This is a genomic window from Streptomyces sp. NPDC004752 (genome assembly GCF_053601275.1).
Genome location: NZ_JBSGBN010000029.1, coordinates 29,741 through 80,764 on the forward strand (window position 1 = coordinate 29,741; position 51,024 = coordinate 80,764).

Annotated in this window: 45 protein-coding genes, 2 tRNA genes, 1 pseudogene and 1 riboswitch; of the genes and pseudogenes, 19 read left to right on the plus strand and 29 right to left on the minus strand. The window is 70.8% G+C overall.

Annotated features, from left to right (window positions below; genetic code table 11):
• Positions 1-469: 469 nt before the first annotated feature.
• Entirely contained in the window at positions 470-925 is a 456-nt protein-coding gene (locus ACWEKM_RS14805; RefSeq protein WP_451621551.1) for a hypothetical protein, read from the minus strand.
• 134 nt (positions 926-1,059) lie between these two features.
• Here ACWEKM_RS14805 and ACWEKM_RS14810 point away from each other — a divergent pair, with 134 nt between their 5' ends.
• Together ACWEKM_RS14810 and ACWEKM_RS14815 are read left to right on the plus strand one after the other, a co-directional pair.
• On the plus strand, positions 1,060-2,028 hold the full coding sequence (locus tag ACWEKM_RS14810; RefSeq protein WP_451621552.1) for a diacylglycerol/lipid kinase family protein: 969 nt from the start codon (positions 1,060-1,062) through the stop codon (positions 2,026-2,028).
• Between the two features lie 319 nt (positions 2,029-2,347).
• Positions 2,348-2,605, plus strand: a complete 258-nt coding sequence (locus tag ACWEKM_RS14815; RefSeq protein WP_003992873.1) for a WhiB family transcriptional regulator — start codon at positions 2,348-2,350, stop codon at positions 2,603-2,605.
• Positions 2,606-2,781: 176 nt separating this feature from the next.
• Here the strand turns inward: ACWEKM_RS14815 and ACWEKM_RS14820 are convergent, their stop codons facing one another.
• Positions 2,782-4,248 (minus strand): sensor histidine kinase, encoded by a 1,467-nt coding sequence (locus tag ACWEKM_RS14820; protein WP_451621596.1) that lies wholly within the window; start codon positions 4,246-4,248, stop codon positions 2,782-2,784.
• Between the two features lie 737 nt (positions 4,249-4,985).
• Here ACWEKM_RS14820 and nagB point away from each other — a divergent pair.
• On the plus strand, positions 4,986-5,771 hold the full coding sequence (gene nagB / locus ACWEKM_RS14825) for a glucosamine-6-phosphate deaminase (protein WP_451621553.1): 786 nt from the start codon (positions 4,986-4,988) through the stop codon (positions 5,769-5,771).
• A gap of 138 nt (positions 5,772-5,909) precedes the next feature.
• Here the strand turns inward: nagB and ACWEKM_RS14830 are convergent.
• The 4 genes and pseudogenes from ACWEKM_RS14830 to ACWEKM_RS14845 all read right to left on the minus strand — a co-directional run.
• Positions 5,910-6,202, minus strand: a pseudogene (locus ACWEKM_RS14830) (glycoside hydrolase family 3 protein); the annotation flags it as partial.
• A gap of 395 nt (positions 6,203-6,597) precedes the next feature.
• Positions 6,598-7,473, minus strand: a complete 876-nt coding sequence (locus ACWEKM_RS14835) for a carbohydrate ABC transporter permease (RefSeq protein ID WP_451621597.1) — start codon at positions 7,471-7,473, stop codon at positions 6,598-6,600.
• A gap of 14 nt (positions 7,474-7,487) precedes the next feature.
• The gene (locus ACWEKM_RS14840) at positions 7,488-8,474 is read right to left on the minus strand and encodes a carbohydrate ABC transporter permease (RefSeq protein WP_451621554.1); all 987 of its coding nucleotides are present in this window, start codon (positions 8,472-8,474) and stop codon (positions 7,488-7,490) included.
• A gap of 211 nt (positions 8,475-8,685) precedes the next feature.
• Positions 8,686-9,972: an extracellular solute-binding protein gene (locus tag ACWEKM_RS14845; protein WP_451621555.1), complete on the minus strand. Its 1,287-nt coding sequence runs from the start codon at positions 9,970-9,972 to the stop codon at positions 8,686-8,688.
• Positions 9,973-10,412: 440 nt separating this feature from the next.
• Between ACWEKM_RS14845 and ACWEKM_RS14850 the strand changes: the two genes are divergently transcribed.
• The 5 genes from ACWEKM_RS14850 to ACWEKM_RS14870 all read left to right on the plus strand — a co-directional run bounded on the left by ACWEKM_RS14850 (position 10,413) and on the right by ACWEKM_RS14870 (position 17,726).
• The gene (locus ACWEKM_RS14850) at positions 10,413-11,177 is read left to right on the plus strand and encodes a GntR family transcriptional regulator (protein ID WP_451621556.1); all 765 of its coding nucleotides are present in this window, start codon (positions 10,413-10,415) and stop codon (positions 11,175-11,177) included.
• Positions 11,178-11,265: 88 nt separating this feature from the next.
• Positions 11,266-13,404 (plus strand): carbon starvation CstA family protein, encoded by a 2,139-nt coding sequence (locus tag ACWEKM_RS14855; protein ID WP_451621557.1) that lies wholly within the window; start codon positions 11,266-11,268, stop codon positions 13,402-13,404.
• Positions 13,376-13,585, plus strand: a complete 210-nt coding sequence (locus ACWEKM_RS14860; RefSeq protein WP_451621558.1) for a YbdD/YjiX family protein — start codon at positions 13,376-13,378, stop codon at positions 13,583-13,585. Before ACWEKM_RS14855 ends, ACWEKM_RS14860 begins: the two co-directional genes overlap by 29 nt.
• Positions 13,586-14,000: 415 nt before the next feature.
• A riboswitch (cobalamin riboswitch) is annotated at positions 14,001-14,172 on the plus strand.
• A 123-nt stretch (positions 14,173-14,295) separates the two neighbouring features.
• Positions 14,296-16,713, plus strand: coding sequence for a ribonucleoside-diphosphate reductase subunit alpha (locus ACWEKM_RS14865; protein ID WP_451621559.1), 2,418 nt, complete (start codon positions 14,296-14,298; stop codon positions 16,711-16,713).
• Positions 16,704-17,726 carry a ribonucleotide-diphosphate reductase subunit beta gene (locus tag ACWEKM_RS14870; protein WP_451621560.1) on the plus strand — a complete coding sequence of 341 codons (1,023 nt, stop codon included), beginning with the start codon at positions 16,704-16,706 and terminating at the stop codon, positions 17,724-17,726. Before ACWEKM_RS14865 ends, ACWEKM_RS14870 begins: the two co-directional genes overlap by 10 nt.
• Here the strand turns inward: ACWEKM_RS14870 and ACWEKM_RS14875 are convergent.
• Complete coding sequence (locus ACWEKM_RS14875; protein WP_451621561.1) at positions 17,639-17,881, minus strand: hypothetical protein; 243 nt, start codon at positions 17,879-17,881, stop codon at positions 17,639-17,641. The two genes, ACWEKM_RS14870 and ACWEKM_RS14875, sit on opposite strands and share 88 nt — an antisense overlap.
• Positions 17,882-17,974: 93 nt before the next feature.
• Between ACWEKM_RS14875 and ACWEKM_RS14880 the strand changes: the two genes are divergently transcribed.
• The gene (locus tag ACWEKM_RS14880) at positions 17,975-18,940 is read left to right on the plus strand and encodes a helix-turn-helix domain-containing protein (protein ID WP_451621562.1); all 966 of its coding nucleotides are present in this window, start codon (positions 17,975-17,977) and stop codon (positions 18,938-18,940) included.
• Positions 18,941-19,037: 97 nt separating this feature from the next.
• On the opposite strand, the gene ACWEKM_RS14885 is transcribed toward ACWEKM_RS14880, so the two are convergent.
• The 10 genes from ACWEKM_RS14885 to ACWEKM_RS14930 all read right to left on the minus strand — a co-directional run bounded on the left by ACWEKM_RS14885 (position 19,038) and on the right by ACWEKM_RS14930 (position 29,503).
• Positions 19,038-20,480, minus strand: coding sequence for a bifunctional albaflavenone monooxygenase/terpene synthase (locus ACWEKM_RS14885; RefSeq protein WP_451621563.1), 1,443 nt, complete (start codon positions 20,478-20,480; stop codon positions 19,038-19,040).
• A complete protein-coding gene (gene cyc1 / locus ACWEKM_RS14890) occupies positions 20,477-21,562 on the minus strand; it encodes an epi-isozizaene synthase (RefSeq protein ID WP_451621564.1) in 1,086 nt (361 codons plus the stop codon). The genes ACWEKM_RS14885 and cyc1 overlap by 4 nt, the downstream gene beginning before the upstream one ends.
• A gap of 333 nt (positions 21,563-21,895) precedes the next feature.
• Positions 21,896-22,546: a peptide deformylase gene (def, locus tag ACWEKM_RS14895; RefSeq protein WP_451621565.1), complete on the minus strand. Its 651-nt coding sequence runs from the start codon at positions 22,544-22,546 to the stop codon at positions 21,896-21,898.
• 203 nt (positions 22,547-22,749) lie between these two features.
• Complete coding sequence (locus ACWEKM_RS14900; RefSeq protein WP_451621566.1) at positions 22,750-23,760, minus strand: tetratricopeptide repeat protein; 1,011 nt, start codon at positions 23,758-23,760, stop codon at positions 22,750-22,752.
• Positions 23,761-23,860: 100 nt separating this feature from the next.
• Positions 23,861-25,231 (minus strand): HD-GYP domain-containing protein, encoded by a 1,371-nt coding sequence (locus ACWEKM_RS14905; RefSeq protein WP_451621567.1) that lies wholly within the window; start codon positions 25,229-25,231, stop codon positions 23,861-23,863.
• Positions 25,228-26,610: an HD-GYP domain-containing protein gene (locus tag ACWEKM_RS14910; protein ID WP_451621568.1), complete on the minus strand. Its 1,383-nt coding sequence runs from the start codon at positions 26,608-26,610 to the stop codon at positions 25,228-25,230. Before ACWEKM_RS14910 ends, ACWEKM_RS14905 begins: the two co-directional genes overlap by 4 nt.
• Positions 26,611-26,778: 168 nt before the next feature.
• Positions 26,779-27,081: a mycothiol system anti-sigma-R factor gene (gene rsrA / locus ACWEKM_RS14915; RefSeq protein ID WP_451621569.1), complete on the minus strand. Its 303-nt coding sequence runs from the start codon at positions 27,079-27,081 to the stop codon at positions 26,779-26,781.
• Positions 27,078-27,761, minus strand: coding sequence for an RNA polymerase sigma factor SigR (sigR, locus tag ACWEKM_RS14920; protein WP_451621570.1), 684 nt, complete (start codon positions 27,759-27,761; stop codon positions 27,078-27,080). Before sigR ends, rsrA begins: the two co-directional genes overlap by 4 nt.
• A gap of 256 nt (positions 27,762-28,017) precedes the next feature.
• Positions 28,018-28,647, minus strand: a complete 630-nt coding sequence (locus ACWEKM_RS14925; protein WP_451621571.1) for an alpha/beta hydrolase family protein — start codon at positions 28,645-28,647, stop codon at positions 28,018-28,020.
• 1 nt (position 28,648) lies between these two features.
• Positions 28,649-29,503: an SOS response-associated peptidase gene (locus ACWEKM_RS14930; protein WP_451621572.1), complete on the minus strand. Its 855-nt coding sequence runs from the start codon at positions 29,501-29,503 to the stop codon at positions 28,649-28,651.
• Between the two features lie 156 nt (positions 29,504-29,659).
• On the opposite strand from ACWEKM_RS14930, the gene ACWEKM_RS14935 reads away from it, so the two are divergent.
• The 4 genes from ACWEKM_RS14935 (at position 29,660) to ACWEKM_RS14950 (ending at position 33,382) form a co-directional block, all read left to right on the plus strand.
• Complete coding sequence (locus tag ACWEKM_RS14935; RefSeq protein ID WP_451621573.1) at positions 29,660-30,382, plus strand: M50 family metallopeptidase; 723 nt, start codon at positions 29,660-29,662, stop codon at positions 30,380-30,382.
• Positions 30,383-30,638: 256 nt separating this feature from the next.
• Entirely contained in the window at positions 30,639-31,955 is a 1,317-nt protein-coding gene (gene aroA / locus ACWEKM_RS14940) for a 3-phosphoshikimate 1-carboxyvinyltransferase (protein WP_451621574.1), read from the plus strand.
• 16 nt (positions 31,956-31,971) lie between these two features.
• Positions 31,972-32,982, plus strand: a complete 1,011-nt coding sequence (rsgA, locus tag ACWEKM_RS14945; protein WP_451621575.1) for a ribosome small subunit-dependent GTPase A — start codon at positions 31,972-31,974, stop codon at positions 32,980-32,982.
• 76 nt (positions 32,983-33,058) lie between these two features.
• Entirely contained in the window at positions 33,059-33,382 is a 324-nt protein-coding gene (locus ACWEKM_RS14950) for a DMT family transporter (RefSeq protein WP_451621576.1), read from the plus strand.
• Positions 33,383-33,446: 64 nt separating this feature from the next.
• Here the strand turns inward: ACWEKM_RS14950 and ACWEKM_RS14955 are convergent, their stop codons facing one another.
• Complete coding sequence (locus ACWEKM_RS14955; RefSeq protein ID WP_451621577.1) at positions 33,447-34,052, minus strand: TetR/AcrR family transcriptional regulator; 606 nt, start codon at positions 34,050-34,052, stop codon at positions 33,447-33,449.
• Between the two features lie 245 nt (positions 34,053-34,297).
• Here ACWEKM_RS14955 and hisN point away from each other — a divergent pair, with 245 nt between their 5' ends.
• The 3 genes from hisN (at position 34,298) to ACWEKM_RS14970 (ending at position 36,424) form a co-directional block, all read left to right on the plus strand.
• Entirely contained in the window at positions 34,298-35,098 is an 801-nt protein-coding gene (hisN, locus tag ACWEKM_RS14960) for a histidinol-phosphatase (RefSeq protein WP_451621578.1), read from the plus strand.
• A gap of 269 nt (positions 35,099-35,367) precedes the next feature.
• Positions 35,368-35,760 (plus strand): CBS domain-containing protein, encoded by a 393-nt coding sequence (locus tag ACWEKM_RS14965; RefSeq protein WP_451621579.1) that lies wholly within the window; start codon positions 35,368-35,370, stop codon positions 35,758-35,760.
• A gap of 247 nt (positions 35,761-36,007) precedes the next feature.
• Entirely contained in the window at positions 36,008-36,424 is a 417-nt protein-coding gene (locus tag ACWEKM_RS14970) for a Fur family transcriptional regulator (protein WP_451621580.1), read from the plus strand.
• A 162-nt stretch (positions 36,425-36,586) separates the two neighbouring features.
• Here the strand turns inward: ACWEKM_RS14970 and ACWEKM_RS14975 are convergent.
• The 4 genes from ACWEKM_RS14975 to ACWEKM_RS14990 form a co-directional block, all read right to left on the minus strand.
• Positions 36,587-36,660: transfer RNA gene (locus tag ACWEKM_RS14975), tRNA-Met, on the minus strand.
• Between the two features lie 303 nt (positions 36,661-36,963).
• The gene (locus ACWEKM_RS14980) at positions 36,964-38,823 is read right to left on the minus strand and encodes a tetratricopeptide repeat protein (protein WP_451621581.1); all 1,860 of its coding nucleotides are present in this window, start codon (positions 38,821-38,823) and stop codon (positions 36,964-36,966) included.
• 216 nt (positions 38,824-39,039) lie between these two features.
• A tRNA-Met gene (locus tag ACWEKM_RS14985) sits at positions 39,040-39,113 on the minus strand.
• Positions 39,114-39,153: 40 nt separating this feature from the next.
• Complete coding sequence (locus ACWEKM_RS14990) at positions 39,154-42,111, minus strand: UPF0182 family membrane protein (RefSeq protein ID WP_451621598.1); 2,958 nt, start codon at positions 42,109-42,111, stop codon at positions 39,154-39,156.
• 175 nt (positions 42,112-42,286) lie between these two features.
• On the opposite strand from ACWEKM_RS14990, the gene ACWEKM_RS14995 reads away from it, so the two are divergent.
• On the plus strand, positions 42,287-42,829 hold the full coding sequence (locus tag ACWEKM_RS14995) for a PPA1309 family protein (protein ID WP_451621582.1): 543 nt from the start codon (positions 42,287-42,289) through the stop codon (positions 42,827-42,829).
• A 188-nt stretch (positions 42,830-43,017) separates the two neighbouring features.
• On the opposite strand, the gene ACWEKM_RS15000 is transcribed toward ACWEKM_RS14995, so the two are convergent.
• From ACWEKM_RS15000 to ACWEKM_RS15015, 4 genes are all read right to left on the minus strand, one after another.
• Complete coding sequence (locus ACWEKM_RS15000) at positions 43,018-44,115, minus strand: YlbL family protein (RefSeq protein ID WP_451621583.1); 1,098 nt, start codon at positions 44,113-44,115, stop codon at positions 43,018-43,020.
• Between the two features lie 59 nt (positions 44,116-44,174).
• Positions 44,175-44,339 (minus strand): hypothetical protein, encoded by a 165-nt coding sequence (locus tag ACWEKM_RS15005; RefSeq protein ID WP_451621584.1) that lies wholly within the window; start codon positions 44,337-44,339, stop codon positions 44,175-44,177.
• Positions 44,340-44,470: 131 nt separating this feature from the next.
• Positions 44,471-44,929, minus strand: a complete 459-nt coding sequence (locus tag ACWEKM_RS15010) for a molybdenum cofactor biosynthesis protein MoaE (RefSeq protein WP_451621585.1) — start codon at positions 44,927-44,929, stop codon at positions 44,471-44,473.
• 126 nt (positions 44,930-45,055) lie between these two features.
• Positions 45,056-46,168 (minus strand): SDR family oxidoreductase, encoded by a 1,113-nt coding sequence (locus ACWEKM_RS15015; RefSeq protein WP_451621586.1) that lies wholly within the window; start codon positions 46,166-46,168, stop codon positions 45,056-45,058.
• A gap of 196 nt (positions 46,169-46,364) precedes the next feature.
• On the opposite strand from ACWEKM_RS15015, the gene ACWEKM_RS15020 reads away from it, so the two are divergent.
• Together ACWEKM_RS15020 and ACWEKM_RS15025 are read left to right on the plus strand one after the other, a co-directional pair.
• The gene (locus ACWEKM_RS15020; RefSeq protein ID WP_451621587.1) at positions 46,365-47,834 is read left to right on the plus strand and encodes a zinc-dependent metalloprotease; all 1,470 of its coding nucleotides are present in this window, start codon (positions 46,365-46,367) and stop codon (positions 47,832-47,834) included.
• Positions 47,831-48,352: an NUDIX hydrolase gene (locus tag ACWEKM_RS15025; RefSeq protein WP_451621588.1), complete on the plus strand. Its 522-nt coding sequence runs from the start codon at positions 47,831-47,833 to the stop codon at positions 48,350-48,352. Before ACWEKM_RS15020 ends, ACWEKM_RS15025 begins: the two co-directional genes overlap by 4 nt.
• Positions 48,353-48,501: 149 nt before the next feature.
• Here ACWEKM_RS15025 and ACWEKM_RS15030 read toward each other — a convergent pair whose 3' ends face one another.
• The 3 genes from ACWEKM_RS15030 to ACWEKM_RS15040 form a co-directional block, all read right to left on the minus strand.
• Positions 48,502-49,257 carry an AIM24 family protein gene (locus tag ACWEKM_RS15030; protein ID WP_451621589.1) on the minus strand — a complete coding sequence of 252 codons (756 nt, stop codon included), beginning with the start codon at positions 49,255-49,257 and terminating at the stop codon, positions 48,502-48,504.
• 18 nt (positions 49,258-49,275) lie between these two features.
• Positions 49,276-49,956, minus strand: a complete 681-nt coding sequence (locus ACWEKM_RS15035; protein ID WP_451621590.1) for an AIM24 family protein — start codon at positions 49,954-49,956, stop codon at positions 49,276-49,278.
• 11 nt (positions 49,957-49,967) lie between these two features.
• Positions 49,968-51,024, minus strand: a 1,057-nt coding sequence (locus tag ACWEKM_RS15040; RefSeq protein WP_451621591.1) for an AIM24 family protein, incomplete at its 5' end; no start/stop codon positions are given.

Below are 51,024 nucleotides of genomic sequence, written 5' to 3' on the forward strand. Positions count from 1 at the left end.
CCCACGGCGGAGACCGGGCCGACGGTCGAAGCCGGGCCCACGGCGAAGACCGGACCGACGGCGGAAGCCATGCGAGCAGCGGGGGCCGAGCGGACGGCGGAGACCGGACGGACGAACGAAGCCAGACCCTACGGTGGAAGCCGCTCGCGGCCCGCGACCCGGAGGCGGCCCGGTCGCCGCGGCGGCGGCACACGCGAGCGGCGGAGCCGGACCGGGGACGGAAGCCGGCCCCAAAGCAACACCCAGACCTACGGCATAAGCCAGACCGCGAGCGGAGACCGAACCCACGGCCGAAGCCAGTACCACGGCCGAAGCAGGACGCCGGGCGGAAACCGGACCGACGGCCGAAGCCGGACCGAGGGCAGAGACCGTGGCCACGGCCGAAACCGGGCCGAGGGTTGGAGTCGGGGCCGTGGTGGGGGTGCTGTTGCCTTTGGTGGGGTGGGGTGCGCTGCCGCTGGCGTCGGCTCTACCGTTTCGGCTCCTCCGGGTGGCCCGGGCCGCGGATGCCGAGGGCCTGGGTGGTTTCCGAGTTGATCAGCAGGACCAGGGCCGCCACCGCCACCACCGCGAGGACGATGCCCGCCGGGATGGCCACGCTGTCGGCCTGGAGCAGGCTGTAGGCCACCGGCAGGGCCATGATCTGGGTGATCACGGCGGGCCCCCGGCTCCAGCCGCGCCGCCGCAGCAGACCGCGCGCGGCAAGCAGCGGCAGCAGCGCCAGGACGATCAGGGTGACGCCCAGGGTGATGGCCTGCTGCCGGTCGTCCGGCGCGCCGGTGAGGCCGAGGACGAACGTCCACACTCCCCCGGTCACCAACGCGGCCCCCTCCAGCCCGGCCAGCGCCGCCGCCAGGGTCAGCCGACGCGGGCGCGGGCCGTCGGCCTCCGCGGGGTTCGGGGTGGGGTTCTGCTCGCTGCTCACCCCAGCAGGGTAGCCGCCGCTGTCACGCCCCCCTGTCCCAGGCGCACACCCTCACCTCTTACCGGATCCCTACCTCTTACCCGATCCCTACCTCGGGCTGGGCCCGGTACCACCCAGTAGGTACGCTGCACCCCATGCGTGCACTTCTCGTGGTCAATCCGGCGGCAACCACCACAAGCGCACGTACGCGCGATGTACTGATCCACGCCCTGGCGAGCGAGATGAAGCTGGAGGCGGTCACCACCGAGTACCGGGGGCACGCGCGTGACCTGGGCCGACAGGCCGCGGACAGCGACGACATAGACCTGGTCGTGGCGCTCGGCGGCGACGGCACCGTCAACGAGGTCGTCAACGGCCTGCTGGACGGCGGCCCCGACCCCGACCGCCTGCCCGGCCTCGCGGTGGTGCCCGGCGGCTCCACCAACGTGTTCGCCCGCGCGCTGGGCCTGCCCAACGATCCGGTCGAGGCCACCGGCGTCCTGCTGGACGCCGTGAGCGAGAAGCGCGAGCGTGTCGTCGGCCTCGGCCTCACCGCGGGCACCCCCGGCACCGCCGACGAGTCGGTCCCGACACGCTGGTTCACCTTCAACGCGGGACTGGGCTTCGACGCCGGCGTGGTCGGCCGTGTCGAGCAGCAGCGCGAACTCGGCAGGACGTCGACCCACGGCCTGTACGTCCGTCAGGTTCTCAGGCAGTTCTTCGGTGAGCCGAACCGCAGACGGGGCACGATCACGCTCGAACGCGAGGGCGCCGCCCCGATCAGCGATCTCGTCGTGGCGATAGTGTCGAACACGTCTCCCTGGACGTATCTCGGCAATCGCCCCATGTATACGTCGCCTAAAGCCTCGTTCGACAAGGGCGTCGACGTATTCGGCCTCAGCCGTCTGTCCACGGCCGCGGTTGCCCGGTATGGCACCCAGTTGCTCACTTCGTCCCCCGAGCGCGGGCCCCATGGCAAGCATGTCGTGTCCCTGCACGACATGGACCGCTTCACCTTGCATTCGAAGGTGCCACTGCCCCTCCAGATGGACGGTGACCACCTCGGACTGCGTACGAGCGTGACGTTCACAGGCGTACGCCGTGCACTGCGTGTGATTGTGTGAGCGGAACAGGCCAAAGTCCTTTCACTCGAACGTTTAGGCCAGGCTCCACCCCATGGAAGTACGGCTGTGACCTAGTCGACACCGAGGAATCAAAAAAAACTTTTCGGAAGGGGTTGTATCCGCCGCCGAGGTTTGCGAGTCTCTACGTGGCGATCGGGACGGCCCGCAACACCGGCCTCCACTGATCACCGGAACCCCTCTTCACACCACAGGACCACGCCGGGGAACCTGGCAGTCGGCCCTTCACTTGTTGAGGGATTCGTGAAAGCGTTCACATTCACAAGCAACTTGCATGTAATACCAAGGAGAGGTAGCAGCCATGGACTGGCGTCACAACGCCGTTTGCCGCGAGGAAGACCCCGAGCTGTTCTTCCCCATCGGCAACACCGGTCCCGCGCTGCTGCAGATCGAGGAAGCCAAGGCCGTCTGCCGTCGCTGCCCGGTTATCGAGCAGTGTCTGCAGTGGGCGCTTGAGTCCGGTCAGGACTCCGGCGTCTGGGGTGGTCTCAGCGAGGACGAGCGCCGCGCGATGAAGCGCCGCGCCGCTCGCAACCGGGCCCGTCAGGCATCCGCCTGACACTCCCACCCCGTTCGACAGCCTGAGCTTGGCGGCGCGTACAGCGAGTGCGCATCTCCCGCCCCCGAGCCGCAGCGCGCAGTACCACCGATGCGCTAGAACACACAGCTAGAACACATAGCAACGAGCACTGGCCTCGGACCCGACCTGGGTCCGGGGTCTTTTGCTGCGCGGGGCTACTTCTGCGCCTGCACCGGGAGGTCCAGGATCACCCGCGTCCCCCGCTCGGGCGCCGGCACCATGTCGAACGTACCGCCCAACTCGCCCTCGACCAGCGTCCGTACGATCTGCAGACCGAGGTTGCCCGAGCGGTGCGGGTCGAAGCCCTCGGGCAGGCCCACGCCGTCGTCCTGGACGGTGACGAGGAGACGGGCCTCCTTGGTGGTGCCGCCGCGCACCGCCGTGACCTCGACGGTGCCGGTCTCGCCCTCGCGGAAGCCGTGTTCCAGGGCGTTCTGCAGGACCTCGGTGAGCACCATCGACAACGGGGTCGCCACCTCGGCGTCGAGTATGCCGAAGCGTCCGCTGCGCCGACCGGTCACCTTGCCCGGCGAGATCTCCGCGACCATCGCCAGCACCCGGTCGGCGATCTCGTCGAACTCCACGCGCTCGTCCAGGTTGTGGGAGAGCGTCTCATGCACGATCGCGATCGAACCGACCCGTCGCACCGCCTCCTCCAGCGCCTCCCGGCCGGGCTCCGACTCGATACGCCGGGCCTGCAGACGCAACAGGGCGGCGACCGTCTGGAGGTTGTTCTTCACCCGGTGGTGGATCTCCCGGATCGTCGCGTCCTTGGTCATCAACTCGCGTTCGCGGCGCCGCAGTTCCGTGACGTCCCGGAGCAGCACCAGCGAACCGATGCGGGTGCCCTTGGGTTTGAGCGGGATCGCCCGGAACTGAATCACCCCGTCGGCCGACTCGATCTCGAACTCGCGGGGCGCCCAGCCGCTGGCGACCTTGGCCAGCGCCTCGTCCACCGGCCCCCGGGTCGGGGCGAGTTCGGCGGTGGTCCGGCCCAGGTGGTGGCCGAGCAGGTCGGCGGCGAGCCCGAGCCGGTGGTAGGCGGAGAGGGCGTTCGGGGAGGCGTACTGGACGATGCCGTCCGCGTCCAGCCGGATCAGGCCGTCGCCGACGCGCGGCGAGGCGTCCATGTCGACCTGCTGGTCCGGGAACGGGAAGGAGCCGGCCGCGATCATCTGCGCCAGGTCGGAGGCGCTCTGCAGATACGTCAGCTCAAGACGGCTCGGGGTGCGCACGGTCAGCAGGTTGGTGTTGCGGGCGATGACTCCGAGGACGCGGGCCGCCCGGCGCACGGGGATCGACTCGACCCGGACCGGGACCTCCTCGCGCCACTCGGGGTCGCCCTCGCGTACGATCCGGCCCTCGTCCAGCGCCGCGTCCAGCATGGGGCGCCGGCCGCGCGGGACGAGGTGGCCGACCATGTCGTCCTGGTAGGAGGTCGGGCCGGTGTTGGGGCGCATCTGGGCGACCGAGACATACCGGGTGCCGTCACTGGTGGGGACCCACAGGACCAGGTCGGCAAAGGAGAGATCGGAGAGCAGCTGCCACTCCGAGACCAGCAGATGGAGCCACTCGAGATCGGAGTCGTCGAGGGCGGTGTGCTGGCGGACGAGTTCGTTCATGGAGGGCACATGTGCGAGCGTACCCGGCGGTTTGTCCGGCGCTGAAAACACCCGTCGCCGGGGTCCGGGAACACCCGCGGGCCGCGGCGCCTAGAGGGACCCTCAACCCTCCCGGCACCGCAGCCCGGAGCAGCAACGGCCTCGGGGTGTGCGGTCCCGGTCGGCCGAAGGATGAGGAGCCGGGGCAGTCAGGGCAGAGAGCTCCGGATCCTCGGTCCGCCTTCCTGTGCGGGGAAGACGGATGACTGCGGCTACGTCGTACGGTCCCGCCGTACGCCGCGCCTCCACGCATTGTGGACTAGACATGTGGGTGTGTCTATGTGTTGGAGCTTGTTCGTCGTCGCTTCGCAGCCTGAGCGCTCCGCTGGGGAGGGCCGCGATGTGCCGTCGGTCGTCCGCGGCGCCGTTGTGGCTGGTCGCGCAGTTCCCCGCGCCCCTTCGGGGGCGCGGGGGGCCGGATGGCCATGGACATATCCGCGACCGCTTCCGGTTCCTTTCGGCTGCGCCGTCGCGTGCCTGGCGGGACATGCGCAGGTCCTCCTCCACGTCGGGGTACGGGTCCTCCTCCGCCTCGGGGGTGGTGCGGCCCGCTCGTCCGAGGCGGCGCCGGAGCCGACGGCCGGCGGGTCTCTTCTCCTCCCCCGAGGGGCTCGGCGCCCGTGCCGGGTCGATGCTAGATTGGTCTAAACCACATAGACTTTCCAGCCCTCTTCAGACTTCAGAACGGCAGGCCCAGCGTGGAAGTTGTCATCGTCCAGGACGCCAGGGCGGGCGGCGAGCTGATCGCCGAGGCCATGGCCCGGCTGCTCCGGCGCAAGCCCGACGCCGTGCTCGGCGTGGCCACCGGCTCGACCCCGCTGCCCGTCTACCAGGCACTGACGGACAAGCTGCGCTCCGGCGCCGTGGACACCTCGCGGGCACGCATAGCGCAACTCGACGAGTACGCGGGGCTGCCCGCGGACCATCCGGAGTCCTACCGTTCGGTGCTGCGCCGGGAGGTGCTGGAGCCGCTCGGGATCGCGATGGACGCGTTCATGGGGCCGGACGGAACGGCCGAGGACATCCTGGGCGCCTGCGCGGCGTACGACCGGGCGCTCGGAGAGGCCGGCGGCGTGGATCTGCAACTGCTCGGGATCGGGACCGACGGGCATATCGGCTTCAACGAGCCGTGTTCCTCACTCGCCTCGCGCACCCGGATCAAGACGCTGACCGAGCAGACCCGGATCGACAACGCGCGCTTCTTCGACGGCGATATCGAGCAGGTGCCGCACCACGTCATCACGCAGGGCATCGGCACCATCCTGGAGGCCCGGCACCTGGTGCTGCTCGCGACCGGCGAGGGCAAGGCGGACGCGGTCGCGGCGACCGTGGAGGGGCCGGTGGCCGCCGTCTGCCCCGCCTCGGCGCTGCAACTGCACCCGCACGCCACGGTCGTCGTGGACGAGGCCGCGGCCGCCAAACTGAAGCTCGCCGACTACTTCCGGCACACGTATGCCAACAAGCCGGATTGGCAGGGCATCTGACCGCTCCCGGCCGGGACCAAATAGGCTCCGATCACCCCAGAACGCCCCATATAGCCCCTGATCGCTCCGGATTGCTCCGGGCCGCCCAAATGCCGTGGGGCGCCGGGCTACGCCGTGAAGCCCCGGTGCCTGCGGGCGTCACGGTCGGCGTACCCCGGCGACGGCTTCCGTCGCCGCCCGTCCGCACACCCGGGCCGCGCCATGGGCGGCGATGTGCGGGGCGCCGCGCGGCGGGGCCCGGAGGATGATGCCCGGCTCGGCCACGATCGTGTCGGGACGGGCCGCCGACAGGAGGTCGAGGACCGTCGTCATCCAGGGGTGGCGGTGCTCGTCGCGGACGACGGCCGCCATGGTCGACGGCCGCCCGCCGCGGTCCGCACGATCGGTCCCGTGTCCGTGCCGGGGAAGCTGGAGCCCGTACCCGCCTCCGGGCGTGTGACATCCCCGTCCTCCTCGTCGATGGCGACCAGGACGTCGTCGTGTTCGGCGGGCAACTAGTGCCCCAACAGGCAACGTTCGCCCCGTCACGACGCCCGGCACGCTCCCCCGAGCTCTTCGAGCAGGGGGCACCCCCACTCGCCGCACCGGGCACAAGCCCAAGTACGTCCAGTACGAGGGCCTGCACCCGGCACGCCGAGAGCACGCTCCCCCAAGCTCTCGGCTCCGTTCGAGCAGGGGGGACCCCCACGACGCCGCTCCTCAACGGGCAAACGTTGTCTGCCGGGGCGCCAGGCGGTGAGGGCGGCCCGTTGTCCGAGCGAGGCGACATCGCGCCCGAACAGGCCGACGCCAGGCCCGCTGCCGCCAGGCCGACGCGGGGCGCGCGTCAGCCCTTCACGGCGCCCGCGGTCAGACCAGCGGCCATCTTGCGCTGGACGATCAGGAACAGCACGACGATCGGCACGGCCATCATGGTGGCACCGGCCATCATCGGCGCGTACTCGGTGCCGTGCTTGGTGGTGAAGTTGCCGAGCCACACGGTCGCGGTCTGGTGTTCCTGGCTGAGCAGCATCAGGGCGTACAGGTACTCGTTCCATGCCTGGATGAAGCCGTAGACCGAGGTGGCGACCATGCCGGGGGCGAGGAGGGGGAAGACGACGCGGATGAAGGCGCCGGTGCGGGAGCAGCCGTCGACCATCGCGGCCTCCTCCAGTTCCTTCGGGATGTTGACGATGAAGCCGCGCAGCGTCCACACCGTGAAGGGGAGGATGAAGGTCAGGTAGGTGAGGATCAGGCCGCTGAGCTTGTCGTACTGGTGCAGGTCGTTCAGCAGCAGGAAGACCGGGATGATCATGGCGACCAGCGGGACCATCTGCACCGCGAGGATGCCCACGATCACGATCTTTCGGCCGCGGAAGGCGAACCGGGAGATGGCGAGCGCGGCCAGCATGCCGATGACGACGCCGATCGCCACGACGGACAGCGACACGATCAGGCTGCGCCCCACCGGGCCCCAGAAGTCGGCGATGTCCAGCGCTCGGCTGAAGTTGGACAGGGTCAGGCTTGTGGGCAGCAGGCCGGGGTCCGGGTCGATGGCGTCCTTGGCCGGCTTGAAGGCCGTGTTGAGCATCCAGTAGGCGGGGAAGCCGACGATGAGAAAGACCAGGAGGCCGAGGAGGTTCCAGCCGAGCCGGGACCCGCTCCCACGTCGGGATCCGCTCCAGCGCCGGCCGCCGGTGGCGATCGCCCTCGTGCCGCTCATGCTGCTCATGCCGCTCATTCGACATCTCCGATCTTCAGCATCTGGCGCATATAGACGGCGACCACGCCGAGCAGCAGCACCACGGTGATCAGGGCGATCGCCGAGCCCTGCGCGTAGTCGTTGACCACGAAGGCGCGGTCGTAGGAGTAGGTGGTCAGCAGCTGGAACTCGGCCTCCGGGTGCCCGCCCCGCATCACGAAGACCTGCGGGAAGACGCCCATGTCCCAGATGACCGACAGGGTCGTGAGCATCACGATGATCGGCTTGAGGATGGGCAGGGTGACATGGCGGAAGACGCCCCAGCCGCCCGCGCCGTCGAGGCGGGCGGCTTCCTCCAGTTCCCCGGGCACCTGGGTGAGGCCCGCGCTGAGCGTGATGACCACGAAGGGCACGGCGCCCCAGACCACCAGCAGCATGATCACGGCCAGGCCCTCCGGGCCGCTCGCGAACCAGTTGTGGCCGATCATTTCGACGCCCGGCAGCTTGCTCAGCAGCGCGTTGAGGATGCCGTAGTCGGCGTCGAAGAGCCATTTGAAGACGGTGGTGGCGACGATGACGGGCATGCCCCAGCTCGCCACCAGCGCGATGTTGATCAGGGTCTTCACCCAGCTGGAGACCCGCTGCAGCAGCAGGGCGACCAGCATGCCGAGGACCATGGTGAAGATCACCGAGCCGCCCGCGAAGACGATCGTGCGTAGCACGACCTGCCAGAACTCGCCGTCGCCGAGCACCTTGGAGAAGTTGTCGAACCCGACCGACTCGGCCGGCTGGAAGCCCCACAGCTGGGACTGCCCGAACTTCTGGCAGGACAGGGTGACCAGGCGGACCAGCGGATAGCCCATGACCAGGACGAGGATGACCAGACACGGGGCGAGCAGCAGCCAGGGGGTGCCCGCGCCGCCGGACGTCCGCTTTCCGCTCGGCCGTTCCGTGCCGCCCGGTGGTGGCGCCTGCCGCGGCGGCGGCACCTTGGCGGGGGTGGTCGTGTCTGCGGCACTCATCGCGCGCTCCTCAGCGGTCCCTCTGGTCGTACGAAGCCGACATCCCGCACGGAAACCGGAGTTCCGTACGCAGGCCCGGTGCCGGAGGGCCGTGTCTGGGTACGGAGCCTCCTCCCGGAGGGCCGCGCGGGGCCGGAGCCCGCGCGGCCGGACGAGAAGCGGGGCCCCACCCCCGCACTCCCCCCGGGGTCCACGGGGCCCTGCGCTCACGTCACTTGGTGTTGATCACCTTGTCGATCGCGGTGTCCGCCTCCTTCGCGGCGGCCTCGACCGTCTTCTTGCCGGTGCCGATGCTCTGCAGCATGGTCTGCAGGACCTGGGCCTTCTCGACCTGGCCCCAGCCCGGGGCCATCGGGACGAACCAGTTGGACTCGGCCGCGGTGGCCGGGACGGCGGTCGCCGGGTCGTCCTTCAAGGTGGCGAGGTCCGTCTTGTTGTTGGGCAGATTGCCCTTGGCCATCAGGCCCTTCTGGCCCTCGGGGCCGGTGAAGGCGTTGATCCACTCGGCGGCGACGGCCTGGGCCCTGGACTTCACCGGGATGGCGAGGTCGGAGCCGCCGAGGAAGACGGGCATGTTCTTGCCGGACGGGCCGGGCATCACGAAGTTCTCGACGTTGTCCTTCAGTTTGCCGGTCTTGTCGTTCTTCGGGTCGGCCGCGGTCGCGCCCTCCCAGGCGGGGGCGAAGATCATGGCGGACTTGCCCTGGCCGTAGACGATGTAACGGTCGGCCTCGTCCTTGGTCTTGTCGCCGTGCATGTACTGGTCGACGACGTTCTTGAACTCCTTGAGGCCCTTGACGGACTCGGGCGAGGAGAGGGTGCCCTTCCACTGGCCGCCGTCCTCCTCGGCGATGGAGCCGCCGGCGTCGTAGACGAAGGACATGGCCGCGTACCAGTCGCGGGTGGGCTGGTACCAGGCGTTGAACTTGTCGCCCTGCTTCTTCTGGATCCTGTCCAGGGCGGAGGTCAGCTCGGCGTAGGTCTTCGGGGGCGTCTTGACACCGGCCGAAGCGGCCACGTCCTTGCGCCAGTTGGCGACCCGGCCGCCGGCGTAGTACGGCACGCCGTAGGTCTTGCCCTCGTACGTCACCGATGCCTTGAGGCCGTCGAGCCAAGCGGCGGAGTTGCCGTACCCGGCCGGGTCGATGGGGGCGAAGGCGCCCTTGACCAGGTAGCCGAGCATCTCGGTGTTGCCCATCTCGACCACGTCGGGGGCCTTGTCGGTGGCGAGGACGGCGTCCAGCTTGGTGTTCTTGTCCGGCCAGCCGTAGTACTCGTGCTTGATCTTGATGCCGGGGTGTTTCTTCTGCACGGCGGCGTCGGCGGCCTTCACCAGCTCGGGCCAGTTGTTCTGCGCGTCGACGGCGAGCCAGACGGTCAGTTCCCTGGCGTCCGCCCCCTTGCCCGAACCGCCGTCGCCCCCGTTGTCGCTGCCGCACGCCGCGATGGAGACGGCCATGCCCGCGATACCGATCGCGGCTGTCAGCCTGCGCTTCACGCCATCCTCCTCGAATCAGGGATGCCACAAACCCCCCTGCCTCCCCGCGGCGCGCGTCAGCGCTGTGTACCGCCCGTGGGGCCGGGACCTGGACCAATGGTGTAGACCAGTACGGGGAGCTTGGCCCAGACCAATAGGCGTGTCAAGGGCGCTCAAGCAGGCTCCGGACGTCCGTGATGCGACCGAGATATGCAGAGACCCTTCATTGGCCCCCTTCATTGACCCCTCATTGCGCAACCGACAGTTCGGACGGGCCACTTGGGCCGTGTCACGGCCGCCCGGAGGGTGCCATGGACTAGACCAGCAAAGGGCGCGACGGTATACAGAGGAGATCACGGACCGTTCGGGTGGCCTCCCGTCACACGGAGCCGTGCCACGATGTGATCCGTGGCCGATGGGATGTCGGCCGCTTTCGGCACCCGGAGCCGGGAAGGCAGAACATGAGCACCGACGTCAGCAGTGCGGAGAACGAGGGTGGGACGACCGTCCGTACCGCGCGTGTGCCCAAGTACTACCGCCTGAAGAAGCACCTGCTCGACATGACGGAGACGCTCCCGCCGGGCACGTCGGTGCCGCCGGAGCGCACGCTCGCCGCGGAGTTCGACACCTCGCGCACCACCGTCCGCCAAGCCCTTCAGGAGCTGGTGGTCGAGGGCCGGCTGGAACGGATCCAGGGCAAGGGCACGTTCGTCGCCAAGCCGAAGGTGTCCCAGGCGCTGCAACTCACCTCCTACACCGAGGACATGCGGGCCCAGGGTCTGGAACCGACCTCGCAGCTGCTGGACATCGGCTACATCACCGCGGACGACCGGCTCGCCGAACTCCTCGACATCTCGGCCGGCGGCCGGGTGCTGCGCATCGAGCGGCTGCGCATGGCCAACGGCGAGCCGATGGCCATCGAGACCACGCATCTGTCCGCCAAGCGCTTCCCGGCGCTGCGCCGCGGCCTCGTCAAGTACACCTCCCTCTACACCGCCCTCGCCGAGGTGTACGACGTCCGGCTCGCCGAGGCCGAGGAGACCATCGAGACCTCGCTGGCCACCCCGCGCGAGGCGGGCCTGCTCGGCACGGACGTGGGCCTGCCCATGCTGATGCTCTCCCGGCACTCGCTGGACAAGGACGGCAACCCGGTGGAGTGGGTGCGGTCGGTCTACCGCGGGGACCGCTACAAGTTCGTCGCACGGCTCAAGCGCCCGCGGGAATAAGCCACTTGCGGTGCCGCATGCGGTGTGGCGCGAGCCCGGTTCCTGTTCTACGTTCCTCCCGTCACCGCATGAACGGGAGGGCTCCGCGATGCGTACCGCGCATGTCCGCACCATCGCCGTCTGGACGCTCGTCGCGATCGTCGGCGCGACCGGCTGGTCCGTGCTCGCGCTCTCCCGGGGCGAGGAGGTCTCCGCCGCCTGGATGGTGGCGGCCGCCCTCGGCTCGTACGCGATCGCCTACCGCTTCTACGCCTCGTTCATCGCCCGCAGGGTCCTCAAGCTGGACCGGACCCGGGCCACCCCGGCGGAGCGGCTGGACAACGGCATCGACTTCCACCCCACCGACCGACGGGTGCTGCTCGGCCACCACTTCGCGGCGATCGCCGGCGCCGGACCGCTGGTCGGACCGGTGCTGGCGGCGCAGATGGGCTATCTGCCCGGCACCATCTGGATCATCGCCGGGGTGGTCTTCGCGGGCGCCGTCCAGGACATGGTGGTGCTGTTCTTCTCGACGCGCAGGGACGGCAGGTCCCTCGGCCAGATGGCCCGCGAGGAGATCGGCCCGTTCGGCGGCGCGGCGGCCCTCCTCGCCGCCTTCGCCATCATGATCATCCTGCTCGGTGTGCTGGCCCTGGTCATCGTCAACGCCCTCGCCTCCTCCCCCTGGGGCACCTTCTCCATCGGCATGACGATCCCGATCGCCCTGCTCATGGGCTGCTATCTGCGGGTGCTGCGGCCGGGCCGGGTGACGGAGGTGTCGCTGATCGGGGTGGCGCTGCTGCTGCTCGCGCTGGTGGGCGGGCGCTGGGTCGCCGAGTCGTCCTGGGCGGACACCTTCACCCTGGCACCCTCGACGCTGGTCGTCTGGCTGGTGGCATACGGCTTCATCGCCTCGATCCTGCCCGTGTGGACGCTGCTCGCGCCCCGCGACTACCTCTCCACCTTCATGAAGATCGGCACCATCGTGCTGCTCGCGCTGGGGGTCGTGATCACCCTGCCGACGCTGCGGATGGACGCGGTCACCGACTTCGCCGCGCGCGGCGACGGGCCGGTCTTCGCGGGCTCGCTCTTCCCGTTCGTGTTCATCACCATCGCCTGCGGCGCCCTGTCCGGCTTCCACGCGCTGATCTCCTCCGGCACGACGCCCAAGATGATCCAGAAGGAGACGCAGATCCGGCTGATCGGCTACGGCTCCATGCTGATGGAGTCGGCCGTGGCGGTCATGGCGCTGGTGGCGGCGAGCATCATCGACCCCGGGCTGTACTTCGCGATGAACGCGCCCTCCGGGGCGATCGGCACGACGGTGCAGAACGCCTCGCAGGTCGTGAGCGGTTGGGGCTACCACATCTCCCCCGCCGAGCTGGCGCAGGCCGCGAAGAACGTCGAGGAGTCCAGCCTGCTGTCCCGCACGGGCGGCGCGCCCACCCTGGCCGTCGGCGTCTCGGAGATCTTCGCCAAGGTCACCGGGGGCGGTCTGCGCGCCTTCTGGTACCACTTCGCGATCATGTTCGAGGCGCTGTTCATCCTGACGGCGCTGGACGCGGGCACCCGGGTGGGCCGCTTCATGCTCCAGGACACCCTCGGCAACCTCTACCGGCCGTTCCGGAACATCGGCTGGAAGCCGGGGCTGGTCGTCACCAGTGCCCTGGTGTGCGGGCTGTGGGGCTACTTCCTGTGGGTCGGCGTGCATGAGCCGCTCGGCGGCATCAACCAGCTGTTCCCGATCTTCGGCATCTCCAACCAGCTGCTGGCGGCGGTCGCCCTGGCCGTCTGCACCACGCTGCTGGTGAAGTCCGGCCGGCTCAAGTGGGCCTGGGTCACCGGGATCCCGCTCGCCTGGGACACGACGGTGACGCTGACCGCGAGCTGGCAGAAGGTGTTCTCCTCGGACCCCAAGGTCGGCTTCTTCAAACAGCGCCAGGTGTTCCAGGACGCCATCGACGCGGGACAGGTGCTGCCGCCCGCCAAGAACATGGCCGACATGCACACCGTGGTCACCAACTCCACGGTGGACGGCGTCCTCTCCGCGGTGCTCGCCCTGCTGGTCGTGATCGTCGTCCTGGACGCGTTGCGGGTGTGCATGCGGCACATCCGCCGCCCGGCGCTGTCCACCCTGAGCGAGACGCCCTACGTCGAGTCGAAGATCACCGCCCCGGACGGGCTGGTCCCGACGCGGACCGAGAAGGAGGCGGCTCGGCATGCGGCCGGCACTGCGGCGGGTGGCTAGCGGACTGCGCGGACTGCGCTGGTATGTGCGGGAGTTGACGGGCGAGTCGGCCTACGAACGCTATGTCGCGCAGCTGGCGGAGCGGCATCCGGAGGCGGCGCCGCCGTCCCGCCGGGAATTCGAGCGGATGCGCACGGACCGCCAGGAGTCGGACCCCCGCCAGGGCTTCCGCTGCTGCTGAGCACGCCGTTCGCGACCGGGACGACATCTTCGCCGAGGCCGACGACGCAGCCGACCACGCCTTCGCCCCGACCCGTCCGGCCACGGGGGCGCCGCGCGGCGGCCGGCTCCCGCAGACCTTCCGAGCCCCGGTCGGCGGCCCGTTCACCCGCTGGTTCCATCGCTGGTTCCATCGCTGGTTCCGTCGCTGGGCGCTGCTCGCGGGCCGGGTGGCCGGGATGGTGCAGCGGACGGTCGCCGTCGTCCTGAAGACCGCCCTGAAGGCCGCCCTGAAGGCCGCCCTGAAGGCCGTCAAGGCTCCGGCGGGCGTGGACGAGCGCCCCGAACGGGCGTGGGGCACCGCACCGGCAACCACGCATCCGCAACGTGCCGTCGGAGCCGACGAGCGACGGCGATCCGTTGACGTACTACACAACATCTGGGGGTGTCATGACGGCCCGACACTAGATGTATGCTCATGCTCGCTGTCGCCGCAGGGGAATCCGGTGTGAATCCGGAACTGTCCCGCAACGGTGTACTCATGCGCGTATGCCCACATACCCGCATGCAGGCTTCAGTCCGAGGACCTGCCGACGGCGCACCCGACCGTCCGGTCCGGGTGCCCTGACGTCCGGGCCTCGTGGAATGGGCCGGTGGGCGCGACGCCGTGTGCGCTCGTGTGCTGCCCCCTGCCCTCCGCAAGGCCCCGTGCCGAGCGAGGGAGAGCCCCACGTGACCATCGCGCCAGCCGACCCGGCTTCAGCCGACCCGGTTTCAGCCGCCCAGGCGACCGCGGTCCCGGTGGAGACCGACGGTCCCGGTGCCGCGCTGCTGCGGACCCTGACCGAGCTGACCGCCGACCTGCCCGACGCCGACCCCGGCCGGGTCGCCGCCGCCGCGCTGCGCGGCCGGTCCGCGCGGGCCGACGCCGATGTCGCCGCGGAGTTGCGGGAGCTGGCCACCGAGGCGGCCGCCGGCCTGATCTCGGAGGACCCCGCCTACTCGCGGCTGGCCGCCCGGCTGTTGACCCGCTCCATCCGCGCCGAGGCCGCCACACAGGGCGTCACCTCGTTCACCGGGTCGATCGCCGTGGGACACCGGGAAGGACTCATCGCCGACCGCACCGCCGCCTTCGTGGAGCTGCACGCCGAGCGGCTCGACGCACTGATCGACCCCGCGGCCGACGACCGCTTCGGCTACTTCGGACTGCGCACACTGCACAGCCGCTACCTGCTCCGGCACCCCCTGACCCGCAAGGTCGTCGAGACGCCCCAGCACTTCATGCTGCGGGTGGCCGCCGGCCTCGCCGATGGAGGCGCCGCCGGGGGAGATTCCGGGCACGCCGTGGACGAAGTCGCCGCGCTCTACCGGCTGATGAGCCGCCTCGAGTACCTGCCCTCCTCCCCCACGCTCTTCAACTCCGGCACCCGCCACCCGCAGATGTCGTCCTGCTATCTCCTCGACTCCCCCAAGGACGAGCTGGACTCCCTCTACGACCGCTACCACCAGGTGGCCCGCCTCTCCAAGCACGCCGGCGGCATCGGCATCGCCTACTCCCGCATCCGCTCCCGCGGTTCGCTGATCCGCGGTACCAACGGGCACTCCAACGGCATCGTCCCGTTCCTGAAGACCCTCGACGCCTCCGTGGCCGCCGTGAACCAGGGCGGCCGGCGCAAGGGCGCGGCGGCGGTCTATCTGGAGACCTGGCACTCGGACATCGAGGAGTTCCTGGAGCTGCGCGACAACACCGGCGAGGACGCCCGCCGTACGCACAACCTCAATCTCGCCCACTGGATCCCGGACGAGTTCATGCGGCGGGTCGACGCCGACGAGCGGTGGTCGCTGTTCTCCCCGTCGGACGTGCCCGGGCTGGTCGACCTGTGGGGCGAGGAGTTCGACGCCGCCTACCGCGGGGCGGAGGCGGCCGGGCTCGCGAGGAAGACCATCCCGGCCCGTGATCTCTACGGCCGCATGATGCGCACCCTCGCGCAGACCGGCAACGGCTGGATGACCTTCAAGGACGCGGCCAACCGCACCGCCAACCAGACGGCCGAGCCGGGCCATGTCGTCCACTCCTCCAACCTCTGCACGGAGATCCTGGAGGTCACCGACGACGGCGAGACCGCGGTCTGCAACCTGGGCTCGGTCAACCTCGGCGCGTTCGTGAGCGGCGGGGGCATCGACTGGGAGCGGCTGGACGAGACCGTCCGCACCGCCGTGACCTTCCTCGACCGGGTCGTCGACATCAACTTCTACCCGACCGAGCAGGCGGGTCGTTCCAACGCCAGATGGCGGCCGGTCGGCCTGGGCGTGATGGGCCTCCAGGACGTCTTCTTCAAGCTGCGCCTGCCCTTCGACTCGGCGCAGGCGAAACAGCTCTCCACCCGCATCGCCGAGCGCGTCATGCTCGCCGCCTACGAGGCATCCGCCGGCCTCGCCGAGCGGAGCAGCCCGCTGCCCGCCTGGGAGCAGACCCGTACGGCGCGGGGTGTCCTGCACCCCGACCACTACGGCGTCGAGTTCACCTGGCCGGAGCGCTGGGCGGCGCTGCGCGAGCGGATCGCGACGACCGGCCTGCGCAACAGCCTGCTGCTCGCCATCGCGCCCACCGCGACCATCGCGTCCATCGCCGGGGTCTACGAGTGCATCGAGCCCCAGGTCTCGAACCTGTTCAAGCGCGAGACCCTCTCCGGTGAGTTCCTCCAGGTCAACTCGTACCTGGTGCAGGACCTCAAGGAGCTGGGCGGGTGGGACGCCCGCACCCGCGAGTCGCTGCGCGACGCCAACGGCTCCGTACAGGACTTCGCGTGGCTCCCGGCAGAGGTGCGCGCCCTGTACCGCACGGCGTGGGAGATCCCGCAGCGCGGCCTGATCGACATGGCCGCGGCCCGCACGCCCTATCTGGACCAGTCCCAGTCCCTGAACCTGTTCATGGAGACGCCGACCATCGGCAAGCTCTCCTCGATGTACGCCTACGCCTGGAAGCAGGGTCTGAAGACCACGTACTACCTGCGGTCCCGCCCGGCGACCCGGATCGCCCGCGCGGCCCGGGCGCAGCCCCGGGCCACCGTCCCCGTGCAGGCCGTCCCGGACCCCGAAGCGATCGCCTGCTCCCTGGAAAACCCCGAGTCCTGCGAGGCATGCCAGTGATCTCCCACCGTTCCCAGAACCTTCTCGACCCCGGCTTCGAGCTGACCCTGCGCCCCATGCGCTACCCCGACTTCTACGAGCGCTACCGGGACGCCATCAAGAACACCTGGACCGTGGAGGAGGTCGACCTGCACTCCGACGTCGCCGACCTCGCCAAGCTCACCCCCGCCGAGCAGCACCTCATCGGCCGGCTGGTCGCCTTCTTCGCCACGGGCGACTCGATCGTCGCGAACAATCTGGTGCTGACGCTGTACAAGCACATCAACTCCCCCGAGGCGCGGCTGTACTTGAGCCGTCAGCTGTTCGAGGAGGCCGTGCACGTCCAGTTCTATCTGACGCTGCTGGACACCTATCTGCCCGACCCGAAGGACCGTGCGGCGGCCTTCGCCGCGGTCGAGAACATCCCGTCCATCCGGGAGAAGGCCGAGTTCTGCTTCCGGTGGATGGACTCGGTCGAGCGCCTGGACCGCCTGGAGTCGACGGCCGACCGCCGGCGTTTCCTGCTCAATCTGATCTGCTTCGCCGCGTGCATCGAGGGCCTGTTCTTCTACGGCGCCTTCGCGTACGTCTACTGGTTCCGCAGCCGGGGCCTGCTGCACGGCCTGGCCACGGGCACCAACTGGGTGTTCCGCGACGAGACCATGCACATGTCCTTCGCCTTCGACGTGGTCGACACGGTCCGCAAGGAGGAGCCGGACCTCTTCGACGACCGGCTCCGGCAGCAGGTCACCGACATGCTCCGGGAGGCCGTCGAGGCGGAGCTGCAGTTCGCGCGCGACCTGTGCGGTGACGGCCTGCCGGGCATGAACACCGACTCGATGCGGCAGTACCTGGAGTGCGTCGCCGACCAGCGTCTGACCCGGCTCGGCTTCGCCCCGGTGTACGACTCCGAGAACCCCTTCTCCTTCATGGAGCTGCAAGGGGTTCAGGAGCTGACCAACTTCTTCGAGCGGCGCCCGTCGGCGTACCAGGTGGCGGTGGAGGGCACCGTCGACCTGGACGAGGACTTCTGATCCCGCTCCTCGTCCGCCGCCTCCCCGGCCTCCCTGAGCTGTCGGTCGACGCGCCGGTCGCGCACGATACCGAACACCGACGGGAGGACCAGGAGGACGAGGATCCCGAGGACCGCGAGCATGCCGATCATGCCTTCGATCTGGTTCGTGTTCATGGAATCCACTGTCGCGCCTGACACCCCGCACCGGCAGTGGCAGGACTGCCGCACACCCTCGAATTACTGCCAGCGGCGAGGCACACTGGCAGCATGCTGAAGAACGTGGCGGCCGTCCTGCTGGACGGCGTACACCCCTTTGAGCTGGGCGTCGTCTGCGAGGTGTTCGGCCTCGACCGCGGCGACGAGGGACTGCCGAGGTACGACTTCGCCGTGGTCTCGGCGGAGGGCCCGGCGCTGCGCACCCATGTCGGCGGGCTGACCGTCTCGACGCCGTACGGGCTGGACCGGCTGGCCGAGGCCGACCTGATCGCGGTACCGGCCGGCGAGGAGTTCGTCACCCGCGACTACCCGCCCGAGCTGCTGAAGTCCCTGGTCGCGGCGGTGGAGCGCGGGGCGCGGGTGCTCAGCGTCTGCTCCGGGGTGTTTGTGCTCGGCGCCGCCGGGCTGCTCGACGGGCGGCGGTGCAGCGTGCACTGGCGGCAGGCCGGGGAGCTGGCCGCGCGCTGCCCGCGGGCGATCATCCAGCCGGACGTGCTCTACGTCGACGCCGACCCGGTGATCACCTCCGCCGGCACCGCGGCCGGGATCGACGCCTGTCTGCACCTCGTGCGCAAGGAGCAGGGCCCCGAGGTCGCCAACAAGATCGCCCGGCGCATGGTGGTGCCGCCGCACCGGGACGGCGGACAGGCCCAGTACGTCGAGCGCCCGCTGCCCAGGAGCCGGTGCGACACCGTCGGCGAGGTGCTGGCCTGGATGGAGCAGCACCTCGACCGGGAGGTCACCGTCGAGCTGCTCGCCGCCCGCGCCCATATGGCGCCGCGCACCTTCGCCCGCCGCTTCCAGCAGGAGACCGGCACCACCCCCTACCGCTGGATCCTGCGCCAACGGGTGCTGCTGGCACAGGAGTTGCTGGAGGGCACGGACGAGACGACGGACGCGATCGCGGCGCGCACCGGATTCGGTACGGCCGCCGCGCTGCGCCACCAGTTCGTCCGGGCGCTGGGCACGACCCCGCACGCCTACCGGCGCGCGTTCCGGGGCCCCGTGGCCGCCTGAACACGCACCGGTAGCCGAGAGCGACGCGCGCCGTCAGGGTCGGTCGCGCGGCGTCCGGTTCAGTAGCGCGGCGTCAGCAGGTGCCGGACACCGGCCGTCACCACGCCACGGGTGTCAGCAGCAGCCGCTGCGGACGGAGCGTGATGCCCACCCGGTCCCCGTCGTTCGACCCACTGACCTGCTCGAAGCGGTACTTCGACGACAGCGCCGCGGTGATCAGGGTCAGCTGCGCCATCGAGAAGTGGTCGCTCGGGCACTTGCGGTTGCCCACGCCGAACGGGCTCATCGCGTACTTCGGCACCTCCTTGGCCCGCTCCGGCAGCCAGCGGTCGGGGTCGAAGCCGAGATTGTCGGCGAACGAGCGGGCGTCGCGCTGGACGGCGTACGGGCTGTAGACGATGTCCGCCCCGGCGGGAATGCGATAGCCGCCGAGCGTGGTGTCGGTGACCGCGCGCCGCGTCAATATCCATACGGCCGGGCGCAGGCGCAGCGCCTCGACGACGACATTGTTCGTGTGCCGCAGCCCGCGGACATCGTCGAATCCGACCGGTCGGCCGCCGGTGACGGATTCCACCTCGTCGCGCACCTGCTCGGCGTGTTCCGGGTGTTCGGCGAGCACCTGGAGCAGCCACATGATCGTGGAGGCGACCGTTTCGCTGCCAGCGGTGAGTATCGCGACGACCTGGTCGTGGATCTCCTGCTCCCCGATGGGGTCGCCATTCTCGTCCTGTGCCGTCAGCAATGCCGTCAGCAAATCGTCCGGCTTTTGACCGGATGCCCGGCGTTCGGCGATGATCTCGTCGACGAGGAGGTGCAAATCGGCCAGTGCCCGGTTGAATTCGCGGTTGGCCGGAAGAGGCAGTTTGTACAGCGGTCCGAGCGGCACCACCATCCGGCGGTACATACCACGGAAAACGGTGGAGAGCGCGACGCACAACCGCTCGGCCCCCTCGTCCATAAAGTCGCCGCGCAGCAGGCAGCGGGCGGCGATGCGCACCGCGATCCGGAAGGACTCCGAGGTGCAGTCGACGATCTCGCCGGGCCGCCAGCGCTCGGTCAGCGCATGCGCCTCCTCCTCCATGATCGGCCCGTAGGCGGGGATGGCGTCGAGCCTGAAGGCGGGCTGGATGGTGCGCCGCTGACGGCGGTGCTGGGGCCCGTTGGCGGTGGCCACGCCCTCCTTGCCGACCAGTCCCTCCAGGGACTCCCACAGCGGTCCGTCGATCTTGTAGTCGGGGCTGAGCGCCAGCGCTCCGGTGAGCGCCGGGGTGGTCACGGCGTACACCGTCTTCGGGCCGAGCTTCAGCCGTACGACGTCGCCGTGGTCCCGCAGTTGGGACATGAAGGCCAGCGGGTCGCGGACCAGCTTCCAGCCATGGCCCAGGACCGGCACGGCGCCGCCCGCCAGGGGCGGTTCGAACAACTCGGGCGCCTCGGGCGTCTCAGGTGTCTCCAGTGTCCCGGGGGTCTCCGGTGTCTCCGGTGTCCCGGGGGTCTCCGGTGTCCCGGGGGTCTCGGGCTTCACGTGCTTGACGGTCATTTCCCACCTGCCGCTTCCTTGTTGACGTACGGGGGCGTGGACCGGTCCTCCCAGCTGTCGACCCGGTAACGGCCGGATTCGTGGTGGAACCAGTAGACCGAGCTGAACCAGTTGCGCATGGCGCAGACACAGGCTCGTACGGCGACGCCGAGTTCCTTTCCTCGGGTCGTGCCGTCGTCCAGATGATCGGCGAACCGCTCGGCCGTGCGTTCCGCCTCGATGAATTCCGTTATGCATTTCTCGATGCGCCGCCGGACGTCGCCGACCGCTTCTTCCAGGGTCATCCCTTCATGAGTGACAAGACTGATTCCGAGATTGTGGACCTCATCTCCCGCTATTTCCTTGGGGAGTGAGCAGAGGTCGTTGTACCAGGCGGCGAATTCCTGGCTGAGCAAGGCCGGACGACGATATGCCGGGTCTTTCCGCACGGCGTCGGGGAGTTCGAGTCCGGCGCTCGGCTCCAGCAGGTCCGTCCATATCCAGTGGGCGAACGTCAGGCGCCGCAGGGCGAGATACTCCTCGACGCCGGGAACATATCCCTCGGTGCGATTGCGGAACTCGCGGTCGTACGCCTCGATCACCGCGTGGAAGTGGCGGGCGAACCGCGCGTTCCAGGTCGGCGGCAGGAAGGAGTACAGCCGCACCATGCTGTCCGCGAACCCCGCGACCACGGGATCCTGGTGGTTCAGATGGTGTCGGGGTGAGTCCAGGGCCGTGTGCAGCCGGGACCGCAGCCGCCGCCAGTCGGCCGCGCGGCCGTGCACGATGTCACGGTCGTGCCGGTCGTCCCAGACGAAGAACCACGCGCTGTAGTCGGCTATGGCCTGTAGGACGTCGTCGGGGGCGCCCGTGTAGTACCCCGCCATCAGATCCGTGTAGCACAGGCCATCGGCATATTCCGCAATCTTGTCCGCCGGCATGAGCCGCTTTTCGAGCAGCCAGAGGCGGGTCTTCTCCTGGAGTTGTGGCCAATACGGATGCAGTTTCCGGGGAAAGGCTTCCTCGATCACCGGAAGAGCGAGCGACGGTGGGACCGCGATCGCCGTGGGCGTCGATGTGGTGCCGTGTGGTATTGCATGCACGAACAAACCCCTCTCAGCCGTCAGATGCGCACGCGCCGCTTGCTGTGCCGGGCGTGCGCCGTTGTGTATCCCCCCGACTTCCCATTCAGCACCACAACTGACCGATCTGGGAACGGATTTGCTCCATTCACTACCCCGGAGCGCGGAGGTTCTCCCCTGCTGCGATCGACTGTGCAGCGCTACGCACGACGCCCGGCCAGGGAGTTCCCTGGCCGGGCGTCGCAACCGGCTGATCAGGCGCCGCCACCGGTTGGTCGGGCGTCGCGCGGCTGGTCGGGCGTTGCCACCGGCTGGTCCGGCCTCGCCACTGGCCGGTCGGGGCCGCATTCGGCCTCAGTCGTTGGCGACCACCGGGTAGCGTGGCTCGTTCTCGGCCATCTGCCGCAGCGCGTCCTTGCGCTCGCGCTTGGAGAGCCGGTCGATGTACAGGTACCCGTACAGGTGGTCGGTCTCGTGCTGCAAACACCGTGCGAAGTAGCCGGTGCCGCGCACCTTGACCGGGTTGCCCCGCTCGTCCTGCCCGGTCACCTCGGCGTAGTCGGGCCGGGCCAGCGGCGCATACGCGGTCGGTACGGACAGGCAGCCTTCGTTGCTGTCGTCGAGCCGGCGCCGCTCGGCGGGCAGGTCCACGAGCCGGGGGTTGCAGACCACGCCGACATGCCGGGCACCCTCGTCGTCCTGGCAGTCGTAGACGAAGACCTTCAGCTCGACGCCGATCTGGTTGGCGGCCAGGCCCACGCCCTCGGCGGTGCGCTGGCTGGCGAACATGTCCGCGACCAACTGCTGGAGTTCCTCGCCGAACTCGGTGACGTCCGCGCACTCCTTGTGCAGCGCCGGATGGCCCACGACCGTGATCGGCCGCGAGGTGCCGCGCTCCCGCCAGGCGGCCTCGCGCTCCTCGGTGTCCTCGGTGTCGACGACGAAGCCCTCGTCGTCCACGGGGAGCACGCCCGCGTGCTGCTGATCGGTGTCCTGCTGCGCCATGAGCGACGTACGCCTTCCTCACAAAGCGGGGATGAAGTTGCTGATACAGGGTACGGGTGCCGCGCCCCGGAAGAGGCCCGGGGCGATATCCACCATGCGGCTCCGCCGCGCTGATGATCCCCCTGTTCGAGCGAAGCCGAGAACGTGGGGGTGGGCCCTGGCCCGCGACCGGCCACGACAAACCCGCGGCCGGGCAACGGCCTCTAACAGACCTCTTCGAGATCCCGCCAGTCCCGGGAGTCCGGGCTGTCCGCGACCCACCCGTCCAGCAACCCCCGGACCAGCGAGGCCGGGGCGGCAACGCCGCACTCCCGCTCCGGCACCCACAGCTGCCCGTCCGTGCGGTGTCCGAGCGGCCCGGGATGCCCCGGCTCGCTGTGATCGTGCGGATCCAGGTGTTCCCCGTCGCCCTCGTCGGAGGGCATCCGCGACTCGGAGCACATCCGGCACAGCAGCCGCACGGACGAGGACCAGTCCTCCGCGGCGAAGCCGGCGTCGGCGGCCAGCTGTTCCAGCGCGTCCCGGTCGGCCTCGGTGGCGGCCTCCAGCAGGACCACCCAGGTGGGCACGGGCGAGGGGGCCCACAACTCGATCTCGTCGAAGACCGGGTAGGCGTGCCCGGCGGCCGTGGTGCGCTCGCCGTGCGGTACCCCGTCGTGCAGCACGACCTCGCCCCAGCGCCGCCCCGACGAGGGCAGCGGAATGGACAGCACCTCGATCCGCGCCGGGTCGAGCCTCCTGCCCCAGACGACCTCGGCCTCGCCCTCCGGGGACAGCCGTACGGCCGCGCTGCCCAGCTCCATGCCGAGCGGTTCACCGGAGGCGCCGGCGCCTCCCTGGGTCTTCGGCGGCCGGGAGGTACCCCCGGGCACCCGCAGCCCGTATGCCTGCCAGGCGCGGTGGGCCAGCGGCCAGTCCTGGAGGGCGGTGGCGGCGATGCCCACGTTCCACCAGTCGGGCGCGCCGGTCTCCCGGTCGAGCAGGGCCACGGCCCGCAGGCCGGCGGCGCGGGCCTGCTCCCAGTCGTGCCGGAACTTGTGCAGCAGGGCGAGGTTGAACCAGGACTCGGACAGCCAGGGCTCCAGATCGGCGGCGCGCGTCAGCAGCTCACCCGCGTCCTCGTACCGGCCGTCGCCGATGAGCGTGAACGCCCGGTCGGTGGCCTGCCGCCAGGAGGCGGAGGGCCGGTGCCGTCCCTTGCCGAAGATCCTCACGATTCCCGCCTGCCAGTTCCAGATCCGCACTGTGGGCTGGCTTGTGCCCCCGGACACCCTCTCCCTCGCATCCAACCACGTACGGCAGGAGAGGCGCTCATTACCCATGGGTTACCCAGCCGGGGGCCGGGTCAGACCGTCCGGTCCGGCGTCCGCCCTGGCCGAGAAGCTCGCGCGCCGCACCTCGTTCCCCCAGCACCCGCGCGAGCGACTCCACCACCTCGGGCGCGTAGTCCCCGGCGGTACCCAGCCGCAGCTCCTCCAGGGCCTTGAGCGGGGCTCCCGGACCGGCGTCCCGCGCCTTCTCCTCGTATGCGTTCACGGCCCGGATGATCCGCGCGGCCACCGGCTGCTCCCGGTAGGGGTCGGCCTGCCGCTCCACGACCACCGCGACCGCCGCGACCACCCCGGTCTGCCGTACGACGGCACCGCCGAGCAGCGCTATCCGCCGCTGTTCCGCGGCGGGCAGCCCGGCGGTGGCCCCGGCCGACACCGGGTCGACCAGGCTCAGCTGGCCGATGTCGTGCATGAGGGCCGCGTACTCCAGCACGGTCAGCTCGGGCGCGGTCAGCCCGAGGTCCCGGCCGACGGCCTGGCTGAGCGCGGCCACCCGGTGGGCATGTCCGGCCGGGGTGTAGCCGGCTATCTCGGTGGCCCGGGCGAGGGAGGCGATGGTCTGCCGGTAGGTGGCGCGCACGGCGGTGTACCGGCGCAGGGTGAGCTGGGTGAGCAGGAGCGGCAGGCAGAACACGGGCAGTGCCCACAGTCCGACGACGGCCACCGCCGGCGCCATCACCGCGCCCGTCGCGCACACCGCCGATCCGATGCCGAGCAGCCCGCGCAGTTCGTCCCGCAGCAGCGGGCCGAACGGCCACCGGGTGCGGGAGTGGGCCAGGGCGGCGGCCAGGACCGCGTCGCACAGGGCGGTGAGCACGAGGAGCGCGAGCAGCAGCACGGCGTGCGCGGAGCCGCCCAGGGCCCCGAACAGGCCGTCCCCGTACAGGGGTTGGCAGCAGACGGCGGCGAAGCCGATGGTGAGGACCCGGCGGGCCAGGTGGTCGAGCGTGCGGGTCCGGCCGCACCACAGGTGCGGGACGCTGCCGAGCAGCGAGGCGGCGAGGACGACGGTGACGACCTGCGCGGCCCGGACGGGTGTCCCCGCGCTGTGGGCCAGGTTCAGCGCGTGGGGGGTGGTCGCGTGCCCGGCCCCCTCGCCGAGCAGCGCGTACGACAGGGCGCTGGCCGCGCCGAGCGACGCGGTCTCCCTGACGTCGGCGCCGGTGACGGTCACGGGGACGCCGGCCACCCGGGCCGGGCCGGGGGGCCGGGGGACGGTCAGCTCGCCGACGGCTATGAGCACGCCGAAGGCGAGGGCGGTCCCGCGCTGCTCCAGGCCACAGCCGAGGGTGACGGCGAGGGAGACGGCGGCGAGCAGCGCGGCGCAGACATGGACGAGCCGGAGCGCGCTCATCGGTGTGCCTCACGCGGGCCCGGGTGTGCCTCACGCAGGCTCGGATGTGCCTCACGCAGGCCCGGGACGGGTTCGGCGGGCGGCACCGGGTGGCCCGGCTCGTCGGCGGTGACCGCGGGATGCCAGCCTCCCCCACGCTCGGCTTCGGTCGAGCCGGGGCACCCCCATCGCCCCACGGCCCGGACCAGCGCGGCGACCATCCGGGGGTCGAACTGGGTCCCGGCGCAGCGCTCCAACTCCCGTAGCGCCGTCGGCACCGGCCGCGCCCTGCTGTAGGAGCGCGTGGACGTCATCGCGTCGAACGCGTCGGCGACGGCCACCACCCGGGCGCACTCCGGGATCTGAGCGCCGGCCAGCCCGTACGGGTAGCCGCTGCCGTCGAGCCGTTCGTGGTGGTGCAGGATCGCCGCCCGGGCCTCGCCGAGGAAGGAGATCCCCCGCACCATCTCGTGGCCGTACTCGGGATGCAGTTCGATCACCCGCCGCTCCTCGGGGGTGAGCGGCCCGTCCTTGCGCAGCAGCCGGGTCGGCACGCCCAGCTTGCCCACGTCGTGCAGGATCCCGGCGAACCGCAGCACCTCGACGCGGTCGTCGTCCAGGCCGAGTTCGCGGGCGATCAGCACGGATGCCTGCCCGACCCGTTCGCTGTGGCCGCGGGTGTAGCCGTCCTTGATGTCGACGGCCTGCACGAGCGCGCGGATCGTCGCCTGGTGGGCCGCCCGCTCCCGGTGGTACTGCGCGAAGACCCACCAGGACACGCCCATCGGCAGCAGCACGAGCAGCGCGGCGACCGGCCCGTGCGGGCTGCGCCACAGCACGGCCATCATCAGCCCGGCCAGTCCGTGCACGGCGATCGGTGCGAGCGAGCGGGGCAGCAGCCCGCGCCAGGCCCGGCGCGCCGGTACCCGGTCGGCCAGGGCGAGGATGCCGCCGTCGAGCGCGGCGAGGACGAGGCAGAAGGCGAGCACGGCGGCGGCGACCGGCACGAGGGCGTAGGGGAAGTCGGAGTTCACGACCGCGCCCCGGCCGCCGAGCGCCCCGTGCACACGGGCCGCGGCCCACACGGCGAGCGAGGACTGGGCGGCGCGCCAGATCCGGCGCAGCGCGCGGGGCCGTTCGGCGGGCGAGAGCAGGGCGCCGGGCACCGGTACGAGCGCGGCGGCGGGCGCGGGCAGCAGAAAGGCCCCGGCGAGCAGGACGGGGTGGAAGGTGCCTCCGAAGCGGCGCCGGACGATCTGCTCGCAGGCCGCGTAGAGCGCGGTGAGCAGCGCGACCGCCCACCAGGGCGCATCGGTCTGGGGCAGCGGCAGCAGGCCGAGCAGGGCCAGCGCGGCGGCGCAGGCCACGTACACCCGTGCCCGTGCCGGAACCGCCTCCATCACGCCCTCCCCCGACCATGCCCGTCCTGGCTTTGGAGCCTAGGGCGCGGATCGGGGGGTCCGTGGGCCCCTGCCGCACGGATTAGCACGTTCGGGTGATGACCTGGGAGTCAGTCAGCAGCGGGGTCGGGCCGCGGAGAGCGCGGGCCCAAGGGCCTGTCAAGCCGGTCAGGACTCCTGCGGGGTCGCCGTGATGTCGTGCTCGGGGACGGCCTGGCCGGAGCGGATCAGATCGATCCGCCCCATGACCTTGGCGCGCAGGTCGATCGGCACGTCGTCATGGCCGCAGCAGCGCTTGACCAGCTTCTTCACCGCCTGCTCCAGGCCGTACTTCTCCAGGCACGGCGAGCACTCCTCGAAGTGCTGCTGGAACTTGTCGCGATCGGCTGCCGGCATCTCACGGTCAAGGAACTCGTACAAATGATCGAGTACCTCACTGCAGTCCGTCTCGTGCGGCCCTCCGCAGCTCATGAGCCCGAGCCTTTCGCTTCGTTCGACTCTCCGGCGCCCGCCGGGACGAGCCCGCGCTCGCGGGCGTAGTCCTCCAGCATGCCGCGCAGTTGACGGCGGCCCCGGTGCAGCCGGGACATCACCGTACCGATGGGTGTCCCCATGATGTCCGCGATCTCCTTGTACGCAAAGCCCTCTACGTCAGCGAGGTAGACGGCGATGCGGAATTCCTCGGGGATCGCCTGCAGCGCTTCCTTCACGTCCGAGTCGGGCAGGTGGTCGAGCGCCTGCGACTCGGCGGAGCGCAGACCGGTCGACATGTGTGACTCGGCGCGGGCGAGCTGCCAGTCCTCGATCTCCTCGGTCGCACTGCGCTGCGGCTCGCGCTGCTTCTTGCGGTACGAGTTGATGAAGGTGTTCGTGAGGATCCGGTACAGCCACGCCTTGAGGTTGGTGCCCTCACGGAACTGGTGGAAGGACGCGTACGCCTTGGCATACGTCTCCTGCACCAGGTCCTCGGCGTCGGCCGGATTGCGCGTCATGCGCAGCGCGGCCGAGTACATCTGGTCGAGGAATTCGAGCGCGTCCCGCTCGAAGCGCGCGTTGCGCTCCGCGCCGGACTCCGCACCGGCGCCCTGGCCCTCGGGCAGCTCCGCCTGGCCGTTGTCGGTCCCTGCGTCGTTCCCAGTGACCGGACCCACCTCCTCAAGATCCCGGGCAGGACCGACACCGGCCCCACTCGAATCGGAGGATAGAACACGACCCGTGCCTGCCGCCGCTCGAATCGGAGCGGTCTTGGCCACGTGCAGCACCGTCCAGTCCAGGTCAGTGCGGCTGCTGTGGCTCGGGCAAACGGTCGAACCCATGCGGCGGACTTCCTCTCCTACGACGTGGGTGCCGGGGCTTCAGCACTTCTGACCCCCACAACAGTGCGCCGGCGCGCGGCATTCCCGGGCGTCACCCGAGTGACGCGACCCACTGAGCGACGCCGTCGGTGACGATCTCCAGGGCCCGCTCCTGGCCGATCTCCGCCCGCTTGGGCACGGCGAGGCCGTGGTCGCCGTACGGCACCTCGACCAGCCGGTAGGCACCCTCCGGGAACTCGGCCGGCCTGCCGAACGGGTCGTTGCCGCCCTGCACGACCAGCGTGGGCACCCCCGCCCCGAGCAGCTCCGCGGCCCGGGACTTCTCGGGGCTGCCCGGCGGGTGCAGCGGGAAGCTCAGGGCGAGGACGGCGTGCGCCCCCAGCTCGGCCGCGGTGCGGCAGGCGACCCGGGCCCCGGCGCTGCGCCCGCCGGAGATCACCGGCAGTCCGGGCGCACACAGGGCGGGCCAGACCCCGCGCCAGCCGGTGTCGAGGGTCTTCGGGGCCGGGGCGACCTTCCGGCCCGCCACCCGCCAGGGCTGCTCGACGAGGGCCACGGTGACGCCGTGGGCGGGCAGTGCCGCCGCGAGCGCCCGCAGGTCGCGGGCCTCGATGCCGCCGCCTGCCCCATGGCTCACGGCCAGCACGAACCGGGGCCGCCGCGCCGTGTGCCAGGTGATGCGGGCGTCCCCCGCGTCCGTACCGATGATCTCTGTGGTCACATCAGAAGAGTGTGCCCGCTTCCGGCCCCGCCAGCTCCTTCAGCAGCTCCGGGCCGTTGTTGCGGACGCTGCTGACGGCCGTGGAGACCGGGTAGGCGCGCATCAGGCCGTGCGGCGGCGGCGCCAGCAGCGAACGCAGGTCCTCGACGTCGGTGCGGGACGGGTCGAGCCAGGCGTCCCAGCGGTCCGGGGTGAGCATCAGCGGCATCCGCGGGTGGATCTCGGCGAGGCTGTGCGGCCCCTCGGCGGGGGCCACGGCCAGCGGGCTGGTCTCCGCCTCGGTGGTGATCACCGAGCAGGTCACCCACCAGGCCAGCGGGTGCTCGTCGGGCAGAGTCCGGTCCCGCCAGAACTCGTACAGGCCGGCCATCGCGAAGACCGAGCCGTCGGCGGGCAGCACGAAGTACGGCTGCTTGCGCGGCCGCTTCTTCTTCCCCTCGACCTCCAACTCCCGCTCCTGCCGGCCGGTCACCCACTCGTAGTAGCCGTCGGCGGGCAGGATGCAGCGCCGGGCGGCGAAGGCACGGCGGTACGACGGCTTCTCGTGCACGGTCTCCGCACGGGCGTTGATCATCCGGGCGGCGCCCTCGGGCGACTTGGCCCAGGACGGCACCAGCCCCCACTTCAGCCTGCGCAGCTGCCGAACCGGACGCGGGTCCTCGGCGTCTTTCACCGGACGGTCGAGTACGGCGTAGACCTCCTTGGTGGGCGCCACGTTGTAGTCGGCCTCAAAGGTCTCCTCCGGCTGCCTCCCCCCATCCTTCGACTCCGCCCGAACAGGGGGGACCCCCACCTCGACTCCAAAGATTCCTGCGAGATCCTCGGGCCTACGACTCGCTGAATACCGTCCGCACATACGTGCCACACTGCCAGGCCCACCCGCCACCAGGCCACCGTCACCGACCACCCGACCCGGCCACCCGACCCCGCCGACTCGACCGGGCCCGACCACAGGCCCGACCAGTCCCGACCAGTCCCGATCAGGCCCGACCAAAGGGAGCGACCGCACCACATGGACAGCACCGCATCGACCGCGCTGCCCGACCTCTGGGACCGGCTGTGGGGCACCCAGCCCGACCCGGACCTGTGGGTGGTGCTGGCCACCCTGGCCGCGGCGCTCGCCGTGGTCGTCCCGCACGGGCCGTGGCGCGTGGCGCGCAACGCCATCACCATCGCGCACGAGGGCGGTCACGGCCTGGTGGCCCTGCTCACCGGCCGACAGCTCACCGGCATCCGTCTGCACTCCGACACCAGCGGCCTCACCCTCAGCCGGGGCAAGCCGTACGGCCTCGGCATGATCCTCACCGCTGCCGCCGGCTACACCGCGCCACCGCTGCTCGGCCTGGGCGGGGCCGCACTGCTGGCCGCCGGGCACATCACGCTGCTGCTCTGGCTGGCCACCGCCCTGCTGGTCGCCATGCTGGTGATGATCCGCAACGCGTACGGGGCGCTGACCGTGCTCCTCACCGGAGGCACCTTCCTGCTGGTGTCCTGGCTGACCGGTGCGCAGGTGCAGGCGGCGTTCGGGTACGCGGTGGTGTGGTTCCTGCTGCTGGGCGGGGTGCGACCGGCCTTCGAGCTGCAGGCCAGGCGGGCGCGGGAAGGAGCGGGCGACTCGGACGCGGACCAGCTGTCGCGCCTGACCCATGTGCCGGCGGCGCTGTGGCTGTTCCTGTTCCACACGGTGTCGCTGTGCTCGCTGATCGGCGGGGGAAGGTGGCTGCTGCCGGGCTGAGGACGCCCCGAAGGGGCGACGTCCCGGGAGCGTGGGGCCGTATCGATGCGGCTCCGTCGCGACGGAGGCCCCCTGTTCGAGCGAAGCCGGGAACGGACGAAGCAGGGAACGGGAACGGGCGAAGCCGAGATCTTGGGTTGGGGGGAAGCGACAGGCGGCCCCCACGCACCCGCACCCGCATACGCCCCCGTACCCGACGACGCAGCCCCTCCGCACGCGCCCGCCTCCCACCACCCCCGCCCACTAAAGTGGGGCCATGGCCCCGAATGACGCACCCACCGCCCTCTGGCCCGCCCCGCACGCGAGCGGAGCCGTCGACGCGACGGTCCACGTGCCCGGGTCCAAATCCGTCACCAACCGTGCCCTCGTCCTCGCCGCCCTCGCCTCCGAACCGGGCTGGCTGCGCCGCCCGCTGCGCTCTCGCGACACGCTGCTGATGGCGGGCGCCCTGCGCGCCATGGGCGTCGGCATCGAGGAAGGGGTCGGCCCGGACGGCTCCGGCGAGGCATGGCGGGTGCTGCCCACGGGCCTGCACGGCCCGGCCTCGGCCGACGTCGGCAACGCCGGCACCGTCATGCGCTTCCTGCCGCCCGTCGCCGCGCTGGCCGACGGCCCGGTCCGCTTCGACGGCGACCCCAGGTCGTACGAGCGCCCCCTGCACGGCGTGATCGACGCCCTGCGCGAGCTGGGCGCCCGGATCGACGACGACGGCCGTGGCGCGCTGCCGCTGACCGTGCACGGCAGCGGCGCGCTGAAGGGCGGTCCGGTCTCGATCGACGCCTCCTCGTCGTCCCAGTTCGTCTCGGCGCTGCTGCTGTCCGCGCCCCGGTTCAACCAGGGCGTCGAGGTCCGCCACACCGGCGCCTCGCTGCCCTCCATGCCGCACATCCGGATGACCGTCGACATGCTGCGCGCGGTCGGCGCCCAGGTGGACACCCCGGAGTCGGGCGGCGAGCCGAACGTCTGGCGGGTCACTCCGGGCGCCCTGCTGGGCCGTGACCTGACCATCGAGCCGGACCTGTCGAACGCCCAGCCGTTCCTGGCCGCGGCCCTGATCACCGGCGGCAAAGTGCTCGTCCCGGACTGGCCGGCGCGCACGACCCAGCCGGGTGACCGACTGCGCGAGATCTTCACCGAGATGGGCGGCTCCTGCACGCTGACCGAGTACGGCCTGGAGTTCACCGGCTCCGGCGCGATCCACGGCATCGACGTGGACCTGGGCGACGTGGGCGAGCTGACCCCGGGCATCGCCGCGGTGGCCGCGCTCGCGGACTCCCCGTCGACCCTGCGCGGCGTGTCCCATCTGCGGCTGCACGAGACGGACCGGCTGGCCGCGCTCACCAAGGAGATCAACGAGCTGGGCGGTGACGTGACCGAGACCGCCGACGGCCTGCACATCCGCCCGCGCGCGCTGCACGGCGGGACCTTCCACACGTACGAGGACCACCGCATGGCGACGGCCGGCGCCGTCATCGGCCTCGCGGTCGCGGGCGTGCGGATCGAGAACGTGGCGACCACCGCCAAGACCCTGCCCGACTTTCCCGAACTGTGGGCCGGGATGCTCGGGAACTGACGGGCGGACCGGGATCATGCGCCGCTACGGCAAGCACACGGACGAGGACGACATCCGCACCCGCCCCAACCGCAAGGGCAACCGGCCCCGCACGAACATCCGGCCCAAGCACGAGGACGCCGCCGAGGGCATGGTCCTCACCGTGGACCGGGGCCGGCTGACCTGCCTTGTCGAGGGCCGTACGATCCTCGCGATGAAGGCTCGCGAGCTGGGCCGCAAGGCGGCCGTCGTGGGCGACCGGGTGGCACTGGTCGGTGATCTGACCGGCCGGAAGGACACCCTCGCGCGGATCGTCCGCATCGAGGAGCGGACATCGGTGCTGCGCCGTACCGCGGACGACGACGACCCGTACGAGCGGGTGGTCGTCGCCAACGCCGATCAGCTCGCCATCGTCACCGCCCTCGCCGACCCCGAGCCCCGCCCCCGGCTGATCGACCGCTGCCTGGTCGCGGCCTATGACGGCGGACTCGAGCCGCTGCTGGTGCTGACCAAGTCGGACCTGGCCTCGCCCGACAAACTCCTGGAGCTGTACGGCGACCTGGACATCCCGCACGTGGTCACCAGCCGCCAGGAGTTGGCGGACAGCGGCGCGGCCGACCGGGTGCGGGAGCAACTGGCAAACAAGGTCACCGCGTTCGTGGGCCACTCCGGGGTCGGCAAGACGACGCTGGTCAACGCGCTGGTCCCGGAGGACCGCCGGCGTACGACGGGGCATGTCAACGCGGTGACGGGCCGCGGCCGGCACACCACCACGTCGGCGCTCGCGCTGCCGCTGGGCGACGCGGACGGCTGGGTCATCGACACCCCGGGCGTGCGCTCCTTCGGCCTCGCCCACATCGACCCGTCCCGCGTGATCCACGCCTTCCCGGACCTGGAGCCCGGCACCGCGGGCTGCCCGCGCGCCTGCAGCCACGACGAACCGGACTGCGCGCTGGAGGAATGGGTGGCCGAGGGACACGCGGACCCGGCACGCCTGTACTCTTTGCGCCGGTTGCTGGCCACAAGGGAACGCAGGGACGGCGACTGACCTCAGTGGTGTTTGCGGGGGCACGGGCCTGGCAAGTGCATAATCGCACCGAGCCGGACTTACGGGAGGACAGCACATGGCGTGGCTGCTGGTCGTCGTGGCCGGATTGCTCGAAACCGGCTTCGCGGTCTGCCTGAAGCTGTCGCACGGTTTCACCCGGCTGTGGCCGACCATCGCGTTCGCCAGCTTCGCCCTCGGCAGTTTCGGCCTGCTGACCCTCTCCCTGAAGAAGCTGGACGTGGGCCCCGCCTACGCCGTGTGGACCGGCATCGGCGCCGCCGGCACCGCGATCTACGGCATGGTCTTCCTGGGCGACCTGGTGTCGACGCTGAAGATCGTCTCGATCAGCCTGGTCATCATCGGCGTGATCGGCCTCCAACTGTCGGGCTCGGCCCACTAGCCGCCACTGGCCGCCGCCAGTCCTGTGGTTGACCGCCACTGGCCGTACGGTCCGGCGGGGTGGTTCACACCGGTTGGCGGTGCAGCGCGTCCCGTACCAGCTCGGCGATCCCGCCCTTCGCGGGCGGCGCGGCCACGCAGGAGAGCGCGAGCCGCGCCACCAGTTCGCAGGAGCGGGCCAGTTCGGCGCTGACCGCCCGCACGGCGCCCGGCCCGGTCAGGGCCGCCAGCGCCCGGTCCCGCACCATCTGCACAAAGTCGCCGGGCGACGGCAGCGGCCCGTCCGCACGGCGCTGCGCCGGCACCGCGGAGGAGGACGGCACGGCGGACAGCGTCGGCGCGGGCAGCCGCTCGCTCCAGCAGCCGGTGAGCATGGCGCGCACGATCGGGTTGTCGCGGGCGACGGCGGCGGTCCACTCGGCGGTGGCGGTGAGCCGCTCGCGCGGTTCGACACCGCCGGACAGGGCCCGCTCGATCCCGGCGAGATAGCCGTCGGCCTCCCGGCGCACGAGCGCCCGGGCGAGCCCTTCCTTGCCTCCGAACTCGTTGTAGAGGGTCTGCCGGGACACCCCGGCCGCCGCGGCCACGTCCACCATCCGCACGGCGGACCACGGCCGCCGCGCGAGCGCGGTGTAGGCGGCGTCCAGCAGGGATTCCCGGGCAGCAGGCATCGTCGCCTCCCTGGGGTGAGCGGCTCTGCGCCCAGATTTGACGCGCCCCCCTGCGCTGTCAAGGGTTCGCGTAGCGGGTGCATCCCCCGGCAACAAGCCGGTGCACCACCCAGGAACAGGTGTGTGCCACGCCTCGGCCGAGGCGGGTGTGCCACGTCTCGGCCGAGGCGGGTGCGCGGCTGACGGCGCCCGCGTGCGCGGCCCCCACTGGCCGCGCCGCGACCGGGCCGGATACGGTGCACCACATGCCCGACTACCTCGACGACCTCCGCCTCGCCCACGTCCTCGCGGACGCGGCCGACGCCGCGACGACGTCCCGCTTCAAGGCCCTCGACCTCAAGGTGGAGACCAAGCCGGACATGACCCCGGTGAGCGAGGCGGACAAGGCCGCCGAGGAGTTGATCCGCGGCCAGCTCCAGCGCGCCCGGCCCCGGGACGCGGTCCTCGGCGAGGAGTACGGCATCGAGGGCTCCGGCCCCCGCCGCTGGGTGATCGACCCGATCGACGGCACCAAGAACTACGTACGGGGCGTGCCCGTCTGGGCCACCCTGATCTCGCTGATGGAAGCGGGCGAGGGCGGCTACCAGCCCGTCGTCGGTGTGGTCTCCGCCCCGGCCCTGGGCCGCCGTTGGTGGGCCGCCAAGGGCCACGGCGCCTTCACCGGCCGCAGCCTGGCCTCCGCGTCCCGCATCCACGTCTCCCGCGTCTCCGGGCTGGCGGACGCGTCCTTCGCGTACTCCTCGCTGTCCGGCTGGGAGGAGCAGGGCCGACTCGACGGCTTCCTGGATCTCACCCGCGCGGTGTGGCGCACGCGCGCGTACGGCGACTTCTGGCCCTACATGATGGTCGCCGAGGGGTCGGTGGACATCTGCGCCGAACCCGAGCTGTCCCTCTGGGACATGGCGGCGACGGCGATCGTCGTCACGGAGGCCGGCGGCACGTTCACGGGCGTCGACGGCCGCCCGGGCCCGCACAGCGGCAACGCCGCCGCGTCCAACGGACTGCTCCACGACGAGTTGCTGGGGTATCTCAACCAGCGCTACTGAGAAGAACGAGGTGCCTGCGCACGCCCTCGGTCAGCTGCACACGCCCCCTTGTTGACTCGCGCTTTGCCTGCGACTCTGAGAGTCCCCCCATTTGTGAATTTGTGAATCCATGAACTATCGATCCGCCGACGTGCCGCCGATCCATCGATCTGCCGATCTGCCGATCATCCGGTCGGCCCCTTGGTCGCCAGGTCACCAGGTCGCCGCGTCGCTCGGTTGGTCGGTCCGGATTCCACCGGAGGATTCTCCCTAGGAGGTGGCTCCATCCCATGCTCGTTCGCGACGCCATGAGCACGGTGGTCCTCACCGTCGGCCCCGCACACACCCTCCGCCAAGCCGCCGCCCTGATGTCCGCCCGCCGCGTGGGCGCCGCCATCGTCCTGGACCCCGACGCCGGCGGCATCGGCATCCTCACCGAGCGCGACATCCTCAATTCCGTGGGCCTGGGCCAGAACCCGGACACGGAACGCACCCACGCACACACCACCAACGACGTCGTGTTCGCCACCCCGACCTGGACCCTGGAGGAGGCGGCCCGCGCGATGGCGCACGGCGGCTTCCGCCATCTGATCGTCCTGGACCATGGCGAGCCGACGGGCATCGTCTCGGTCCGCGACATCCTCCGCTGCTGGACTCCGCTACGGCAGCGGGTGCCGGCCTGAGACATACCAACGGGCCGGAACTCCCGTACCGGAACCCCCGTACCCGGGAGACCCGGCCCGCGCAACGACAAACGGTCCCATGCCGGTGATCAGCCAAGCAGGGCCTGGACCGCGACCTCCAGCCGCCCGCCGAAGCCGCCTGACCAAGTCCCGACCCGATCCCATAATGGACATTGTCCAATTAGATCGACGATCTAAAGTGACACTCGTTCGGGACCTGGTCCTCTTAACTGTTAGGCTGGACTGCATGAGTGACCTTCTGGAACGGCTGCGCGGACGCGGATGGCGGATGACCGCGCAGCGGCGCGTCGTGGCCGAGGTCCTGGACGGCGAGCACGTCCATCTCACGGCCGACGAGGTTCACACCCGGGCCGTCACCCGGCTGCCCGAGATCTCCCGCGCGACCGTCTACAACACCCTCGGGGAACTGGTCTCGCTCGGCGAGGTGCTGGAGGTCGCCACCGACAAGCGGGCCAAGCGCTACGACCCGAACGCCCACCGGCCGCACCACCACCTGGTGTGCGCCCGCTGCGGCGCGATCCGCGACGTCCACCCGAACGGGAACCCGCTCGCCGACCTCCCCGACTCGGAGCGCTTCGGCTTCACGGTCTCGGACGTCGAGGTGACCTACCGCGGAGTGTGCCCGGACTGCGCGAACGCCTAGCCACGGCCCCCGCACCCACCTGACGACGACCAGCGAACCCTGGTATCAACTGGGCGGCTTGAGTTCCAGTGGTCGCCGCAACCCGGAATACTTCCGGCTCGTGAGTCCCGGTACACGCCGAGGGCCGGAGTCCCTTGCCTGGACTCCGGCCCTCGGTTTCAGTAGCGGGGACAGGATTTGAACCTGCGACCTCTGGGTTATGAGCCCAGCGAGCTACCGAGCTGCTCCACCCCGCGTCGGTGAACGCAACATTACGTGAGCGGTGACCCAAGAGGCAAATCGATTACCCGCCTCGTCCGAGTGCGATGCCCAGGCCCTGCGGCCACGGCACCCTCGCGGCACGGAACCTCCCGACACCGCTTCGATCCGCCGCGTCCGCCCGCACGCCGAGCGGCCCGGCCCGCCCCCTGCGCCTCCCTCCACGTCTGCGCCTGCGTCACGGCCGGTACGCCCCCGCCGGGTCCCTGGCCGGTGGACTCCCTGCGGTCGGCACGCACCCGTAGCCGACCGCAGGCGTCGGGCCTCGGCCCCGGCCCGGGTTACGCCGAGAGTTCTTCGCTCAGGGCGTCCCTCAGTCGGGTCGCGCGCTCGGTGACCTCCGCGGGGCCCAGCGTCACCGCGCGGTCGGCCCACCGCCGGCCCTCGACCAGCTCTCCGCGGCGGGCGTAGACGAGGGCGAGCCGCAGTGCCGCCCGGCCGTGCCCGGCGTCGGCGGCCCGCGTCCACCACACCGCGGCCTCCGGCTCGCTCCCCTCGCGGGCCAGCAGCAACCCGAGGTTGAACGCCCCGTTCCGGGACCCGGCCTCGGCCGCCTCCCGGTACCACCGCGCCGCCTCCACGACATCGCCCCGCGCCGCGGCCAGCATCCCGACCCGCACCTGCGCGCGCCGGTGCCCCTGTCCGGCCGCCCGCTCGTACCACTCCTCGCACTCGGTCTTCTCGTGCACCGACTCCCCCAGCTCGTGCGCGGGCCGTGCGGGCCGCCGCGCGTCGAGCAGAGCGGCCAGCCGGTACGCCGCCTCCGCGCTGCCGGCCCCCGCCGCACACCGCAGATGCCGCTCCGCCTGCCGCTCGTCCCCCTCCCGCAGCCGGGCGATCCCGACCTGCAACGCCGCCTCCATGTGCCCGGCCGCCGCCGCCCGCTCGTAGCAGCGCAGCGCCACCCGCTCCTCGCCCCGCCCGGCGTACAGGATCCCCAGGTTGAACGCGGCGTCCACGCTGCCCGCCTCCGCCGCCTTGGAGAACCACGGCTCCGCGCCGGTCGCGTCGCCGCTCTGCAGCAGCAGGATCGCCAGCGCGTTCGCCGCCTCCCGGTGTCCGGCGTAAGCGGCCCGCCGGTACCACTGCTCGGCCTGCCCGATCCGCCCCTGCTCGGCGCTGAGCAGCCCGAGGTTGAACGCGCCATTGTCGTCCCCGGCGTCCAACGCGGCCCGATACCACCGTTCGGCGGTCTGCGGCTGGCCGCGCTCGGCGTACAGCGCGCCCAGCGCGTTCGCCGCGTTGCCGTCGCCGTCCTGCGCGGCCCGCAGCCACCACACGGCCGCGCTCTCGGTGTCCCCGGCGTCCCGCAGCAGGAATCCGAGCGCGCAGGCGGCCCGCGCCTCGCCGTCCTTGGCCGAGGTCAGATACCAGCGCCCGGCCTCCTTCAGTTCGCCCCGCTTCTCCAGGATCACCCCGAGTTGGAGCGCGGCCCGGCGGTGCCCGCGCGCGGCGGCCTGCCGGTACCACTGCTCGGCCTCCCCCGCCCCGGACGTCCCGGCAGCACCGCCGGACCCGGTGTCCCCCTCGGCTCCCGCGGCGCGGTCCAGCATCCGCGCCAGCCGGTACGCCGCCTCGCGGTGCCCCCGCTCGGCGGCGGCCCGCAGCCACCGCTCGACGCCGTCCACACCGCGGTGTTCCAGCAGATCGGCGAGCGCGTACGCGCCCAGCACATGGCCCTGTTCGGCGGACTGGCGCAGCCAGTACTCGGCGGCGGGTTCGTCGCCGCGCTCACGGTGGTGGCGGCCGAGCGCGTGCGCGGCGGCCGGCGAACCGGCGACGGCGGCGATCCGCCACCAGCCGGCGGCCTCATCGGCGTATCCGCGCTGGTGCAGAAGGACCCCGAGGTTGTTGGCGGCGGCGCGATCGCCCGCGGCGGTGGCGGCACGCAACTGGGGTTCGGCTCCGTCGAGATCACCGCGGCGCAGCAGCATGGCCCCGAGGACGCTCATCGCCTCGACGTCGCCCGCCTCCGCGGCGAGCCGAAGGCGCACCTCCTCGGCGGCCTCGCCGGCCTCGTCACGGTCGGTGGGCCGCACAAGATCGGTGGGCCGCATGAGGTCGGCAGCCTGCCCAAAGTCGGCAGGCTGCGCAAAACGCCCTGTCTCCAACAGACTTGCCTTGTCCCCCATAACGTCCATCGTCGCACCACCTACAACCTGGGTACACCCGGTATACCGCAGCCCGTGAGGTCACTTCAGCGTTTTGTCGACATGCCCACAGAGAGACAACCCAAACACACATCTCCCAAGTCCCTGTGATGGCACGGCGCCCCACACATCGGCACATGCGTTCGCCGTGCGTCCACACACGCCGAAGGCCCGGATCCCCTGGAGGATCCGGGCCTTCGACTTCAGTAGCGGGGACAGGATTTGAACCTGCGACCTCTGGGTTATGAGCCCAGCGAGCTACCGAGCTGCTCCACCCCGCGCCGTGTTCAGTAACCTTACCACGGCACGGGGTGTTCTTGATCAGCCGCTGCTCTGGCCGTCACCGGGACTCGGACTGCCGCTCGGACTCGGACTGCCGCCGCCCTGGTCGTCGCCGTTCTTGCCGCCGCTCGCGCGGTCGGCCTTGGCCTGCGCCTCCTCGGCCCGCTGCAGCGCGTCCTGGAGGTCCTTCTGCGCCGTGCCGTAGGCCGCCCAGTCGTTGTTCTTCATGGCCTCCTGGCCGGCGTCGAATGCCTTCTGCGCATCCTTCAGCGCCTGCTGGACCGTGGGATCACCGGACGTCGGCGGTGGATTCTCGGTGCCGGTGCCGGTGTCCGACGGCGGACGGGTCGACGCCTTGGCCCCGAACACCACGTCCAGCGCCTTGTCGAGAGTGTTCTCGAAGGCGGTTCTGCCCTCGTAGGTCACCAACACCTTCCGCAGGAGTGGGTACTTGAGTCCACCACCACGTACATAGACCGGCTCCACATACATCAGTCCGCCGTCGAGCGGCACGGTCAGCAGGTTGCCGTACTCGACCTGGGAGCTGCCGCCTTCGAGCAGCTTGATGGCCGAGGCGATCTCCTGTTCCGAGTTGAACTGGCTCTGCACCTGTTTGGGCCCGTCGACCGTCGTGCTCGTCGGCAGTTTCAGGAGTCTGATCTTGCCGTAGTCGCCGGTGCCCGCCTCGGCATCGACCGACATGAACGCGCTGAGGTTGTCGCGGCCGTTGGGCGTGAACGTCGTCGACAGCGAGAACGACTGCGATGTCTGATCGGGCATCCGCATGCTCAGGTAGTACGGCGGCACCGCGTTGCCCGACTTGTTGGTCGGGTCGTCCGGCACCTGCCACACCTCGCTGCCGGTCAGGAACGTCTGCGCGTCCGTCACGTGGTAGCGGGTGAGCAACTCCCGCTGCACCTTGAACAGATCCTGCGGGTAGCGGAGATGCGACATCAGATCGGCCGAGATGTCCGACTTGGGGTGCACCGTGCCGGGGAACGCCTTCATCCAGGTCTTCAGGACCGGGTCCTTGGTGTCCCACTCATAGAGCTTGACCTCGCCGGTGTACGCGTCGACGGTCGCCTTCACCGAGTTGCGGATGTAGTTGACCTGGTTCTGCTGGGCCACCACCGCGCGCGAGTTGTTCGTCGCGGTCAGCGAGTCGGCCGTCGTGTCACCGAGGGTCGTACGCGAGGAGTAGGGATAGCCGTTCGTCGTCGTGTACGCGTCGACGACCCACTGGATACGGCCCTTCACGACCGCCGGGTAGGCGTCGCCGTCGATCGTCAGCCAGGGCGCCACCGCCTCGACGCGCTCCTTGGGCGTGCGGTTGTACAGGATCCGCGAACCGTCGCCGATCGCGCCGGAGTAGAGGATCTGCGGCTCGTTGAACGCCACCGCGTAGGCGGCGCGGTTGATCGGGTTGGCGAGGCTGACCCCGCTCTTGCCCCGGTAGCTGGTGGTCTTCTCGCCGTTGTCGTCGGAGTAGTCGATCTCCTTCTGGGGACCGCCGACGATCGAGTACGTGCTGGTCTTCTCGCCGTAGTAGATCCGCTGCTCGTAGGTGCCCAGGTCACCCTTGGACGGCAGGTTGTACTCGGTGAAGACCGGGCGTCCCTCGGAGTCCGCCTCGGTGCCCTTGGCGGCGACCATGCCGTATCCATGGGTGTAACGGAAGTGGTCGTTGATCCAGTTGTTCTTCGGGATGCCGTCCAGGTTCAGCTCGCGCAGACCGATGACGGTGTCCTGGTCCTTGCCGTCCTTGGCGTACCGGTCGACGTCCAGGTTGGTCGGGAACGCGTAGTAGTTCCGCATCTGCTGGAGCTGCTGGAACGTCGGCGAGACGATGTTCGGGTCCATGATCCGGATGCTCGCCGCGGAGTTGACGTCGTCCCGCAGTTTCGTCTTGTCCGTGGTGGTGCTCTTGCCCTCGTACTCGGTGACCTTGGTGTCGTCGATGCCGTATGCCTCGCGGGTCGCCTTGAGGTTCTTCTGGACGTACGGGGCTTCCTTGGCCTGCTCGTTGGGCTGGACCTGGAACTTCTGGACGATCGCCGGGTACAGGCCGCCGATGAGGATCGCCGAGAGGACCATCAGGCCGAAGCCGATGACGGGCAGCTGCCAGGTGCGCCGCCACAGCGTGGCGAAGAACAGCAGCGCGCAGATGGCCGCGATGCAGAACAGGATCGTCTTCGCCGGCAGATAGGCGTTCGCGTCGACGTATCTGAGGCCCGTCCAGTTGCCGGTGGCCTTGAAGTCGCTGGACTTCACGGCCAGTCCGTACCGGTCGAGCCAGTAGGCGACCGCCTTCAGGGCGACGAAGATGCCGATCAGCACCGACAGATGCCCGGTGGCCGCCGCGGTGGCACGCGCGCCCGGGCTGGTCACCCGCAGCCCGCCGTACAGGTAGTGGGTGAGCGCGGCAGCGATCGCGGACAGGATCGTGGCGGCGAAGCCGAAGCCCAGCAGGAAGCGGTACCAGGGCAGATCGAAGGCGTAGAAGGAGACGTCGAGGTGGAACTGCGGGTCCTTCTCGTGGAAGGGCACGCCGTTGACCCACATCAGCCAGATACGCCACTGGCTCGCCGCGGAGGCGCCGGCGATCAGGCCCACCAGGGCGGTGATGCCGAGCAGGAGCCACTTCTTGAAGGGCGCGACGCCCATCCGGTAGCGGTCGAGGCTCTGCTGTTCCATGGACATGGCGCTGAGCGGGGGCCGCAGCCGGTGTGCGAGCCAGATGTTGAAGCCCACCGCGAGCGCCATCAGCAGACCGAAGACGGCGAACAGTCCGATCTTGGTCCACAGTGTGGTGGTGAACACGGAAGAGTAGTGCACCGACCGGTACCACAGCCAGTCCGTCCAGAAGCCCGCGAACATGGTGAACGCCATGCCGAGGACGGCAAGGACGCCCAGTGTCATGAGCAGGGTCCGGACGCGCCGGGACGGGCGGCCCGCTCTGATCCGTGGCCCCGTCGGGCCTCCGCCGCGGTCCGGCATCTGGAAAGCCAAGGTGCGCACCTCGAAGTTCGGTGTTGGTTCGCTGTCGTTGCGTCAGGCCCCCGAGTTCGCGGACCGTCCGGTGGGCCCGCAGATCGTGGGCCCACACCTATGCAACTTACTCACCGTTTACTCGGTTCCCGATTCCGGCTATGAACAAGGCAGGATTGTGACCATGCCCAACACTCCCATGGCAGCGAACCCGCTCACCCGGGCCGTGCTCGAGATCGACGAGTACGCCTCCGGCCTCGGCTGGGACCAGCCCGCTCGCCTCTTCGCCCTCGTCGACACCGCGCGGCTGCGGGCCGAGGAACCCGCGCTCGCGGCCCAGCTCGACCTGCCGGAAGAGCCGGCGGCCACCGGCCTCACCCCGATCGAGCAGGACGAGATCCCCGCGGGCAAGCCGCTCGACGAGTTCCTCGGCACCATCGCCTGGCCCGACGCCGTGGCCGGCTGCGCGCTCACGGTGGAGCGTCTGATGCTGCCGCCGTCCGCCGAGGCCCAGGTCCCGCAGGGGCTGGACGGGGCGAGGCTGACCAAGTGGGTGGCGGACCACCCCGAGCGCCAGGAGGTCCGGATGACGGTCGCGGTGCTGCGCGACGGCACCCGGGAGTCGGCCCTGCGGCTGCGTGACAAGGACACGCCGACGGAGGTGCTCACCGGGCCCGACCTGGTGCCGGGCCTGGCGGCTGCGCTGACGTCGACGTTCGAGGGCTGACCCGCGTCGGCGGTCCGCCGCTGGGTCCCGCGCGCCGGACGCCCCGTCCGGCGCCGGACGCTCCTTCTGGCCGGACACTCCTTTCGGCCGGGCTCTCCTTCTGGCCGGGCTCTCCTTCTGGCCGGGCGCCTCGGTCCCGGCCGAACGCCTCGGTCCCGGCCACGCGCGTGTGCCGGTTCCTCAGCTCCTCAGCCCTTGGTCGTGCACTTCGGCAGGGCGGCCGTGTCCCCGTTGCGGATGTCGTCGAGGGCGCCCAGGGCGTCCTTCATGGTCTTGACCTTGACGAGGGTCAGCCCGCTCGGGATGTCCTCGGCCGCGGCGGCGCAGTTGTCGGCGGGCGTCAGGAAGTACTGAGCGCCCTTGTTCCGCGCGCCGACGGTCTTCATCTCGATGCCGCCGATCGGCCCGACCTTGCCGCTGTCGTCGATCGTGCCGGTGCCGGCGACAAACTTGCCGCCGGTGAGGCTGCCCGGGGTGAGTTTGTCGTAGATGCCGAGCGCGAACATCAGACCGGCGCTGGGCCCGCCGACATCGGCGAGCTTGATGTCGATGGTGAACGGGAAGGTGTGGTCGGTCCCGGCGGAGATCCCCACGATGGCCCGCTTGGCCCCGCTGTCGTCGGACGTCTTCGTGGTGATCGTCACGTCCTGGGCGCCGGTCGGCGTCCGTTTCTCCTTCTCGGCGGCGGCCTGCTCCTTGGCCGGGATGACCGTGAAGACGACGTCCTGGCCGGGCTTGTGCCTGGTCACCAGCTTCGCGACGTCGGACGGCTGCCGCACGGGCGTGCCGTCCACGGCCTTGATGACGTCACCGGCGTGCAGCCGGCCCTGGGCCGGGGAGTCCTTGACGACGGTGGAGACGATCACCCAGGACTTCACCGGGACGTCCAGCTCCTTCAGGGCGGCGACCTTGGCGCTCTCCTGGGACTCGCTGAACTCCTCGGCGTTCTCCTGGGTGGACTGCTCCTCGGTCTTGCCGTCCGGGTAGAGCGTGTCGTGCGGCACGACCTTGTCGTCGTGCGCCAGCCAGCCGTAGACGGCCTCGACCAGGTTCATCTTGTAGTCGGCGCTGGTGACCCGGACCGTGGTCATGTTGAGGTGCCCGGTGGCCGGGTACGTCTTGTGACCGGAGATCTGCAACACCGGCTCGCCGTCGTGCTCCCCGAGGGTGTTGACCGTCGGTCCCGGGGACATCTCCGAGTACGGGACGGGCAGCAGCACACCCGCACACAGGAACGCGATCAGCATCAGGGTGGTGGCGAGCATCGTCGCGGTGCGGCGTGGCATGCTTCGACACTACGGGACGAGTCTGTCAGCGCACCGTCAGGGCACCTCCGACCGGGGTCTCACGGAACGGAGTGCGGCTTCTCCATCGCCGCACAGAACCGCGCATAGCCGTCCAGCTCGGGACCGTCGCTACGGGCCTTCCGGGTCCGGTTGGCCCAACTACCCCACAGACCCGCGCCTATGGCGGAGATAAACGGAATCAGCAACCAGGCGAGCACCGCCATGCCGACCTCCCAACCCCATGAGCGTCCGCAACTGACTGATCAGCAGATTAACCATGCGCACTGACAACGCTCAGGGCAGGGGTGCGGTTACGCAACCGGAACGGCTCGGCGGGCCCGGCCCGCCCTGGGGACTACGCCCCCACCCACTCCTCGGTGCCGTCGGAGAAGGTCTGGTGCTTCCAGATGGGCACCTCGTGCTTGAGGTCGTCGATCAGCTTCCGGCATGCCTCGAACGCCTCCGCCCGGTGCGGACACGCCACCGCGACCACGACGGCGAGGTCCCCGACACCGAGATCCCCCACCCGGTGCACGGCGGCCAGGGCCCGCACCGGATACTCCGCAACGACCTTCTCGGCGATCCGGCGCATCTCGGCCTCGGCGCTGGGGTGGCACGAGTACCCGAGCCGGTCGACGTCCGCGCCCCCGTCGTGGTTGCGCACGGTCCCCACGAACAGCACGACGCCGCCCGCCGCGGCGTCGCCCACGGCCTGGAACACCTCGTCCACACCGAGCGCGGTCCGGCGGACGCCGATCAGCTTGATCGGGTCCTGAGCCGCCTGCTCACCGGGGTGACCGTTGATGGGTGCCATGGGGCCATCGTGCCGCACCGCACGGAGATCTCGGAACAGCACGTTCACCGTCACGCGCGCGTACGCGTACGGAGCCTCCTGCGAAGGCACGATCCGCCGGGCTTCCCCAGGAGGCCAGGACCCGTCTCAGATCCGCCGCCGCGCCTTCCGCGCCCGCCGTACCACGGCCGCCGCGCCCAGCAGGGCGACCGTCGCTCCCGCGGCCCCCGCCGCGGTCGCGTCCTTGCGGCCCAGCCGCCGTCCGGCCACGGTGTGCCGCCCGGAGACCTCGTCCAGCAGCTCCGCCAGAACCTCCTCGTTGGTCCACTGCGGCCGCCACCCGGCGTCGTGCAGCCGGCTCCCGCTGACCACCCAGGGATACATCGTGTAGGCCAGGTCCCCGGCCGGCGACGGAGTGAGCCCGATCCGGTGCAGCCGGGCCGCCGCCCCCAGGGCGACCGCCGACGGCAGTTCCATCCGCCGGATCCCGCTCAGCTCCTCGACCTCCTCCTGCTCCAGCCAGCCGTCGCAGCCCACGGCCAGTTCCCCGTCGACCTTCTCCAGGACGGCGTACTCCAGGGCGCCGCACAGGTCCTCGACGTGGCAGAACTGCCAGGCGGGCCGTGACCCGGCCACCACGAGCAGCCGCGGCGACTCGAAGTACCTGGTCAGCGCGGTGTCGGTGCCGCCGACCAGAACGGCGGGCCGCACCACGGTGACATTGAGCCCGGGATGCGCCCGCGGCGCCCGCCGGGCCAGCCGCTCGATCTCCAGCAGGTCGCCCACCCCAGTCGCCTCGGCGGTCGCCCGCAGCTCCGCGTCCTCCGACAGAGGCAGCTCGTTGTCCGGCAGGGCCCCGTACACCATCGCGGAGGTGCACAGCACGACCCGGTGCACACCGGCCGCCGCGGCCGCGGTCAGCACCGTCTGCGTGCCGCGCACGTTGTACGCCGTCCGGGCCGCCGCGTCGGTCTCCAGGTCCAGGTCGAGCGCGAGGTGCACGACCACGTCCGCGCCGCGCAGCCGGTCCGCGATGGCCGGATCCCGTACGTCGAGGATGTGCCACCGGGCCGCCGCGCACTCGCCGCGCCGTTCGTCGATCGCGACGACCTGCTTGACCTCCTCGGACGCGGCGAGCCGCGCCGTGAGCAGCGCGCCGACCCCGGTCGCGGCGCCCGTGACCGCGACGACGGGCCCGCGCACGGCGGGGCGGGTTGCGTGGTTTCGCGCTGCGCGAACCTGCGGATCTGGGGAACTCACCAGGCGTCTCCAGCGGTTGTCTTCAGTATGCGCGCGTAGGACGCGTACGTACCAGGTGGCATCCATCCTGCCGCAGGCCGAGAGTCGGCGAAGCACCGAGGCCCGATCGGGTCTTGGTGTCTACGCTGGGTGGTGTTGTCGGGCAACCGCGCCGTCGGAGAGAAACCGGCGGCCTGATCACCAGCCGAGGAACCCCGTGAGTGACACCCCATTCGGATTCGGCCTTCCGCCGGAGGAGCCGGAGAACGGCGACGAGGGCAAGAAGAAGGACCAGCAGGGCGGTGGTGGGCAGGGACCGGCCAACCCGTTCGGTTTCGGGCAGCCCGGAGCCGGCGGCTTCGGCGGCCCGGACGCCGACAATCCGCTCGCTGCCATGTTCGGTTCGCTGAACCCCACCGATCTGGGCGCCGCCTTCCAGCAATTGGGCCAGATGCTCTCCTACGAGGGCGGCCCGGTGAACTGGGACATGGCCAAGCAGATCGCCCGCCAGACGGTCTCGCAGGGCACCCCGGACGGCGTCAAGGACGCGAGCGTCGGCCCCGCCGAGCGCTCCGCGGTCCAGGAGGCGGTGCGGCTGGCCGATCTGTGGCTGGACGACGCGACGTCCCTGCCGTCCGGCGCGGGTTCCGCGGTGGCGTGGAGCCGTGCGGAGTGGGTCGAGGCCACCCTTCCGGCCTGGAAGGCGCTGGTCGACCCGGTCGCCGAGCGCGTCGGCGCGGCCATGGGCGATGTCCTGCCGGAGGAGATGCAGGCCATGGCGGGCCCGCTGATCGGCATGATGCGCTCGATGGGCGGCGCCATGTTCGGCACGCAGATCGGGCAGGCCGTCGGCGTGCTCGCCGGCGAGGTCGTCGGCTCCACCGACATCGGCCTGCCGCTCGGTCCGGCCGGCCGGGCCGCGCTGCTGCCGCTGAACATCGAGGCGTTCGGCAAGGACCTGGGCGTGCCGAAGGACGAGGTGCGGCTCTACCTCGCCCTGCGCGAGGCCGCCCACCAGCGTCTGTTCGCGCATGTGCCGTGGCTGCGCTCGCACCTGTTCGGCGCGGTCGACGGCTACGCGCGCGGGATCAAGGTCGACACGGCCAAGCTGGAGGACGTGGTCGGCCAGTTCGACCCGCAGAACCCGGAGCAGTTGCAGGACGCGCTCCAGCAGGGCATGTTCCAGCCGGAGGACTCGCCCGAGCAGAAGGCCGCCCTGGCGCGTCTGGAGACGGCTCTGGCGCTTGTCGAGGGCTGGGTGGACGCGGTGGTCCACGCGGCCGCGAAGCCGCGTCTGTCGTCCGCCGACGCCCTGCGTGAGACGCTGCGCCGCCGCCGTGCCACGGGCGGCCCGGCCGAGCAGACGTTCGCCACGCTGATCGGCCTGGAGCTGCGGCCCCGCCGGCTGCGCGATGCCTCCCGGCTGTGGGCCTCCCTCACGGACGCGCGCGGTGTCGACGGCCGGGACGCCCTGTGGGCCCACCCGGACATGCTGCCGACGGCCACCGACCTGGACGACCCGGACGGTTTTGTCCACCGCGAGCAGCTGGACTTCTCCGAGCTGGACAAGATGCTCGGCGAGGCGGCCGACGGCCCCGGCGAGAAACCGAACCTGAAGAAGGACGACGCGAGCGACGACGCCAAAGGTGACGACGCCGACGACGCCAAGGGCGACGGCACCGAGTGAGCCTGTACGACGACGCGGTCCTCGTCCTGAAGGGGTACGAGGGCCAGGAAGAGCTGCGCCAGGCATATCTGGACCATCTCGCGGCGCACCCGGACGGCATGTGGAAGGCATGCGCGGCCGGGCACCTCACGGCGAGCGCCCTGGTCGTCGACCCGGCACACGGCCGGGTGCTGCTCACCCTGCACAAGAAGCTGCGGATGTGGCTGCAGCTGGGCGGGCACTGCGAACCGGGGGACGTCTCCGTGCAGGCCGCGGCGGTCCGCGAGGCCACGGAGGAGTCGGGCGTCCCGGGGCTGACCCTGCTCCCGGGTGGCCCGGTGCGCCTGGACCGGCATCCGATCCCGGCTCCGTGCCGCTGGCACTTCGACGTGCAGTACGCGGTCGTGGCTCCTCCCGGAGCGGTCCAGGAGATCAGCGACGAGTCGCTCGACCTGCGCTGGTTCGCCTACGACGAGGTACCGCGGGTGGCGGACGAGTCGGTCGTACGGCTGCTGGACGCGACGCGCGCCAGACTCTGAGACCTGACGACTTGGCGACCTGACGACTACTTGGCGATCTGGCGTCATCCCGATGGACTGGGTGACCGGCACAGGGGCGACCGACGTGCAAGGGGCGCCCCCTGGAAACCGCCCCGGGTGGTCGCCCCTTACAGCTTGCTCGCTGCGGCTCAGCTCCAGGCGTTCCCCTGGTTCTGACTCCGCGCCCCGTGCTGCCCCATGCCGTACTGCGCGGCGAGGCCCTGGCCGATCGTGGCGTTCTGCGGCGGCAGCAGCTCGCTGGGCTGGACGAGCGCGTAACCCGTGCCCATGAAGCTCAGCTCCCAGCCCTCACCGGTGTTGCCGCGGCGCCGCCACACGCCGGAGGAGTGCGTCTGCGCCTGCATCTGGACGCGCAGGCCCGTGGACCAGGCGACGATCGCGTCGGCGTCGCAGTTGACGTACCTGTCGGGCGTCACCTGCATCATCAACGGCACACCCGAGGTCATCAGGGCGACCTTGCCGTGGCCGGTGATGTTGAGCTGGTACTTCCCGGACCCCGAGATGCCGTACTGACTGTCGACGGCGACGACCTCGTGGTGCAGCGAGGAGTCCATGGCGAGGACATAGCTGCTGTCGACCGTCAGGCCCTCCTGCTCGACGTCCACCACATGCACGTACTGGGCGAGGTTGGCGAAATAGACCGTGCCCTGCCCGTGGCAGCGCATCAGGTCCAGGCCCTCCCCGGTGTACGCACGCGCGTGTGCCTGGCCGCCGCTCTGGTACTCGGCGTCGAACTCGACGAGGCCCTGGTAGGCGACCATGGTGCCCTTCCGGGCGAGGATGTCGTCGTGGCCCTGCAGCGCGACGCGGAGCAGCTGCTTGTTCTGCAGGCTCCAGCGCTCCTGGGTCTGCTGGTCGTTGTAGGCGAAAAGCGGGCTCTGCATGGTTACTCTGGCTCCCCCTCAGCCCCGGACCCGGAGGCGGTCGGTGCTGTCCTCGCTGGGCTGGACGACGACGATGCCCTGACCGGAGAAGGCCATTTGGTATGCCTCGCCGCTGCCGCGGCCGATCAGCGACTGCGCCTTGAAGCTGCGCTTGCCCTTCACCTTGAGGTTCGGGGACCACGCGACGAGCGCGTCCGGGTCGACATACGTCTCGTCCTCGCCGCCGCCGCAATCGACGACGATCGGCTTGCCCCGGGAGGTCAGAGCGACCCAGCCCTGCCCGGAGATCTTGGTGTTCCACAGGCCCTGCCCGGCGAACTTCGCGAGCCCCTTGACCCGCTCCACACCCCAGGACAGCTGGGCGTCAAAGGCGAGCAGGTTGGTGGCGTTGACGGAGATGCCGTCGCCGTTGAGGTTGATCACGACGACGTTCGCACCATAGTCGGCGAGGTAGAGCAGGCCGTCGCCGGAGCACTTCATCAGGGGGGCGCCCTCGCCGGTGACCCAGTCGCGGGCGATCTGGCGGACGGCCGGCGGGTTGGGCTCGTACTGGACGAAGCCTTCGTAGGCGACCATGGACCCCACGCGCGCGAGGAGGTCGTTCCCGGTCTGCATGGCGACCTTCAGCATGTGGTCACCGTGGTTCTCCATGCGGGCGGTGACCGGTGCGGGGGCGTAGCCCGCGAGTGGCTGGTTCATGACGGGCTCCCTCAGACCTCGTACGGCTGGACGACGATGAAGTTGCCGGGTGCCCCCCGGAACTGCAGGTTGATGCTCTCGCCGGTGTCGCCCGGGTACGCGTTGCGGCGCATGCGGACCTGGCTGGAGACGATCACCTGGGAGGCGGCCGACCAGGCGACGATCGCGTTGCAGTCGGCGAACGTGGTGGGCGTGACGGGCAGGACGACGGGCGTGCCGTGCGTCTTGACGACGACGGTGCCGGTCCCCTGGAACTGCATCGTGAACAGGGCGCCTCCGGGGATGCCGTGTCCCTCGATGCGGCGGACCTCGTACTGGAGGCTTTCGTCGAAGGCGAGGACGCTCTCGGACGAGACGCAGATCGCGTCGCCCTGGAGTTCCACGGGGTGCAGATGCGTGGCCTCCTCGGCGAGGAACACCTGGCCCTGGCCGGTACAGCGCATCAGCTGCATCTCCTGGCCGGTGGCGTTGCCCACGATCCGGCCCATGACGCCCGCGCCCTTGTAGCTGAAATCGACCTTGCCCTGGTAGAGCACCATGCTGCCCTGCCGGGCCAGCACGGGCTGGCCGCCGACGCCGAGGTCGACCCGGATGAGCTTGCTGTTCTGCTGGGTCCAGCGCTGTCCGGTGGGCGTCTCCTTGAACTGCTGCAGCGCCGCGGTCACGCCGACGCCGCCCTGGGGCGCGCCCTGCGGCACACCGTAGCTGGTGGCCTGCTGGCCGGGGACCTGTCCGAACGGCGGCTGCTGGCCGTAGCCCGGGGGCGGGGTCGGCTGTCCGTAGCCGGGCGGCGGGGCCGGGGCCTGCGGGGCCGGGGGCTGGCCGTATCCGGGGGGCAGGGGGGCGCTCGGGGCGGGGGGCGGGCCGCCGTACGACGGCTGCGGCTGGCCGTAGGGGGCGGGGGCCGGGTCCGGGGGCGGCACCGTGCCGCCGGGGGGCGTGCCCTGGGGGGCGATGAGGGTGGGCGCGGCGTGCACGTTGGGCGCGGGGGCCGGGGCGGGGGGCGCGGGCGGCGTGCCGCCGGGCGGGGGCGCGAAGCCCTGCGGAGCGGGAGCCGGCGCCGGGGCG

Bases quoted from the DNA above. Each gene is read 5' to 3' on its own strand.
- ACWEKM_RS14810 (WP_451621552.1), top strand. From the start codon at position 1,060: ATGCGTGCACTTCTCGTGGTCAATCCGGCGGCAACCACCACAAGCGCA.
- ACWEKM_RS14815 (WP_003992873.1), top strand. From the start codon at position 2,348: ATGGACTGGCGTCACAACGCCGTTTGCCGCGAGGAAGACCCCGAGCTG.
- ACWEKM_RS14820 (WP_451621596.1), bottom strand. From the start codon at position 4,248: ATGAACGAACTCGTCCGCCAGCACACCGCCCTCGACGACTCCGATCTC.
- ACWEKM_RS14835 (WP_451621597.1), bottom strand. From the start codon at position 7,473: ATGAGCGGCACGAGGGCGATCGCCACCGGCGGCCGGCGCTGGAGCGGA.
- ACWEKM_RS14840 (WP_451621554.1), bottom strand. From the start codon at position 8,474: ATGAGTGCCGCAGACACGACCACCCCCGCCAAGGTGCCGCCGCCGCGG.
- ACWEKM_RS14850 (WP_451621556.1), top strand. From the start codon at position 10,413: ATGAGCACCGACGTCAGCAGTGCGGAGAACGAGGGTGGGACGACCGTC.
- ACWEKM_RS14855 (WP_451621557.1), top strand. From the start codon at position 11,266: ATGCGTACCGCGCATGTCCGCACCATCGCCGTCTGGACGCTCGTCGCG.
- ACWEKM_RS14860 (WP_451621558.1), top strand. From the start codon at position 13,376: ATGCGGCCGGCACTGCGGCGGGTGGCTAGCGGACTGCGCGGACTGCGC.
- ACWEKM_RS14870 (WP_451621560.1), top strand. From the start codon at position 16,704: ATGCCAGTGATCTCCCACCGTTCCCAGAACCTTCTCGACCCCGGCTTC.
- ACWEKM_RS14875 (WP_451621561.1), bottom strand. From the start codon at position 17,881: ATGAACACGAACCAGATCGAAGGCATGATCGGCATGCTCGCGGTCCTC.
- ACWEKM_RS14880 (WP_451621562.1), top strand. From the start codon at position 17,975: ATGCTGAAGAACGTGGCGGCCGTCCTGCTGGACGGCGTACACCCCTTT.
- ACWEKM_RS14885 (WP_451621563.1), bottom strand. From the start codon at position 20,480: ATGACCGTCAAGCACGTGAAGCCCGAGACCCCCGGGACACCGGAGACC.
- def (WP_451621565.1), bottom strand. From the start codon at position 22,546: ATGGCGCAGCAGGACACCGATCAGCAGCACGCGGGCGTGCTCCCCGTG.
- ACWEKM_RS14905 (WP_451621567.1), bottom strand. From the start codon at position 25,231: ATGAGCGCGCTCCGGCTCGTCCATGTCTGCGCCGCGCTGCTCGCCGCC.
- ACWEKM_RS14910 (WP_451621568.1), bottom strand. From the start codon at position 26,610: ATGGAGGCGGTTCCGGCACGGGCACGGGTGTACGTGGCCTGCGCCGCC.
- rsrA (WP_451621569.1), bottom strand. From the start codon at position 27,081: ATGAGCTGCGGAGGGCCGCACGAGACGGACTGCAGTGAGGTACTCGAT.
- ACWEKM_RS14930 (WP_451621572.1), bottom strand. From the start codon at position 29,503: ATGTGCGGACGGTATTCAGCGAGTCGTAGGCCCGAGGATCTCGCAGGA.
- ACWEKM_RS14935 (WP_451621573.1), top strand. From the start codon at position 29,660: ATGGACAGCACCGCATCGACCGCGCTGCCCGACCTCTGGGACCGGCTG.
- aroA (WP_451621574.1), top strand. From the start codon at position 30,639: ATGGCCCCGAATGACGCACCCACCGCCCTCTGGCCCGCCCCGCACGCG.
- rsgA (WP_451621575.1), top strand. From the start codon at position 31,972: ATGCGCCGCTACGGCAAGCACACGGACGAGGACGACATCCGCACCCGC.
- ACWEKM_RS14950 (WP_451621576.1), top strand. From the start codon at position 33,059: ATGGCGTGGCTGCTGGTCGTCGTGGCCGGATTGCTCGAAACCGGCTTC.
- ACWEKM_RS14955 (WP_451621577.1), bottom strand. From the start codon at position 34,052: ATGCCTGCTGCCCGGGAATCCCTGCTGGACGCCGCCTACACCGCGCTC.
- hisN (WP_451621578.1), top strand. From the start codon at position 34,298: ATGCCCGACTACCTCGACGACCTCCGCCTCGCCCACGTCCTCGCGGAC.
- ACWEKM_RS14965 (WP_451621579.1), top strand. From the start codon at position 35,368: ATGCTCGTTCGCGACGCCATGAGCACGGTGGTCCTCACCGTCGGCCCC.
- ACWEKM_RS14970 (WP_451621580.1), top strand. From the start codon at position 36,008: ATGAGTGACCTTCTGGAACGGCTGCGCGGACGCGGATGGCGGATGACC.
- ACWEKM_RS14980 (WP_451621581.1), bottom strand. From the start codon at position 38,823: ATGGACGTTATGGGGGACAAGGCAAGTCTGTTGGAGACAGGGCGTTTT.
- ACWEKM_RS14990 (WP_451621598.1), bottom strand. From the start codon at position 42,111: ATGCCGGACCGCGGCGGAGGCCCGACGGGGCCACGGATCAGAGCGGGC.
- ACWEKM_RS14995 (WP_451621582.1), top strand. From the start codon at position 42,287: ATGCCCAACACTCCCATGGCAGCGAACCCGCTCACCCGGGCCGTGCTC.
- ACWEKM_RS15000 (WP_451621583.1), bottom strand. From the start codon at position 44,115: ATGCCACGCCGCACCGCGACGATGCTCGCCACCACCCTGATGCTGATC.
- ACWEKM_RS15005 (WP_451621584.1), bottom strand. From the start codon at position 44,339: ATGGCGGTGCTCGCCTGGTTGCTGATTCCGTTTATCTCCGCCATAGGC.
- ACWEKM_RS15010 (WP_451621585.1), bottom strand. From the start codon at position 44,929: ATGGCACCCATCAACGGTCACCCCGGTGAGCAGGCGGCTCAGGACCCG.
- ACWEKM_RS15030 (WP_451621589.1), bottom strand. From the start codon at position 49,257: ATGCAGAGCCCGCTTTTCGCCTACAACGACCAGCAGACCCAGGAGCGC.
- ACWEKM_RS15035 (WP_451621590.1), bottom strand. From the start codon at position 49,956: ATGAACCAGCCACTCGCGGGCTACGCCCCCGCACCGGTCACCGCCCGC.